Annotated in this window: 62 protein-coding genes and 2 tRNA genes (2 of these 64 only partly in view); 17 read left to right on the top strand and 47 right to left on the bottom strand. The window is 57.7% G+C overall.

Annotated features, from left to right (window positions below):
* A protein-coding gene (locus tag KG007_RS03440) for an MBL fold metallo-hydrolase (RefSeq protein ID WP_317194916.1) crosses the window boundary here: on the top strand, window positions 1–588 show its 3' portion. It extends 519 nt beyond the left edge of the window; only the last 588 of its 1,107 coding nucleotides appear in the window; the start codon falls outside the window, past its left edge; its stop codon occupies window positions 586–588.
* Window positions 589–749: 161 nt separating this feature from the next.
* Window positions 750–1,337, top strand: coding sequence for an HdeD family acid-resistance protein (locus tag KG007_RS03445; protein WP_195460024.1), 588 nt, complete (start codon window positions 750–752; stop codon window positions 1,335–1,337).
* Between the two features lie 67 nt (window positions 1,338–1,404).
* Here KG007_RS03445 and KG007_RS03450 read toward each other — a convergent pair whose 3' ends face one another.
* The 3 genes from KG007_RS03450 to KG007_RS03460 are packed head-to-tail and all read right to left on the bottom strand — an operon-like array spanning window position 1,405 to window position 5,010.
* Window positions 1,405–3,894 carry a PDDEXK family nuclease gene (locus tag KG007_RS03450; protein ID WP_213347389.1) on the bottom strand — a complete coding sequence of 830 codons (2,490 nt, stop codon included), beginning with the start codon at window positions 3,892–3,894 and terminating at the stop codon, window positions 1,405–1,407.
* Between the two features lie 12 nt (window positions 3,895–3,906).
* Window positions 3,907–4,404, bottom strand: coding sequence for a DUF3868 domain-containing protein (locus KG007_RS03455; RefSeq protein WP_213347390.1), 498 nt, complete (start codon window positions 4,402–4,404; stop codon window positions 3,907–3,909).
* Window positions 4,405–4,416: 12 nt separating this feature from the next.
* On the bottom strand, window positions 4,417–5,010 hold the full coding sequence (locus tag KG007_RS03460) for a DUF3575 domain-containing protein (RefSeq protein ID WP_213347391.1): 594 nt from the start codon (window positions 5,008–5,010) through the stop codon (window positions 4,417–4,419).
* Between the two features lie 250 nt (window positions 5,011–5,260).
* Between KG007_RS03460 and KG007_RS03465 the strand changes: the two genes are divergently transcribed.
* Window positions 5,261–5,617 carry a cystatin family protein gene (locus tag KG007_RS03465; protein WP_213347392.1) on the top strand — a complete coding sequence of 119 codons (357 nt, stop codon included), beginning with the start codon at window positions 5,261–5,263 and terminating at the stop codon, window positions 5,615–5,617.
* Here the strand turns inward: KG007_RS03465 and KG007_RS03470 are convergent.
* From KG007_RS03470 to KG007_RS03500, 7 genes are all read right to left on the bottom strand, one after another.
* Window positions 5,604–5,978 (bottom strand): DUF488 domain-containing protein, encoded by a 375-nt coding sequence (locus KG007_RS03470; RefSeq protein ID WP_213347393.1) that lies wholly within the window; start codon window positions 5,976–5,978, stop codon window positions 5,604–5,606. The genes KG007_RS03465 and KG007_RS03470 overlap by 14 nt on opposite strands.
* 137 nt (window positions 5,979–6,115) lie before the next feature.
* A complete protein-coding gene (locus KG007_RS03475; RefSeq protein ID WP_195460014.1) occupies window positions 6,116–6,265 on the bottom strand; it encodes a hypothetical protein in 150 nt (49 codons plus the stop codon).
* 63 nt (window positions 6,266–6,328) lie between these two features.
* A complete protein-coding gene (locus KG007_RS03480) occupies window positions 6,329–6,913 on the bottom strand; it encodes an RNA polymerase sigma factor (protein WP_195460012.1) in 585 nt (194 codons plus the stop codon).
* Between the two features lie 362 nt (window positions 6,914–7,275).
* The gene (locus tag KG007_RS03485) at window positions 7,276–8,175 is read right to left on the bottom strand and encodes a cation diffusion facilitator family transporter (RefSeq protein WP_213347394.1); all 900 of its coding nucleotides are present in this window, start codon (window positions 8,173–8,175) and stop codon (window positions 7,276–7,278) included.
* Between the two features lie 238 nt (window positions 8,176–8,413).
* Window positions 8,414–9,898, bottom strand: a complete 1,485-nt coding sequence (gene proS / locus KG007_RS03490) for a proline--tRNA ligase (RefSeq protein WP_195460008.1) — start codon at window positions 9,896–9,898, stop codon at window positions 8,414–8,416.
* Window positions 9,899–9,993: 95 nt separating this feature from the next.
* The gene (locus tag KG007_RS03495; protein WP_213347395.1) at window positions 9,994–11,682 is read right to left on the bottom strand and encodes an OmpP1/FadL family transporter; all 1,689 of its coding nucleotides are present in this window, start codon (window positions 11,680–11,682) and stop codon (window positions 9,994–9,996) included.
* A 29-nt stretch (window positions 11,683–11,711) separates the two neighbouring features.
* Complete coding sequence (locus KG007_RS03500; RefSeq protein WP_195460004.1) at window positions 11,712–12,878, bottom strand: hypothetical protein; 1,167 nt, start codon at window positions 12,876–12,878, stop codon at window positions 11,712–11,714.
* A gap of 309 nt (window positions 12,879–13,187) precedes the next feature.
* Here KG007_RS03500 and KG007_RS03505 point away from each other — a divergent pair.
* Window positions 13,188–13,277 (top strand) — tRNA-Ser (locus tag KG007_RS03505).
* A 128-nt stretch (window positions 13,278–13,405) separates the two neighbouring features.
* Here KG007_RS03505 and KG007_RS03510 read toward each other — a convergent pair.
* Complete coding sequence (locus KG007_RS03510; protein ID WP_213347396.1) at window positions 13,406–15,277, bottom strand: ABC-F family ATP-binding cassette domain-containing protein; 1,872 nt, start codon at window positions 15,275–15,277, stop codon at window positions 13,406–13,408.
* 298 nt (window positions 15,278–15,575) lie between these two features.
* Here KG007_RS03510 and KG007_RS03515 point away from each other — a divergent pair, with 298 nt between their 5' ends.
* The 4 genes from KG007_RS03515 to KG007_RS03530 all read left to right on the top strand — a co-directional run bounded on the left by KG007_RS03515 (window position 15,576) and on the right by KG007_RS03530 (window position 24,102).
* Window positions 15,576–20,273 carry a translocation/assembly module TamB domain-containing protein gene (locus tag KG007_RS03515; protein WP_213347397.1) on the top strand — a complete coding sequence of 1,566 codons (4,698 nt, stop codon included), beginning with the start codon at window positions 15,576–15,578 and terminating at the stop codon, window positions 20,271–20,273.
* A complete protein-coding gene (gene tamL / locus KG007_RS03520; RefSeq protein WP_213347398.1) occupies window positions 20,270–22,582 on the top strand; it encodes a translocation and assembly module lipoprotein TamL in 2,313 nt (770 codons plus the stop codon). Before KG007_RS03515 ends, tamL begins: the two co-directional genes overlap by 4 nt.
* A 922-nt stretch (window positions 22,583–23,504) precedes the next feature.
* Window positions 23,505–23,879, top strand: coding sequence for a hypothetical protein (locus tag KG007_RS03525; RefSeq protein ID WP_213347399.1), 375 nt, complete (start codon window positions 23,505–23,507; stop codon window positions 23,877–23,879).
* A gap of 135 nt (window positions 23,880–24,014) precedes the next feature.
* Window positions 24,015–24,102, top strand: a tRNA-Ser gene (locus KG007_RS03530).
* A 143-nt stretch (window positions 24,103–24,245) separates the two neighbouring features.
* Here KG007_RS03530 and KG007_RS03535 read toward each other — a convergent pair.
* From KG007_RS03535 to KG007_RS03560, 6 genes are all read right to left on the bottom strand, one after another.
* Window positions 24,246–24,860: a flavodoxin family protein gene (locus tag KG007_RS03535; protein ID WP_195459948.1), complete on the bottom strand. Its 615-nt coding sequence runs from the start codon at window positions 24,858–24,860 to the stop codon at window positions 24,246–24,248.
* 146 nt (window positions 24,861–25,006) lie between these two features.
* Complete coding sequence (locus KG007_RS03540; RefSeq protein ID WP_195459947.1) at window positions 25,007–25,255, bottom strand: hypothetical protein; 249 nt, start codon at window positions 25,253–25,255, stop codon at window positions 25,007–25,009.
* A gap of 105 nt (window positions 25,256–25,360) precedes the next feature.
* Window positions 25,361–25,840 carry a hypothetical protein gene (locus tag KG007_RS03545; RefSeq protein WP_229095398.1) on the bottom strand — a complete coding sequence of 160 codons (480 nt, stop codon included), beginning with the start codon at window positions 25,838–25,840 and terminating at the stop codon, window positions 25,361–25,363.
* Window positions 25,837–26,343, bottom strand: a complete 507-nt coding sequence (locus KG007_RS03550) for a hypothetical protein (RefSeq protein ID WP_195459946.1) — start codon at window positions 26,341–26,343, stop codon at window positions 25,837–25,839. The genes KG007_RS03545 and KG007_RS03550 overlap by 4 nt, the downstream gene beginning before the upstream one ends.
* Complete coding sequence (ubiE, locus tag KG007_RS03555; RefSeq protein WP_213347400.1) at window positions 26,340–27,059, bottom strand: bifunctional demethylmenaquinone methyltransferase/2-methoxy-6-polyprenyl-1,4-benzoquinol methylase UbiE; 720 nt, start codon at window positions 27,057–27,059, stop codon at window positions 26,340–26,342. Before ubiE ends, KG007_RS03550 begins: the two co-directional genes overlap by 4 nt.
* Window positions 27,056–28,300, bottom strand: a complete 1,245-nt coding sequence (locus tag KG007_RS03560; protein ID WP_213347401.1) for an ABC transporter permease — start codon at window positions 28,298–28,300, stop codon at window positions 27,056–27,058. Before KG007_RS03560 ends, ubiE begins: the two co-directional genes overlap by 4 nt.
* A 167-nt stretch (window positions 28,301–28,467) precedes the next feature.
* On the opposite strand from KG007_RS03560, the gene KG007_RS03565 reads away from it, so the two are divergent.
* The 5 genes from KG007_RS03565 to KG007_RS03585 all read left to right on the top strand — a co-directional run bounded on the left by KG007_RS03565 (window position 28,468) and on the right by KG007_RS03585 (window position 33,906).
* Entirely contained in the window at window positions 28,468–29,211 is a 744-nt protein-coding gene (locus tag KG007_RS03565) for an SDR family NAD(P)-dependent oxidoreductase (RefSeq protein ID WP_195459941.1), read from the top strand.
* Window positions 29,212–29,369: 158 nt separating this feature from the next.
* Window positions 29,370–30,134: a zinc metallopeptidase gene (locus KG007_RS03570; protein WP_195459939.1), complete on the top strand. Its 765-nt coding sequence runs from the start codon at window positions 29,370–29,372 to the stop codon at window positions 30,132–30,134.
* 4 nt (window positions 30,135–30,138) lie between these two features.
* Window positions 30,139–31,731 (top strand): SGNH/GDSL hydrolase family protein, encoded by a 1,593-nt coding sequence (locus KG007_RS03575; protein ID WP_213347402.1) that lies wholly within the window; start codon window positions 30,139–30,141, stop codon window positions 31,729–31,731.
* Window positions 31,728–33,233 (top strand): MBOAT family O-acyltransferase, encoded by a 1,506-nt coding sequence (locus tag KG007_RS03580; RefSeq protein ID WP_213347403.1) that lies wholly within the window; start codon window positions 31,728–31,730, stop codon window positions 33,231–33,233. Before KG007_RS03575 ends, KG007_RS03580 begins: the two co-directional genes overlap by 4 nt.
* 7 nt (window positions 33,234–33,240) lie before the next feature.
* Window positions 33,241–33,906: a phosphatase PAP2 family protein gene (locus tag KG007_RS03585; protein ID WP_213347404.1), complete on the top strand. Its 666-nt coding sequence runs from the start codon at window positions 33,241–33,243 to the stop codon at window positions 33,904–33,906.
* A gap of 24 nt (window positions 33,907–33,930) precedes the next feature.
* Here the strand turns inward: KG007_RS03585 and KG007_RS03590 are convergent, their stop codons facing one another.
* Window positions 33,931–35,679, bottom strand: coding sequence for a DNA/RNA non-specific endonuclease (locus tag KG007_RS03590; RefSeq protein WP_317194918.1), 1,749 nt, complete (start codon window positions 35,677–35,679; stop codon window positions 33,931–33,933).
* Window positions 35,680–35,931: 252 nt separating this feature from the next.
* Between KG007_RS03590 and lysS the strand changes: the two genes are divergently transcribed.
* The 4 genes from lysS to KG007_RS03610 all read left to right on the top strand — a co-directional run bounded on the left by lysS (window position 35,932) and on the right by KG007_RS03610 (window position 40,578).
* Window positions 35,932–37,656: a lysine--tRNA ligase gene (gene lysS, locus KG007_RS03595; protein WP_213347405.1), complete on the top strand. Its 1,725-nt coding sequence runs from the start codon at window positions 35,932–35,934 to the stop codon at window positions 37,654–37,656.
* Between the two features lie 292 nt (window positions 37,657–37,948).
* Window positions 37,949–38,707 (top strand): triose-phosphate isomerase, encoded by a 759-nt coding sequence (tpiA, locus tag KG007_RS03600; protein ID WP_195459929.1) that lies wholly within the window; start codon window positions 37,949–37,951, stop codon window positions 38,705–38,707.
* 81 nt (window positions 38,708–38,788) lie between these two features.
* Complete coding sequence (locus tag KG007_RS03605; RefSeq protein WP_213347406.1) at window positions 38,789–39,979, top strand: PHP domain-containing protein; 1,191 nt, start codon at window positions 38,789–38,791, stop codon at window positions 39,977–39,979.
* A 134-nt stretch (window positions 39,980–40,113) separates the two neighbouring features.
* Window positions 40,114–40,578: a MaoC family dehydratase gene (locus tag KG007_RS03610; protein WP_195459925.1), complete on the top strand. Its 465-nt coding sequence runs from the start codon at window positions 40,114–40,116 to the stop codon at window positions 40,576–40,578.
* 212 nt (window positions 40,579–40,790) lie between these two features.
* On the opposite strand, the gene rplQ is transcribed toward KG007_RS03610, so the two are convergent.
* The 29 genes from rplQ to rplC form a co-directional block, all read right to left on the bottom strand.
* Entirely contained in the window at window positions 40,791–41,393 is a 603-nt protein-coding gene (gene rplQ / locus KG007_RS03615; RefSeq protein ID WP_195459923.1) for a 50S ribosomal protein L17, read from the bottom strand.
* A gap of 2 nt (window positions 41,394–41,395) precedes the next feature.
* Window positions 41,396–42,388 carry a DNA-directed RNA polymerase subunit alpha gene (locus KG007_RS03620; protein ID WP_044054329.1) on the bottom strand — a complete coding sequence of 331 codons (993 nt, stop codon included), beginning with the start codon at window positions 42,386–42,388 and terminating at the stop codon, window positions 41,396–41,398.
* Between the two features lie 23 nt (window positions 42,389–42,411).
* On the bottom strand, window positions 42,412–43,020 hold the full coding sequence (rpsD, locus tag KG007_RS03625) for a 30S ribosomal protein S4 (protein ID WP_195459921.1): 609 nt from the start codon (window positions 43,018–43,020) through the stop codon (window positions 42,412–42,414).
* Window positions 43,021–43,070: 50 nt separating this feature from the next.
* Entirely contained in the window at window positions 43,071–43,460 is a 390-nt protein-coding gene (rpsK, locus tag KG007_RS03630; RefSeq protein ID WP_195459919.1) for a 30S ribosomal protein S11, read from the bottom strand.
* Window positions 43,461–43,473: 13 nt separating this feature from the next.
* Window positions 43,474–43,854, bottom strand: a complete 381-nt coding sequence (gene rpsM / locus KG007_RS03635; protein WP_195459917.1) for a 30S ribosomal protein S13 — start codon at window positions 43,852–43,854, stop codon at window positions 43,474–43,476.
* A 37-nt stretch (window positions 43,855–43,891) separates the two neighbouring features.
* Entirely contained in the window at window positions 43,892–44,008 is a 117-nt protein-coding gene (gene ykgO / locus KG007_RS03640; protein WP_010262443.1) for a type B 50S ribosomal protein L36, read from the bottom strand.
* Between the two features lie 18 nt (window positions 44,009–44,026).
* Entirely contained in the window at window positions 44,027–44,245 is a 219-nt protein-coding gene (gene infA, locus KG007_RS03645) for a translation initiation factor IF-1 (protein WP_195459915.1), read from the bottom strand.
* Window positions 44,246–44,251: 6 nt separating this feature from the next.
* Window positions 44,252–45,028: a type I methionyl aminopeptidase gene (gene map, locus KG007_RS03650; RefSeq protein WP_195459914.1), complete on the bottom strand. Its 777-nt coding sequence runs from the start codon at window positions 45,026–45,028 to the stop codon at window positions 44,252–44,254.
* Between the two features lie 31 nt (window positions 45,029–45,059).
* A complete protein-coding gene (gene secY, locus KG007_RS03655) occupies window positions 45,060–46,436 on the bottom strand; it encodes a preprotein translocase subunit SecY (RefSeq protein ID WP_195459911.1) in 1,377 nt (458 codons plus the stop codon).
* A gap of 22 nt (window positions 46,437–46,458) precedes the next feature.
* The gene (gene rplO, locus KG007_RS03660) at window positions 46,459–46,905 is read right to left on the bottom strand and encodes a 50S ribosomal protein L15 (protein WP_195459910.1); all 447 of its coding nucleotides are present in this window, start codon (window positions 46,903–46,905) and stop codon (window positions 46,459–46,461) included.
* A 26-nt stretch (window positions 46,906–46,931) separates the two neighbouring features.
* Window positions 46,932–47,183 (bottom strand): 50S ribosomal protein L30, encoded by a 252-nt coding sequence (rpmD, locus tag KG007_RS03665; RefSeq protein ID WP_195459908.1) that lies wholly within the window; start codon window positions 47,181–47,183, stop codon window positions 46,932–46,934.
* Between the two features lie 14 nt (window positions 47,184–47,197).
* The gene (gene rpsE, locus KG007_RS03670; RefSeq protein WP_195459906.1) at window positions 47,198–47,716 is read right to left on the bottom strand and encodes a 30S ribosomal protein S5; all 519 of its coding nucleotides are present in this window, start codon (window positions 47,714–47,716) and stop codon (window positions 47,198–47,200) included.
* A gap of 6 nt (window positions 47,717–47,722) precedes the next feature.
* Window positions 47,723–48,085, bottom strand: coding sequence for a 50S ribosomal protein L18 (gene rplR / locus KG007_RS03675; protein WP_195459904.1), 363 nt, complete (start codon window positions 48,083–48,085; stop codon window positions 47,723–47,725).
* Between the two features lie 16 nt (window positions 48,086–48,101).
* Window positions 48,102–48,689, bottom strand: coding sequence for a 50S ribosomal protein L6 (gene rplF, locus KG007_RS03680; RefSeq protein WP_195459903.1), 588 nt, complete (start codon window positions 48,687–48,689; stop codon window positions 48,102–48,104).
* A 25-nt stretch (window positions 48,690–48,714) separates the two neighbouring features.
* A complete protein-coding gene (gene rpsH, locus KG007_RS03685; RefSeq protein ID WP_195459901.1) occupies window positions 48,715–49,113 on the bottom strand; it encodes a 30S ribosomal protein S8 in 399 nt (132 codons plus the stop codon).
* 751 nt (window positions 49,114–49,864) lie between these two features.
* Entirely contained in the window at window positions 49,865–50,161 is a 297-nt protein-coding gene (gene rpsN / locus KG007_RS03690) for a 30S ribosomal protein S14 (protein ID WP_044054318.1), read from the bottom strand.
* A 3-nt stretch (window positions 50,162–50,164) separates the two neighbouring features.
* Window positions 50,165–50,725: a 50S ribosomal protein L5 gene (gene rplE, locus KG007_RS03695; protein WP_195459900.1), complete on the bottom strand. Its 561-nt coding sequence runs from the start codon at window positions 50,723–50,725 to the stop codon at window positions 50,165–50,167.
* Window positions 50,725–51,048, bottom strand: coding sequence for a 50S ribosomal protein L24 (gene rplX, locus KG007_RS03700; RefSeq protein ID WP_195459898.1), 324 nt, complete (start codon window positions 51,046–51,048; stop codon window positions 50,725–50,727). The genes rplE and rplX overlap by 1 nt, the downstream gene beginning before the upstream one ends.
* A gap of 20 nt (window positions 51,049–51,068) precedes the next feature.
* The gene (gene rplN, locus KG007_RS03705) at window positions 51,069–51,434 is read right to left on the bottom strand and encodes a 50S ribosomal protein L14 (protein WP_195459896.1); all 366 of its coding nucleotides are present in this window, start codon (window positions 51,432–51,434) and stop codon (window positions 51,069–51,071) included.
* Between the two features lie 2 nt (window positions 51,435–51,436).
* On the bottom strand, window positions 51,437–51,691 hold the full coding sequence (rpsQ, locus tag KG007_RS03710) for a 30S ribosomal protein S17 (RefSeq protein ID WP_009597655.1): 255 nt from the start codon (window positions 51,689–51,691) through the stop codon (window positions 51,437–51,439).
* Window positions 51,692–51,702: 11 nt separating this feature from the next.
* Window positions 51,703–51,894 carry a 50S ribosomal protein L29 gene (rpmC, locus tag KG007_RS03715; RefSeq protein WP_015547054.1) on the bottom strand — a complete coding sequence of 64 codons (192 nt, stop codon included), beginning with the start codon at window positions 51,892–51,894 and terminating at the stop codon, window positions 51,703–51,705.
* 12 nt (window positions 51,895–51,906) lie between these two features.
* A complete protein-coding gene (rplP, locus tag KG007_RS03720; protein ID WP_015547053.1) occupies window positions 51,907–52,335 on the bottom strand; it encodes a 50S ribosomal protein L16 in 429 nt (142 codons plus the stop codon).
* A gap of 27 nt (window positions 52,336–52,362) precedes the next feature.
* Window positions 52,363–53,184, bottom strand: coding sequence for a 30S ribosomal protein S3 (gene rpsC / locus KG007_RS03725; protein ID WP_213347407.1), 822 nt, complete (start codon window positions 53,182–53,184; stop codon window positions 52,363–52,365).
* A 4-nt stretch (window positions 53,185–53,188) separates the two neighbouring features.
* Entirely contained in the window at window positions 53,189–53,605 is a 417-nt protein-coding gene (rplV, locus tag KG007_RS03730) for a 50S ribosomal protein L22 (RefSeq protein WP_195459891.1), read from the bottom strand.
* Window positions 53,606–53,612: 7 nt separating this feature from the next.
* Window positions 53,613–53,882 (bottom strand): 30S ribosomal protein S19, encoded by a 270-nt coding sequence (gene rpsS / locus KG007_RS03735; protein ID WP_195459889.1) that lies wholly within the window; start codon window positions 53,880–53,882, stop codon window positions 53,613–53,615.
* A 17-nt stretch (window positions 53,883–53,899) separates the two neighbouring features.
* Window positions 53,900–54,724 (bottom strand): 50S ribosomal protein L2, encoded by an 825-nt coding sequence (rplB, locus tag KG007_RS03740; RefSeq protein ID WP_195459887.1) that lies wholly within the window; start codon window positions 54,722–54,724, stop codon window positions 53,900–53,902.
* A 5-nt stretch (window positions 54,725–54,729) separates the two neighbouring features.
* Window positions 54,730–55,020, bottom strand: a complete 291-nt coding sequence (gene rplW / locus KG007_RS03745; RefSeq protein WP_015547048.1) for a 50S ribosomal protein L23 — start codon at window positions 55,018–55,020, stop codon at window positions 54,730–54,732.
* Between the two features lie 15 nt (window positions 55,021–55,035).
* Window positions 55,036–55,662: a 50S ribosomal protein L4 gene (rplD, locus tag KG007_RS03750; protein ID WP_195459885.1), complete on the bottom strand. Its 627-nt coding sequence runs from the start codon at window positions 55,660–55,662 to the stop codon at window positions 55,036–55,038.
* 1 nt (window position 55,663) lies between these two features.
* A protein-coding gene (gene rplC, locus KG007_RS03755) for a 50S ribosomal protein L3 (RefSeq protein ID WP_195459883.1) crosses the window boundary here: on the bottom strand, window positions 55,664–55,711 show its 3' end. Its footprint extends 567 nt past the window's final position; only the last 48 of its 615 coding nucleotides appear in the window; the start codon falls outside the window, past its right edge; the stop codon is at window positions 55,664–55,666.

Below are 55,711 nucleotides of genomic sequence, written 5' to 3' on the forward strand. Positions count from 1 at the left end.
CGCGGGACCGTCACAGCGCTCAGGCCGCGCATCCGGACGGTCGTCTGCCCGCTGGGCGTCGGAGAACATTTCGAATACTGGGGCTTTCCCAAAGAGCGGATCGTGGAACTCGACTGGCACGAGCAAGCTGCGCTCGACGACGGCTTCACCATCCGCTGCCTGCCCGCGCGCCATTTCTCGGGACGCGGGCTGAACTCCAACCAGACGCTCTGGGGATCGTTCCTGCTGCAATCGCCTTCGCGGAAAATCTACATAGGCGGCGACGGCGGTTACGGGAAACATTTCGCCCAGATCGGCCGCGAATTCCCGGACATCGACCTGGCGATACTCGAAAACGGACAATATAACGAAGCGTGGCGGTACATCCACACCCTGCCCGGCCAACTGGCGCAGGCGGCCAAAGACCTCGCGGCAAAACAAATCCTGACCGTCCACCACTCCAAATACGCCCTCGCCCGGCATCCCTGGGACGAACCGCTGAAGACCGAAGCGGCGCTGGCCGCCGACACCACGCTGCACGTCCTGCGCCCCGAGATCGGCGAAGTTGTTCGGCTCGCAGCCCCGCAAGCGGCCGCCGTATCCCGCTAAAACAGGTCCGGCCCGAAACGCCGGGGTCCGCCGCCCGGCCCCGTACTACCCCATCCCGCCCCAGTCTCACGGCATTCGGCTGATTATCCGGACTTTTCCTCGCATCAGCCCAGGCGTCTCTGGTATGCAAATTGCTCGAAGAGGAAGAAATTCCTTATACCATGGACAATATTTCCTCACTGATCGAAAATTCGAAGCAGGCCGTCCGCTACTGGTGGCTGCTGCTGATCATCGGCATCGCGCTCTTCGTCGTCGGCGTGCTGACCTTCGTCTATCCGGCCCAGAGCTACCTGGGCATGTCGCTCCTCTTCGGCTGGCTGATGCTGCTTTCGGGCATCCTGGAGGTCGTACTCTCGTCGGCCAACAGGCACTTCATCACGGGCCGCGGCTGGATGATGGCCGGAGGCATCATCGAGATCATCCTCGGCATCATCCTGATCTTCAACGTCGGGCTCTCGGCCGCCACGCTGCCCATCTTCCTCGGGTTCTGGCTCATGATGCGCGGATTCAGCGCCATCGGCCTGGGCGGCGACATGAGCGCCATGGAGATCGCCGGCTCGGGCTGGACCATCTTCACGGGCGTTTTGCTGCTGCTCTGCTCGTTGTGGATTTTGTTCCAGCCCTTGGTTATCGGCACTACGGCCGTCATCGTCTGGGTCGGCATCACATTGCTCCTGGCCGGCATCACGGCCATCTCGCTGGCCCTCCAGCTCCGCAACGCCCACCACTGCCTGCGCGGCGACTGCTGACGCCCGCCGACAAAAAAACCGGGACGATCCTGCACAAGGTCGTCCCGGTTTTTCATTCCCGCAGCAGCTATTCGAAATCCTCTTTGAACAACCCGTACTTACGAATCAGGCGGGAAATTTCGGGATCGAGGTTCCCGCGGAATTTCAGGCTTTCACGCAATTCCACCGAGCGCAGGAAATATTTCACGGCCTGCTCCTCGTCGCCCAGACGCGCCGCGAGAATCGCCAGCATGTACTGGATATCGGGTGTTGTGGCCGCCCCCGGCTCGGCGCGCAGGATGCGGTAGGCGGCGGCATCGTAGCCCAGCGACATGTAGGCCAACGCCGTATTGCGGTCTTCGTAGGGACGCAGGATCGCGAGCGCCTCTTCGTAACGGCGCTTTCGGAGCAACTCCACGGCGTGCATGTAGTTCGAATCGACCTCGGTCGTGTAGACCGTGTCCTGCTGCATGCCGCGGCGGTGGAGGTTAAACCTGAAATCTACGGCGCGCATCTGCGGGTAGATCACCCGGCGCAGGCGGTCGTAGGCTTTGGGATACTTCATCCGGATACGCCATTCGCGGGTATCGGGATTCCCCTCCCACTTCATCATGGCAAGCACCTCCTGCTTGTCGGCGATCAGCGTATCGGCAACAGCCAGCCGGTAGAGTTCGTCCCAGTCCTCGGCCAGCCACTTCGTACGCAGCAGGTTCGGCAGGTCGGGAAGTTCTTCCGCCGGCTTAACGAGTACCTGCCGGCCGTTTTCGTCGAGCGTATAGCTGGCCGAAACCTTGAGCGAATCGTACAGCGTGCGGAACTCCGACACGAGCACGCGGCGCAGCGCCTCGGCGCGTTCGCGGGCCAGCCGGTCGTTGACCTGCCAGGTTCCTTCGGGCGACGCCGTGGCCCGCAGCGTGATGCTGTCGATGATGTAGACCGGATCGGTCATCAAATCGCGCGTCAGCGACCGCACGGCGGCAATCTGGCGGCGGTTGGCGGTCAGCGTGTCCACGAGGGTCGACTTTCCCGAGGGGAAGGTGAAGAAGAAACGCGCATTGGCCTCCGCGTCGCGCAGCACGATGCGCTGCATGTAACGGGTCGTCTCGTCGAGGAACGTGGTCATCGAAGCGACGTTGTAGGTCAGCGTATCCGACCGGGTGATGCGATACGTCCGCCCGCTCCGGTCCTCGACCTCTCCGGCAAGGCAGAGGTAAAGTTTCGAGGTGTTTTCGTCGGCCTGCACCTGTTCGGTATAGTAATAATCCACCCGTCCGTCGGGCCGGTAAATCACCGTATCGAGCCGGGCGTCGGCATAGTAGGGATGGCGCACGAGACGCGCAAAAGCCACAGGGCTGTTCGCCGCCAGCTCCCGGTTGCGCTGAACCTCGGCGTCGCGGAGCATGTTGCGCTGCACCTCCGCCGTGTCGATACCGTTCAGGTTCGCCAGGCGGTCGGCGACATAGAGTTTGCGAATCCGGTAATTCTCCCGGGCAGCGCTGTCGCCGGTCTCGCGCAGCATTCCTTCGACCGCCGGACGGCGCAGCCCCGTGTAGGCGAGCCGCTGTCCGGCCAGTGTACGTATCCGGGCATTGTCGGCCGTATAAACATCGCCGTACACGCGTCCCGGAGTCTCTGTCAGCGAACGGATGTAAGCCTCGCGCCGGCGGCCTCCGCCGACGGGGTATTCTCCCTCCACACGGGTATACACCTCGCCGCCGGGCAGCACGTCATCGCCCTCGTAGGCATGACGAAAACGGGGTGCGAAATAGTCGTTCAGATGGTCGAACTTGTCGTTCGCATCGGGCACATAGGAGGTCCGCTGCTGCACCTTGCGGTCGGTCGTCAGCACATACCTGCGCAGCCGGGCATACTGCCGGCGGCGTTCGCCGCGGGTCGTCCAGCCCACAACCTTGTCGAACATCGCCTCTTCGGGCTCCATGTGTTCCAGGCGATCCCGGGCATCGGCATACTTCGCCCGTTCTTCCGCCACATAATTCATATACCTAAAATACCCCTTTTTGTCGCCGAAGCGCGCGAAATAATCGGCGCTGTCGACGATTCGCCCGAGGTAATGGTCGTAACGGGCATATTCGCGCCGCTGCATCGTGCGAAAGCGGTCGCCGCTGTAAACCAGCGGATCGAACGGAAGCGTATCCGCCCCTTTGAGCAGTTGCGGATCGACCACCAACTGCCAGTTCCGGGCCTGCAGTTCCTGCGGAACCGACACGATGAACTCGACGTTGATCTTGCCGTTGCGCTCCACCAGGTTGCGGCGGTTCGAAGCCGAAATGACCACCTCGTCGATGGCCACCGACATCATCTTCTCGCCCGACACCGAATCGACGGCAACCGGCGTAATGAAGAGTTCCGTGCCGTCCTGCTTGCGGTAGGTAATGATTTTCTGCGCACGGACCGTATCGGCCGCCGCCGTCACAGGTGTCTGCGCCGTCCGGGCCGGCAGGTGCACCCCCACTTCGGGATCGCTCTTGCTCAGTTTGCGGATGTTTCCGCATCCGGACAGGAACGCGCCCGCGGCAACGACTGCCGCGGCATATCCTATCCATTCTCGCCGTTTCATCTCCGGAGGGGATTATTTGCGGGAGGTGTCGACCGCACCGTTCACATCGGCCGTAAACACCCGCCGGACACCGCCCGGCGAAGTCTGTACCTGACGCAGCACGAGCGTAGCGCCGGCCATCCAGCTTTCATAAGGGACCTTCATCTCGTAGCGGAACACCTGGTCGGTTTTCCGGTCGGCATTGATGGTCATATACGGCTGCCGCTCGGCCCAATAGGAGCCCGAAAGACGGCGGCGGCGCTCCTGCATGTGCTGCTGGTAGCGTCCGTTGATCAGGATGTGGGGGAAGAGTTTCACCGACTTGCGGTCGGGAGTGCTCAACTCGGGCAGGATCGTCCAACTCTGCGAACGGGTCACGGCCTTGCGCGACACCGCGATTTCCAGCACCATGTGCAGTTCGCCGTTACTTTCGGAGAGCACCTTGCGGGTCACGGCGACATCGCCTACGATCTGGGCGCGGAGCGAAAGCGCGGCCAGGAGAAATACGAAAAGGAGACAGTATTTTTTCATGGGTCGCAGCGTTTATTTCTTGGAATTGAACAGGTAGACGAACGTAACGCCGACTTCGGTGGGAATCGGCAGGAACCGTTTGGTATCGACATACGATTTGCGTTTCGGACCGTTCACCGGCTCGGCATGGTAACTCAGGCGCGCCAGTCCGGCTCCGGCCGAAAGTTCGAGGTTCCAATGGGGGCTGACGTAAAACTGATAACCGATGCTGAAGCCCGCGCCGACGAACGAACCCTTGTAGTAATTCGTCTTCAGCCCTTGCAGAATCCGGTTGCCGATGATCGGGAGCTTGAAACCGCCGACCTCGAACTTGCCGCCGATGGCATGCACCCCGAAAAAGAGACGCGTGTACTTCTCGGTCACCCAGTAGCGGTACTCGGGGCGAATGAACCAATGCTGGATTTTGTTGTCCGAACCGATGGTCCAGGGGTTGTAGTTGGCCGAAAAGCCCACTGTGGAGTGTTTGCTGACAGCCACTTCGGCCCCCACGTTCAGGGTCGTCGTAGCCCAGTAAAGCAGGTTGGTCTTCACGACCACCTGCTGCGCAGACGCTCCCGGCCAGCCGCACACAGCCAGCAGAAGCATCAGAACGATCTTCTTATTCATAATACACAGATTGATTCGCGTTTGCACCTGTCCGAGCGGGCCAAAATAGCCGTTCCCGTCGCCTTTTCAGACAGTTATCGGTACAAAATTGGCCATAAAACCCAGAAATACATGTATCATAAACAATACAAAACACCGGAAGGTTCAAAAAGTTCCGGATGCGAACCCGCTGGTTCTGAATGCTTCCATGTGAAGAATTTGGCTTTTCAGCCGGAAACGACTACCTTTCGTACGCAAAAATACCCGATTGATGCTGAAACTAACGATCGCAATACTCGCGGCGACCCTGCTGACCGCCTGCGGAGGTCCGGGACGACGGGCCGAAAAGCAACCCCAAAAAACGGTTTTGTGCGGCGGCTATACCCAGCAGCGCCCCCTCAGCGACGCCGAGCGAGCGCTGTTCCGTCAGGCGACTGACAGTTTGACAGGCGTGAACTACACCCCGGAAAGCGTCGCCACGCAGGTCGTGGCGGGAACCAACTACCGCTTCGTCTGCACGGCGAAGGCCGCAACACCCGACCCCGCGGCCTACGAGGCCGAAATCATCGTCTACCAGCCGCTGCCGGGACGGGGCGAGCCGAAAATCACGAAAATCACGCGTCTGTAACGCGCTCGGACGCTTTCTGCAAATACTCCTGCAAGATAAGCGCATGGTTCTCCGCCGCGTTCTTCGAGGCGTAGAGCAGCGTCACCGTGTCCGCATCGCCGATATTGCGGATAAATTCCCGCACGGCCTGCGAAGCGCGCAGTTCATCGGTATAACGGCGACGGAACTCCGCCCACCGCCCCGCGGGATCGGCGTGATACCAGATGCGCAGTTCGGCCGAGGGCGCCAGGTCCTTGGCCCAGATGTCGTAATGCAGCGCATCCTTGCGTACGCCCCGCGGCCAGAGTTTGTCGACCAATACCCGGCAACCGTCATCCGGCGCCGGCGCTTCGTAAACCCGTTTTATTCGTATTCGTGCCATAATACCCGATTGATAATTTATCAGATGCGGTGCAAAAAACAGACCGGAGCACCGCAAGCCCGTTCCCTGAAAGGACCGCATTATTCCAAACAAATGAAGGGCGCCTCCCGGCGCCCTTCCCCATCAAAAATTAACCCTTAAAAATTATCTCCTTTTCGGAAGACCTCCGAGAGGTAATGGTGTAAATAGCATAAATCCGCATCACCCTGTACAACCTCCCGCATCATTAAATCTTCGTCCTCGGAGATGCCGTTGTCTGAAACTTCATTTTTGTCAATCTCCTCCATAGGCCTTAATTTTAGCTTGCTTGCATTTATATAACGCAACCCATTCGGGAATATTGTGCGGAATCAGCTCAAGACCATATTTTTTTCCTTGATCATGCGGCGCAGGTTGATCAGCGCGTAACGCATGCGTCCCAGCGCCGTGTTGATACTCACGTCGGTCTGCTCGGCTATCTCCTTGAAGCTCAAACCTGAAAAGTAGCGCATGATCACCACCTCGCGCTGCTCTTCGGGCAGCAGTTCGACCAATGCGCGCACGTCGCGTTCGATCTGGTCGCAGACCATCGAATCCTCGATCGTTCGCTCGGCCAGCTTCAGCGTCCCGAGTACGTCGTAACCGGCCTCCGCCTCGCTCACGGACTTGTTCTGCCGCTGTGCGCGGAAGTGGTCTATCACCTGGTTGTGGGCGATGCGCAGAATCCACGAAAGGAACTTGCCGTTATCTGTATAACGGCCTTCGTCGATCACACGGACGGCTTTGATAAATGTTTCCTGGAAAATATCATCGGCCACGTCACGGTCCTTGACCATCATGTTGATGTAGTCACGTACGCGACGACTATGGCGTTCGATGAGTTTGGATATGGCACTTTGGTCACCTGAAAGGTAGTGATTAAGCAATACCTGGTCACTTAATACTTGCACGTTCATACTCTTGTCTCCTAATTAGTTACTAAGAGTAGATTTCTGTCCCGATAGGCAATCCTTTTTAGTGTTAGATGTCGTTTTTGTAGCGTTCGGGCCTTGTGAAACATCGGAGTTTCCGGAGGCTTTACGTTGGCAATATAAGCACTTTTTCCGAAAATACCAAATTTTTCTACTCTGCCGGAAAATTTTCCGGCCCGTTCTTCCTGCCCGAAATGAACAAAATCCGTGCCAGAAAATACCCGAATCCGAACAAAATAAAAAAAACGGCTCTCAGTGAAAAGGCAGGACCGGCGGGTAAAATTCCACTCCGGTCGCGCATACCTGACCCCGGCCGCCGCACACCGCTGTTCGATACCGTGCGCCGCTTATTTCATCGGCTCGACATGAATGGCGATCATCGTCCCCTCGCCGAAACGGGCGCGCAGACGGTGTTCGATGTCGACCGTCAGGGCGTGGGACTGCGCCACGGTCATCGCCCCGTCCATACGGACATGAACCTCGATGGCGATCGAAGCCCCGATACGGCGGGTCCGCAGGTTGTGCGGTTCCCGCACGCCGGGATCCGCCGTCACGATTTGCAGGATCTCCTGCTCCACGTCCGCCGGAAGCGAACATTCCAGCAGTTCGTCGAGCCCCGTGCGAATCAGGTCGAAGGCCACCTTGAAGATGAACACCGCCACGACGAGCGCTGCGATCGGATCGGCGATGCGCCACTTCTGGCCCAGGAAATAGGCACAGGCGATACCGACCAACGTACCCAGCGACGACAGTGCGTCGCTGCGGTGATGCCAGGCATTGGCCACAACGCTCGGGCTATCGACCGCGCGGCCTTCGCGAACGGTATAACGGTAGAGAATTTCTTTGGCGACGATCGACAACACGGCCGCCGCAAGGGCGATCAGTCCCGGCCGGGGCAGCAGCCCGCCGTCGACCACGACCCGGATGTCCCGGATGCTGTTGACGAGAATCCCGGCCCCCACGACTCCCAGCGCAAGGCTTATGATGATCGTGGCGAGGGTCTCGTATTTGCCGTGGCCGTAATCGTGGCCGTCGTCACGGGGCTTGGACGAAATCCGAACGAAGGCGATCACCACGACATCGGTCGCAAGGTCCGAAAACGAATGCACGGCATCGGCGATCATCGCCCCGCTTCGCCCGACGATTCCGGCGGCGAGTTTCGCAAACGACAATACGAGGTTGACCACAAACCCGACAAGGGTCACGCGGTAGATTCTGCGCTTCCGGATTTCCGCTTCACTGGACATAGGCGTAAAAGTTAAAATTCAAAAATACGTTTTTTTTCGGTTCTGACAGGAGCGGCCGGCAGTTTTTGATTTTAGATGAGCAGATTTGCACTTAACCGAAGGCAGCTCCTGAGCCATTTTTGATTTTAGGCGAGGTAGTTTCGTGTATCGCGAGGAACGGGACGGATGGGTAGTATAAGAATACGTCCCATTCGTCCCGTTCAAGGGATATGCGAAAATATGCACCTAAAACCGAAAATCAATAGCTGCGGGCAAACAGGACCCGGCGGTGCGACGGCTTGCCGGAGAAGACGCAAACGCCTTCCTCATCGGGCGCATCGACCGGAATACAGCGGATCGTTGCCTTCGTGGCGTCCTTGATCGCCACCTCGGTCTCGACCGTACCGTCCCAATGTGCCAGAAGGAAACCGCCCTTCTCGTCGAGCACACGCTTGAACTCTTCCCACGTGTCGACCTTCGTGATCATCGACTCGCGGTAGTCGGAGGCCTTTCGGAAAATATTCTCCTGAATCTCGGTCATCAGGCCTTCGATACGTTCGACGAGTCCTTCCTGCGAAACGGTCTGCTTTTCCAGCGTGTCGCGGCGTACCAGCTCGATCGTACCGTTCTCCATGTCACGGGGACCCATTGCCAGGCGCACGGGTACGCCCTTGAGTTCGTATTCCGCGAACTTGAAGCCCGAACGCACATTGTCGCGGTCGTCGATCTTGACCGAAATACCTTTGGCCTTGAGCTGTTCGGCAATCGCCTCGAAACGCGCGCGAATCTCGACGAGCTGGTCTTCGCCCTTGTAAATCGGAATCATCACCACCTGGATCGGGGCGAGTTTGGGCGGCAGAACCAGACCGTTATTGTCCGAATGGGCCATGATCAGCGCCCCCATCAGGCGGGTCGAAACGCCCCACGAGGTCGCCCACACATATTCGAGTTTACCCTCCTTGTTGACATACTGCACGTCGAATGCCTTGGCGAAGTTCTGGCCCAGGAAATGCGACGTACCGCTCTGCAGCGCCTTGCCGTCCTGCATCAGCGCTTCGATCGTAAGCGTATCCTCGGCGCCCGCAAACCGCTCGTTGGGCGACTTGTGGCCCACAATCACCGGAACGGACATCCACTCCTCGGCGAACTTCTGGTAAACGCGGATCATCTTTTCAGCCTCCTCGATCGCCTCTTCACGCGTGGCGTGCGCCGTATGCCCTTCCTGCCACAGAAACTCGGCCGTGCGCAGGAACAGGCGCGTACGCATCTCCCAGCGCACGACGTTGGCCCACTGGTTGCACAGGATCGGCAGGTCGCGGTAGGACTGAATCCAGTTTTTATAGGTGTTCCAGATAATCGTCTCCGACGTAGGACGCACAATCAGTTCCTCCTCCAGTTTGGCGTCGGGATCGACCACGACGCCCTTGCCGTGGGGATCGTTCTTCAGACGGTAATGCGTCACTACGGCGCACTCCTTGGCAAAGCCCTCGACGTGGTGGGCCTCCTTCGAGAAGAAGGACTTGGGAATAAAGAGCGGGAAATAGGCATTCTGGTGTCCCGTATCCTTGAACATCTTGTCCAGTGCGGCCTGCATCTTCTCCCAGATGGCATAACCGTAAGGTTTGATGACCATACATCCGCGGACGGCGGAATTTTCCGCGAGTCCCGCCTTCACGACCAGGTCGTTATACCACTGCGAGTAGTTCTCGTCCGACTTCGTGAGGTCTTTAAGTTCCTTTGCCATATCGTATTGGTTTTTACTTTTATTTCGGACTGCAAATATACAAAAAAATAAAGGTCCGTTGCAAAGACGAACCTTTATATTCCATGTATCTCTCCTTAGAAGCGGAATCCGAGCGTCAGCGCCACGTTGTGGCGGTTGATATCGGTCGAATAAACCGCGCTCTCGGTATGGCCGCCCTTATCCTCCGCATAGAACAGGTAGTAATCCGTGGTCTTCGACGACATGTACTGGTAAGCCACGTCGAGCAGTACGCCCCGGGCCAGCACGAAGCCTATGCCGGCGCCGTAATAGGTCGTCTGCTTGATGGCAGGCGACGCCAGCACCGTCTTATCGTCCTTGAGCATCGAACCGCTGTAACCGAAGCCCGCACGCAGCGCCAGCACCGGCAGGGGTTTGAACTCGGCGCCTACGCGCAGGATGTTCGAGCCTTTGAACACATCGCGGAACGTATCGTTGTACCACGACTGCGAATCCAATCCCGAAGGATTGTCCTTGATGCGGATACCGTTGTACCAGTCGCGCTCATAGTCCACCGAGATCACGCCCCGCTCGCCGAACGTATACGACGCGCCGAACATCAGCCGTGTCGGCGACACGAACGACCAACTGTTGGGACCGTCGTCGACCAGCAGCGGCGAAGTCATGTTGGGATCGCCGGCCGTCGAGATATAGCCTTCATCGTCGGGCTTCACGTTCGGGTCCGTATCGTTGTTGGCATAGGCCAGTCCGGCCGCAGCGCTCTGGAATTTCCGGTCGAGCGAATAGTAGGTCGGCGTATGGATCGCCACACCAAGGCGCAGGTTGGCCGTGGGACGATAGACGACGCCCGCCTTGAAGTTGACGCCCGTGCCATCCACGATCACGCTCTGGTTGAGCTTCCAGCGCAACAACTGGTAATCCAGGCCGGAGTTGCCGAAATCGGGAATCGCCTGGCTCGGATCGGAATAGAAATATTCCTCGACATAGTCGATGTACTTGCGCTGGTAAACGCTCTGGATACCCAGCGACGCACCTATATAAATCTTATTGTTGATATTGGCGCCCACCGACAACACATATTCGCCGATCGAGCCTTTGCTCCGCAGCATCGTATAATGGTCGACATCGGCATTCGGAGTGACCCACGTCGGCTGCCACGAATCGGGTTTGTTCGGATCGACCTGGTCAATCAGGAATCCGCGGTAAGCCAGTGCGGCGTTCCAGTACTCGGGAGCGATATTGTTCCAATTCCAGTTACCCGAACCGCCTCCGTTGTAAAAGCTGTTCTTCGAAATACCGCCCCAATACAACTGGCGCGCATAGGCGTCGCCAATGGTCGCCGCCTGATTCTGTCGCTGGAACGCATAGTCGTAGTTCAAGTCGGCGATACGGTTGTAACCGAAACCGATATTGAGGCTGACCAGCGAACGCGCCCCCTCGTAGGCATTGATTACGACGCCGATGTTCGCCATCGAAAAACGGTCGCGGGAATTGTTCCCGTACTCCGGGGCGTTGGTCTTGCTCCGCGCAAAAGACATCATCGGAGTAACCGAAATGTCGTTATGGCGGTACATGCCCAGACCGGCCGGGTTGATCGACATCGACGAAAGGTCGGCGCCCAGCGAAGTAAACGCCCCAGCCATGGCCATAGCCCGTGCCGTACCGAAATTGAACTGCGTCTGCGACAACTCGAACATGTCGGACGGCATCAGCAGGTCTTTGTCCATCAGCAAGCCGCCCGATTGCTGAGCCGCGGCCGCAGCCGTCGTTGCGACGGCTGCAAGCGTGATTATCAATCGTTTCATACTATTTTCACAGTTAAAGGTTTCAGCCGTTACCGGCCTCCGGAGTTACGGTAGCTGCCTCCCGAAGAGGTCGTTCCCGATCCGCCGCGCGACCCGCCGCCGGAACTGCTGCCCGAAGAAGACCCGCCACGGTTATAGGACGGCGAACTGCTGCTTCCGCTGTTATAGCTTCCGCCGCGATTGTAGGTATTGCTGCCGGAATTGCGGTAGTTATCGTCGTTGTAACGGCTGCTGCTGTTACCGCGCGACGAACTTCCCGAATTATAGCGCCCGCCCGACGAACTGCTGCCGCTGCTGCTCCGCACGCCGAAGTTACCCCGGCCGCTGGAACTGCCACCCCGCATCGATCCCGTCGACGAGGAGCCGTAACGCGAGCCCACTCCGTAGCGGGTTCCCGAAGGCGACGTATAGGGATTGGGCCGGCGCACGATATTCGACTGGTAAGGACGCCCGTGTCCGCCGCCCCAGCCGTAATTCGGCCCCCAGTGGTGATGTCCGCCGTGCCATCCGGGCCCCCAGCCCCAACCGGGACCGTACCAGGGATTATACCACGAACTGTACCACGGGCCCCAAGGTCCGTACCAGGGATTGTTCCACGCATTCCATCCGAAGCTCCAGCCCCAGCTTCCGATCGAGAAACTGGGCCCCCACGGCCGGTTCCAGCCGTAGTACCAGGGATCGGAGTAGACCACCGTACCCCACGAACCGAACATCGAAGTGACGTACTTGGGCTCTACCCACACCTGGTCGCCCATGACGATGATGTTGTAGAACGCCGGATCGTAAGCCGAAGCGTAGTTGAACGCCGAACTGTAACGGGCGTTCATGTAACTCGACGGCATCTTGTAGGTCGGCGAATCGAATCCGCGCAGACGGCGTGCGTAAGCGCTTTCATAATCGTCGGCCAACACGCTTTCATAGGGATTGGCGTCTGCCGAACGGTACTCGTAATAGCTATTTTCTGCAGCTGCGGCCTTCGCTTCGGCGATCCGCGCCTCCCATTCGGCCTTGCGGGCTTCGGCGGCAGCACGCTGCGCTTCGGCTTCAGCCTGCTTCCTGCGGGCGATCTCCGTCTTGTCATGCACGGCATAGAGATCGTCGGAAGCATACCCCGCCGAGGCGTAGTAAGCCGACGAGCAGCTTGCGAGGCCTGCAGACAGAAGAATGGTTCCGAATAAAATTTTCAACTTTTTCATAGCGCACATAGTGTTTGCGTTAGTTCTTTAACTACAAACGAAAACCATACCGGTTTTAGTATTGTTTACTATATAAACGGCCGCGCACGGGAAATACTGCGCACACGATGAGGGTTTGTCTGTTTACAAAGATACGAATTATTCCGGAAAAGTGCTAAACCCAGGGCCTTGCAAGGCGTTTTTTCAACCAAAAGCAATTTTTTCCGCATGAAAATGTGCGAAAATAAAAAATATGTCTATATTTGCAGTCCCAAAACAACGGTTTTGGATCGGGAGTCCGGGCGCAAGTCCTCCTCCCGCGACCGAAAAGGAGAGGTGCCGGAGTGGTCGATCGGGCCGCACTCGAAATGCGGTGTACGGGCAACTGTACCGGGGGTTCGAATCCCTCCCTCTCCGCCAGGGAAAGCGCCACGAGGCGATAACAAAATGCCAAATCCTGCAAGATCAAGCACTTGCAGGATTTTTATTTATTCCTGTCAGACTTCCGAAAGACCCGAAAAGCCGATCCCTGGCCTCCGGTAGCCTCCCTACCGTTCGCTCAACTCCAACCAGCGCATGGTTTTTTCGTCGATCAGACCGATCAACTGCGCAATCCGCTCCGACTGGGCCGTCAGTTCGGCTATCGAGAGCGTTCCCGACGACATCGACGTTTCCAAGGCCGCCTTCTCGGCCTCCAGGGCGGGGATCTCGGTCTCCAATACTTCCAGTTCGCGTTTCTCGTTGAACGAAAGTTTGCGCGGGGCTGCATCGGAGGTTCCGGAGCGCGACGACTGCACTTTGGGCCGCGCCTGCGCCTCCTCACTCCGGCGTGCCGACTCATATTCACGTTTCCACGCCACGTATTCCGAATAAGTTCCCGCAAAATCCTTGATCTCGCCTCCGCCGCAGAATACGAGCAGGTGGTCGGCGACCTTGTCGACGAAATAGCGGTCGTGCGACACGACGATCACACACCCCTTGAAGGCTCCCAGATACTCCTCCAGAATACCGAGCGTAACAATATCCAGGTCGTTCGTCGGCTCGTCCAGCACCAAAAAATTCGGATTGCGCATCAGCACCGTGCAAAGGTACAGACGCCGCCGTTCACCGCCGCTCAACCGAGCCACAAAATTATATTGAGTCTCAGGCGTAAAGAGGAAATACTGCAGGAACTGCGACGCGCTCATCTTCCTTCCGTCGCCCAGGTCGATCTGTTCGGCGATCTCCGTCACCACGTCGATCACGCGCATCCGCTCGTCGAATTCCAGTCCCTCCTGGCTGTAATAGCCGAACCGGACCGTTTCGCCGACATCGATCACACCGCTGTCGGGCCGTTCGATTCCCGTGAGCAGCTTCAGGAACGTCGATTTCCCGCAGCCGTTGTCGCCGACGATTCCCAGCTTTTCATAACGGGTGAAATTGTAATTGAATTTATCGAGAATCTTCAATTCGCCGAAACTCTTGCAGACATCCCTGGCTTCAAATATCTTGGTTCCGATACGCGAGGCCTTGACATCGAGACGCACTTCGCCCCGGTTCCGCGTCGATTGCAGGCGCGATTCGAGATTGTGAAAGGCATCGATCCGCGCCTGCGCCTTCGTGGCCCGCGCCTGGGGCTGGCGGCGCATCCACTCCAGCTCCCGGCGGTAGAGATTCAGTTCGCCGGCCCGCAGTGCGGCCTGCGCCGTCTCGCGTTCCTGCTTCTTCTCCAGATAGTAGGAATAGTTTCCCGCATAGTGGTAAATCCGCCCGTCTTCGATCTCAAGAATATCGCTGCACACTTTATCCAGAAAGTAGCGGTCGTGCGTCACCATCAGCAGACCGGCGCTGCTCGCAGCAAGATACTCCTCCAGCCATTCGGTCATATCGGTGTCGAGGTGGTTGGTCGGCTCGTCGAGAATCAGCAGGTCCGATTCGCTGATGAGCACGTTGGCCAACGCCACACGTTTGAGCTGCCCGCCCGAAAGCGTCTCGATACGCTGGCCGAAATCCCTGATTTTTAAACGCGAGAGAATCTGTTTAGCCCGCAGTTCGTAATCCCACGCTTCGAGGGCGTCCATGCGGGCCATCGCCTCCTGCAATCCCCCGCCCGACGGATCGGCGATTGACCGTTCGTATTCGGCGATTGCTTTCAGCGCCGGGTTGTCGGAGTAAAAACAGGCTTCGAGAACGGTCAGACCCGCCGGGTAGGCCGGGCTCTGCTCCAGATAGGCGATGCGCAGGTCGCGGCGCGGCACGATCGAACCGCCCTCATGGCTTTCGCGCCCCGCGATGATATTCAGCAGCGTCGTTTTCCCCGTACCGTTTTTGGCGACAAGGGCGGTGCGACGGCCGTCTTCGACGGCAAACGATATATTTTCGAAGAGCACCAGGTCGCCGAACGATTTGGTGAGGTTCTCCACTTGCAGACAACAGGCCATAGCGTGAATATTGAATATGCAAAGCTACGCAAAAATCCCGAACTGCCGTTGCCGCCCGGCCAAAACGACACGTATCGAATGGAAAACCCCCGTCCTCTGAATGCGGAAGCGACGATCCGAGCCCCGTGAAATGACGGGAAATACCTCGAATAGGTCCGTTTGTTCGGAAGATTCCGTTGTTCGGGAGGCGTTTTTTTTGTAATTTGCGGCGATTTTACCGGTTTCGGGCAAAACATTCCTGCAATCATGCGCCAACGGTTTGACCTTTGCAGGATTACGAAACAGGAAATTTCCGCAAATGCTGAAAAAGATACTCAAATATACGCTCCGGACACTGCTTGTCCTGCTCGTCGTGCTGCTGCTGGTCCCTGCGCTGCTCTACGTCCCCGCGGTCCAGAACCTGGTCCGGCGCCGGGCGGTCGATTATGCATCCCGCGCCCTCGGGATGGATTTGTCGGTCGAGCGCATCCGCCTCGCCTTCCCGCTGCGGCTGACGGTCGACAACACCTTGCTGGTCGACAAATCCGACACGCTCCTGCGCTGCGGCAAACTCTCGCTCGACGCGGCCCTGTGGCCGCTGGTCCGGAAAGAGGTCGTCATCCGGGACTTCGCATTGGAACACCTCGCCGCCCACTACAAGGACTCGCTGGCGGGCATGGACATGCGCATCGCCGCCGGGGAACTCTCCCTGAAAACAGCCAAAGCCGACCTTTCGTCCCAGACGGCTGACATCGCCCGGATTGTCCTCTCCGGCGCGGACATCCGGCTGGACCTGACCGAAGCCGCCCCCACGGAGAAGACGGACAGCACCGCCGCCCTGCCGTGGACAATCGGCGTCGGACGACTCTCGGTCGCCGACCTGGCTTTCGGAATGCGAACCTCGCCCGCCGTCTCCGAACTCTCCGTCCGGCTGGCCGACGGCACAGTGGACACATGCCGGGTGCAACTCGACAGCCAGCAGGTCCGCGTGCAAAGCGTCCTGCTCAACCGGGGCGACTATTCCTACCTGACGGGGCCCGCCGGGTCCGAAGAAATACCCGAAGAGACAACGGCTCCGGAGTCCGCAGCGCCATCCATGCCGTGGACCGTCCGGGTCGGCAGCATTGCCCTGACCGGCAACAGCGCCGAATACGGCCGACTGCACCACCGTCCCGCCGCCGGATTCGACCCGGCGTTCATCGCCGTCACACCGCTCGACCTCACCGTCGATTCGGTTTACAACCGGGGTGCGGACATCGCCCTACGGATCCGCCGGATGGCCTTCACCGAACGCTGCGGGCTCTCGGTCCGCGACCTGACCGGAAGCATCGGCATGGACGCTGCGGGCATCTCCCTCTCCGGCGTCGACCTGCAAACCGACCTTTCCCGAATCCGGGCCGACCTCTCCGCCGGACCCGGCATCCTGAAAATGGAGCCGGATTCACCGCTCGACGCCAGCCTTTCGGCCGACCTGAATACGAAAGACGTAAAACGCCTCTTTCCGGCGGCAATCCCGCCCGTGCTCAACGACCGGGTCGTCCGGATGACCTTCACCGCGACAGGGACGCTGGCCGACATTGCAAAAACACAACTCGACGTTTCGTCGCCCGGACATATCGCCCTGCGGGCGGACGGAGCGGCAAAGAACGCGCTCGACCCCGACCGGATGGAAGCCTCGGCCCGTTTCGAGGGAAATTTCACGGACCTCTCGTTCCTGAAGGCATTGCTGCCCGACTCGGCCTTGCGCCGCCGTGTGGCAATCTCCCGACAAATCCGGCTCCGCGGATCGGCGGGCGCAAACAAGGGTGCATTCTCGGTCGCCTCGGCACTCTCGGCCGACGGCGGCGAACTGGCCCTGAAAGGACGCCTCGACCCCCGCAAGCAAACCTACGATGCCGAACTGCGGTGTGACAGCCTCCCGCTCAACCGGTTTCTCCCGGCCGATTCGCTGGGCATCCTCGACTTGTCCGTGCAGGCCCGCGGCGCAGGGTTCGACCCATTCCAGTCCCGAACCCGGGCGAGTTTCCGGGCCCAGATCGACCGCGCGGAGTACCGCGGACACGATTTCGGAGGCATCGAACTGGATGCCGCACTCGACAGCCAGCGCTTCACCGGACGGCTCTCCGACCGCGACGAGGCCCTCCGGCTGTTACTGCTCGTTTCCGGAACGCTGACCCCGCAGCAACAGCACATCGACCTCTCCGGCAACGTCTTCAGCTTCGACCTGGCCGCACTGGGCTTCACCCCCGAGCCCATCGGCGGATCGTTTGCGCTGAAAGCCGACGCATCCGCCGCCGGAAAAGGCAATTACGCCGCCCGCATCGCCTTCGACAGCCTCGAAATCCGGAACAAATACCGCACGGACCACATCCGTCCGACGAGCGTCGCGTTCCGTACCGACACTGTCTCGACCCGGACCGAAGCATCCTCCGGCGACCTTGCACTGACGTTTACCTCCCCCGACCCCCTCGACTCGCTGATCGCGGCCCTGAGCCGGAGCGCCGGGGTGCTGGCGCAGCAGATCAGCGCCCAGAGCGTCGACATGGAGCAACTGAAACCCGCACTGCCCGATTTCCGGCTGCGAATCGCTGCGGGGCGCGACAACATCCTGAACAGTTTCCTCAGAGCCCGCAACATCTCCTTCGGCAAACTCGCCGTCGAGGGGGACAACTGCGACTCGCTGCCCGTGTCGGTCCATATGCGCACCGAACGGCTGGCCTACGGAAGCGTCGTCCTCGACACCGTGACAGCCGGCATTTTCCAACAGGGCAACCGGCTGAAATACGCCCTTCGGCTGGCGAACGCTCCCGGAAACCTCGACAACATAGCCGTCGCGGGGCTGTACGGACACATCGTGCAAAATACAGGGCAGGTCAACCTTTACCAGCAAAACCGGGCCGGGCAGGAAGGCTTCCGCTTCGGATTCGACGTAGCGTGGAACGACAGCCTCGTCCGGGCCGACATGACGCCCTTAAATCCCTTGTTCGGATTCGAACCGTGGAGCGTCAATCCCGGCAACTACCTCGTCTACCGGTTCGACAAACGCCTGGAAGCCGATCTCGACCTCACCCACGGCGACCAGCGGGTCGCGCTCCATACGACTCCGGGCGACGGATCGGCCGACGATATCCGGCTCGACATCGCCGGACTGAACATCGGTTCGGCCCTGGGGTTGTTCCCCTCGGCCCCGCCCGTAGACGGTGTGCTGGGGGCGAACATCGCCCTGGACCTGGCAACCGACAGCCTCTCGCTCCGGGGCGGCCTCTCGGTGGCGGAACTGACCTACGACAAACAACGTTTCGGCAACGTCGACCTCGGGCTTTTCTACAAACAGGACCAGGGACATCTCGCCGACGCACGCCTGACGCTCGACGGCGCCGAGGTGCTCTCCGTCCGGGGAGACTACCGCACCGGGCGCGAAAGCCCGCTCGACCTCACGGTGACCGTCCCGGGTTTCCCGCTGCAACAGGCCAACGTTTTCCTGCCTGCCGACCTGCTCCGCCTTTCGGGCAGCCTGCAGGCGAAAATCCATGCAGGCGGCACGCCGGACCGGCCCAAACTCGACGGAGGGGTGCGGTTCGCACAGACCGACATCCGCGTCCCGATGATCGGCACGTCGTTCCGCCTCTCGCCCGACACCATCCGCATCGCCGGCAGCCATATCCTGTTCAGCGATTACGCCCTCTACGCCCCGAACAAGAAAGCGCTGACGATCGACGGCGAGGCTAACCTCTCCGACTTCAGCCGCATGACCGCCGACCTCGCACTGCGGGCCTCGGATTTCCAGGTCGTCAACGTGGCCCGCAAAGCCGGCACGGCGGTCTACGGCAAGGCCTACCTCGACCTCGACGCGACGGCCAAAGGACCGCTGGACGAACTCGTCGTCCGCGGCAACGTCGCCCTGCTGGGCGGCACGGACATCAACTACGTCATGCAGGACTCTCCGATGGACGTGAAGGAGCGCCCGCAGAACATCGTGACATTCGTCTCGTTCAGCGACCTGGACACCCAGATTCCGGACGAAGCTCCCCGGGAAGTCCGGATCGGAGGCATGGACGTACAGGTCAACGTCGACATCAACAACGACGTGCAGGCCGCCGTCGATCTCTCCGCCGACGGCAACAACCGCATCGACCTCAAGGGCGGCGGCAACCTGACCTACACGATGAATCCGCTGGGCGACGTGCGCCTTTCGGGGAAATACGTGCTCTCGGGCGGAACCGTACGCTACAACCCGCCCGTCATCTCGCAGAAAATCTTCAAGATCACACCGGACAGTTACGTCGAATGGATCGGCAACATCGCCGACCCGGCGTTCAACATCACGGCCGTCGAGACCGTCCGGGCCAACGTCTCCTCCGACGGGCAGGACAACCGCCCGGTCAACTTCGACATCTCGATCAACATCCGCAATTCGCTCAACGATCTCGAAGTAAGTTTCGGGCTCGCCGCTCCCGAGGACCTCACCATGCAGAACCAGCTCAACTCGCTCACCGCCGAGCAGCGCGCCAACCAGGCGATGAACCTTTTGATATACAATACCTACACCGGCCCCGGAACGACCGCCAAGGTAAGCTCCGAAAATCCGCTCAACTCGTTCATCCAGAAAGAACTGAACCAATGGGCGCAGAACAACCTCAAGGGCGTCGACCTCAGCTTCGGCATCGACTCCTACGGGCAGGACGACCCCAACGGCCAGCGCACCGACTACTCCTACCGGCTCTCGAAGAACCTCTTCAGCAACCGCGTGCGCGCAGTTATCGGCGGCAAGTTCAGCACCGACGCCGATCCGTCGCAAAACCTCAAAGAGAACCTGATCGACGACATTTCGCTGGAATACATGCTCACCAAACGCGACAACATGTACCTGAAGGTGTTCCGCCATACGGGCTACGAGAGCATCCTCGAAGGCGAGATCACCGAGACGGGCGTGGGTTTCGTCATCCGCAAGAAGCTCTCGCGGCTGGGCGACCTGTTCAAGCCGACGCGGCCCAAAACCAAAAAAACGAAAAAATGAGTCCGCAGCACATTCGAAATATCGGCCTGTTCATTTGCGCCGTGCTGTTCGCGGCGGCCTGCTCCACGACCCGGCGGCTGGGAGCGGACGAAGTGCTGTATACCGGCGTGAAGAAAATCCGCATCGAGCCCGACTCGGGCGTCGTGCTCACCGCAGCAGCCGAATCCGCCGTGAAAGAACCCCTCTCCGTCGCCCCCAACAACCCGCTTTACAGCCCCTACATCCGCACCCCGCTGCCTATCGGGCTGTGGGCCTACAACTACCTCTATACACCCAGGGAGAAAGGGTTCAAGTACTGGTTCTACAAACGGTTGGCCAAGCAGCCGGTGCTGATCTCCAAGGTCCAGCCGCAACTGAGGACCAAGGTCGCCGAGCAGGTCCTCGAAAACTACGGCTATTTCGGCTCCCGGGCCGCAGATTCGCTGCTCTATCGCAAGCAGGGCCGCAAAGCCAAAGTGTACTATACACTCGACATCGCCCCCGCGTGGCACTATTCGTCCATCTCCTACCCCGAAGTCGACGGCGGCATGCGCCACCTGATCGACAGCCTTTACGCCACCTCCCTGCTGCGCACGGGGGCGCAGTACAACCTCGACAGCCTCACGCTCGAACGCAGGCGCATCTCCCAGTTGCTCCGCAACCGGGGCTACTACTATTTCCGCCCCGAATACATGGAATACCTGGCCGACACGACCGGCGGAGGGCGGCGGGTCGCCCTGCGCCTGAACCTCAAATCCAACCTCCCGCCCGTGGCGCTCAAACCCTACCGGGTGGGCAGTGTCACGGTCCGGCTGACCAACATCAAGCCCGGACCGGCAGACACGCTGCGCCTGAAAAATGCAACGGTTATCGCCCAGAAACCGCTGAAAATCCGTCCCAAAATCCTCTCCCGGGCCCTCACGCTCGAACCCGGACAACTCTTCACCGTAGACGCCCAGAACCAGACGCAGACCGAACTCAACAAACTGGGCGTCTTCCGCTCGGTCAACCTGAGCGTCACGCCGCTCGATTCGCTGCGCGGCGCCGATACGCTCGACGTGGCGATCGACGCCCAGTTCGACTACCCGCTGGAAGCGGCCCTGGAAACCGACGTAACCTCCAAGTCGAACAGCTTCATCGGCCCGGGCATCACCTTCCGGGTCAGCAACAACAACCTGTTCCGCGGCGGCGAAGTCCTGGCCGTGAAACTCAACGGCTCGTACGAATGGCAGACCGGCAACAAAAACTCCGGCGGACAATCTTCGCGGCTCAACTCCTACGAACTGGGCCTGAATGCAAACCTCAGCATCCCGAGGCTGCTGCTCCCCCGAAGCATGACGCGGCGGCTGAAATACCCCGCCGGAACGACCTTCCAACTGGGCGTCGACCTGATGAACCGTCCCAGTTTCTTCCGGCTGATCGCATTCAGCGGTTCGGCGGGCTATAACTTCCAGACCTCGCCTTACAGCCACCATTCGCTGACCGTATTCAAGCTCACCTATAATAAACTCCTGCATACGACCGAGTCGTTCGACAAGACGATGGATGAGAACCCGGCCATCGCCATGAGTTTCCGCAACCAGTTCGTGCCTTCGATCAACTACACCTACACCTTCGACAAGACCTACGGCGCCACGGGCAACCGCCGTTTCTACTGGCAGAACAGCGTCACCTCGGCGGGCAACCTCCTTTCGGGCATCCTGCGGGCCTTCGGCCAGCGGCAGCCGCAAACCCTCTTCGGCAACCGCTTCTCGCAGTTCGTCAAGGAGGTCAGCGAAGTGAAGTTCTACCACCGCCTCGGACGCCGGAACAACTGGCTGGCGACACGTTTCCTCGTCGGCGTGGGCTACGCCTACGGCAACTCCGAAGTGATGCCTTACAGCGAACAGTTCTACATCGGCGGCGCCAACAGCATCCGGGCCTTCACCATCCGGTCGCTGGGACCGGGCAGTTACCGTCCGCCCGCCGACGACCGCAACGGCTACCTCGACCAGACGGGCGACTTCAAGCTGGAGGCCAACGTCGAATACCGTTTCGGCATCATGGGACGGCTCAACGGCGCCGTATTCCTCGACGCGGGCAACATCTGGCTGTTGAAAAGCGACCCCAAGCGTCCCGGCGCCGAACTGAAGTGGAAAGGGCTGCTCGACGAAATTGCACTCGGAACGGGTTTCGGACTGCGCTACGACATCAGTTACCTGGTCATCCGCGCCGACCTCGGCATCGGACTGCACACACCCTATCCCAATCCCGACAAGAAAGGCTACTACAACATCTCCAGTTTCAAAGACGGGCTCGGGTTCCACCTCGCCATCGGCTACCCGTTCTGATTTCCCGGACCTGTTTTCAGCCCGAACCGCCCTCGCACCCGAGGGCCGAAACCCGTTCTCAGGCACAGCAGGCCGGGCCGGCTTCTGTAAAAATGTTTTGCCCGGCATGTATGGAATCCCGGAAATTCGTCTACATTTGTAGCCTTATATTGCGTCTCTGTACATTTAAACCCAATCCGGTTCCACCACACATGCAAAACGATTTCCTCACGCTGATCCCTGAGTACATTCCTCAATATTCGGCACGACGTTCGAGGAGGTCCTCGACATCCATATTTTCGATGACCCGAACATCGGAGGCGAAGACAAGACTCCACTGAAAAAGGGACAGGATGCCTCATTCGAAACCGACTACGACTACGACAAGGACAATGCGCTGACTGCGGGATGCAGTTACTTTATGACTAAACCCATAAAAAAACAGGAACTCATACAACTGCTCTCCATCCTCTTGCCGCGGGTCTACCCCTCCCCTCCGCAGATTAAACGCCCGGTTTTACGAATTGTAAAACCGGGCGTTTTTCAGTCCCACACCGGATAAACCGCCCCGCCCCGAATTTCGACATACCCCGGCATAGCGACCACCCCTGTCCCGGCATATATCATATTGATTCCATCTCCCAAACAACTTCTCAACCCCCGAACAATACAAATTTTTGATTTATGTAATTAAATAACTTATTAGTAAATTTAACCTTAAGGATTAGGGTTGTAGTTGCCCGTGCAAATTCTAATCTGCACTTTTGTTTTAATCCACTCTCTATGAGGGACAAAAAACCAACGATGACTACAACTCTTCCCGAAACATCGCATGCCTCGCAAATATTGCTTATCAATAGATCCAGACCCCCGTCATCGCCGTTTCAGCGAACCTGTGGTAGTTTTTGTTGGCTGTATATCAACCAATTCAAATTATTACATCATGTACGTACCCGAACACCTGAAATGGCGCATCCTGATTGCGCGAATCCTCAAATCGTTCTATTTCGAGAACGAAAACTCCAGCCGTAACCTCAAGCGGGTCTTCGAGAGCTTCGGCAGGTATCTGCTAGGCACGACCTACGACACCTTCCTGGGTTACCTCAACAAGGAGAAATACGACCTCTCCGATCTGAAACTGCCTTCGTTCATCGTAACGGCCCTCGGGCTGCTCGACGACCTGCGGATCACGTGCGATCACCTCCACGCCCGCAAGCCGAACGCCTCGTGGACTCCGGTAGAAATCGTCGAGGAACTGCTCGCCGTCGTACGCGAAAGGGCGAAAAAGAACCCCAACCGTAAAATCCACATCGACTGATCCGGGCAGCCCCGACACCACTCCTGCCATCAACCGCACCCAACGCCAAACGCCCCTGCAAACAGCCCCGCGACAGAAAAAAAGGGTCTCAATTTGCAGAATCGGGAAATATTGCGTACTTTTGGAGCGCCTTTCGGAAAGATGCAGGAGTGGTTGAACTGGCCCGCCTGGAAAGCGAGTAAACCCCTAAAGGGTTTCAGGGGTTCGAATCCCCTTCTTTCCGCAACACGGAAATGCAAAGGAAAAGGTTGCAACAATCGTTGCAACCTTTTCCTTTTTTCCATTTACGGACGCCTCCGGCCGGATCGGGGATCGACGAGCGGCAACGCGGAACGAAGCGAAGAACTCCCTCGCCGCGCCCCTTTCCTACCTGATAAAACTCGTCACGATCCGCTCTTCCGATTCGGGACGATCTTCCGAAGCCCGAGGCCCGCCCCGGAGCATCCGCGCCATGTTGCGGGCCAGGACGCGCATCGTCTGCAATCCTTCGCCATCCTGCGCCGCCTCGCCCGGCAGTCGTCCGTGCACGCTGTTCCAATACTGCGACGATACGACAGGCATGTTCGAAATCGTGAAATACTTGTTCAGCCGGTCAAACGTCGCGCTCGCTCCGCCCCGGCGGCATACGGCCACCGCTGCTGCGGGCTTGTAGGCCAACAGCGGTCCGCAGGAGTAGAACACGCGGTCGAGCAGGGCGCACAGCGATCCGTTCGGCCCGGCGTAGTAAACCGGCGAGCCGACCACCACGGCATCCGCCCCGGCGAGTTTCTCACGAACTTCGTTATAAAGCGCGTCGTTGAAGACACAACGCCCCAGTTCGGCACACTTCCCGCAGGCGATGCACCCCTGCACGGCTTTGGTCCCGATGGAAACGATCTCGGCGGCGACACCCTCCGATTCGAGTGTACGGGCCACTTCGGACAATGCGATAAACGTATTCCCCTCCCGATGGGGGCTTCCGTTGATAAGCAATACTTTCATAATTACAGGTTTTACCACAAAATTAAACATTTTTCCCGTTCCCGGTGCACATTTCGCACCGAACGAAAAAAACGCACGGTCCGACCGCACGGCAACAAAAAAGGGGGATTCCTAAGAATCTCCCTCACTCTCAATCCTAACCTCGATTACTTGTTGGCCTCGGCCTTCTCGCAGCAAGCGGTCTTCTCAGCGCAGGCAGCGGTCGAATCAGCCTTCTCAGCGCAGCAAGCAGCCGTCGAATCGCACTTCTCAGTGCAGCCGGCGCAGGCAGCAGCCTCGGTAGCGGTTGCCTGGGCAGCAGCAGCGCCTTCGGCAGCCTTCTTGTTCGAATTGCCACAGCAGCTTACCATAGCGACGGCAGCCAGAACAACGACAAAAGAGAAAATCTTTTTCATAGCGTTAAATCTTTAATTATGAGTTATTCTATTAACGCAGCAAAGTTAGATATTCGCCCGAAAAAAGCAAAGAAAAATGAAATATTTTTCAAAAACGGATTTTTATTAGTCTAAAAGGTTGGAAATCGGGGACTTTTCCTTCTTCAACTGCTTCAGGAAGGCTTTCGGGAATGTCGCCGACACACGGCCCTTGAGCATGATGGCCTCCTCCTTGGTCAGGCAGTTGCCCGCCGAAACGATGAAATAGGGAATTTCATAATCCACGTAAACTTTCACGTCGGGATAGGTCTCTTCGAAAAGCGCCTTGGCTGCAAAAGCCCCGTCGCGCGCCGAAGGCCCGTTGTCCGAGAAGACACAGACCCGGTGATATCCCTCGAAGTAGAGGCGCTGCCCGGCATGCGCAGCGTCGGCCACGGCACGTGCGGCATCGCCGTGCTCGGTAACATGCACCTGCGCCCGGCCGAAAAGGGTCGCTCCGGGCGCGGGTTCCGCCAGACGCTGTTTGAAAGCATCGAGCGACTGCGCGTGCGCACAAACGGCCGCGCACAGGAGGGTTAGCGTAAGAAACAACAATCTGCGCATCATTTCAAATAGTTTTTAACATCCTGAATCGTAAGGCCAAAGGTATTCAAAAATTCCGACAACGGCATCCTCTCACGCGAAATTTTCACGGGAGCCGGGCCTCCGCGCCCCTCTACGGCATACGACACCGCAACCTGCGACAAGTCACCCGACTGCACTTTCTTCGCCAGGACATAGACCGCCAGCGGGTCGGAAATCTTCAGCCGCCACAGGGTCCGGAAACTGTCCGTCGTCCGGCGCGGCACTTCGACCGCCTCACGCAGCACGACCGAACCCACGCGGCCGCCGGCGTAGTAAATCCCGATCTCCGCCGCATCGAGCACCAGTTTGTAACCCGTGTTATTCATCACCCTCACAACGACCTCGGCGCCCGTCAGTCCCTGGCGTTCGACCTTCTCGATCCCCTCGAAGCGGATGTTGCGCTGGGCTTTCTCGACAGCGCGGCGGCACGAGGACATCGACACCACCACCGCCAACAGCAATACGTATATTAAATATCGTTTCATTTTTCACCTATATATATTTGCGCAATGCCGAAACTCTGGCTCCGGGCCCGGCACTTGCCGAATCCCGCTTGGGCCATCATCTCCAGGAAGGCCTCCGGGGCCGGAAACTCCCCGACCGAAGCCGGAAGATACTCGTAAGCCTGTTTGTCGCGCGACACCAGTCCGCCGATGCGGGGCAGGATTTTGTAGGAATAAAATTCGTACAGCGCCCGGAACGCCCGGTTGCGGGGCCGCGAGAACTCCAGGATAACGACTTTACCCCCCGGTTTTATTGTGCGGGCCAGCTCGCGCAGCCCGGCCGCGAGGTCCCCGAAGTTGCGCACCCCGAAGGCCACCGTCGCCACATCGACCGACGCGTCGGCCACGGCAAGGTGCTCGGCGTCGCCGCGGTCGAGGACAATGCGGTTGTCCAGCCCCCGGGCTTCGACCTTGCGGTGCGCCACAGCGAGCATCTGCTCCGAAAGGTCCACTCCGAGCACCTGCACGTCGCGGATGCGGCGGGCCATGGCGATCGCCAGGTCGCCCGTTCCGGTCGCCACGTCCAGGATGCGGCGAGGCTTCGTGCGGCGCACCTCGTTTACCACGCGGCGGCGCCACACACGGTCGATGCTCATCGAAAGCGTATGGTTCAGCAGGTCGTATTTCGGCGCGATGTTGTCGAACATCTCGCGCACCTCTTCTTTCTTGGTCCGGTCTGTATTATTGTATGGTTTCATTCGTATCTTATCGTTTCTTCCGGTTTCACCGTGGAGACCACGGCTGTCGGGATCACCAGCAGGGCCACGATCGCCGCGACGAACCCCGCATTGAGAACCAGCCACCAGCCCCATCCCAGCGCCACGGGCACTTCCGAGAGCAGGTAACCTTCCGAACTGAGTTTCACCACATGCGTCCACTTCTGCACGAGGCACAACGACAGCCCGACGGCATTGCCCCATGCCAGTCCGCGCAGGGTTACCAGCGCCGCCCGCCAGAGGAAAATGCGCCGCAGTTCACCGTTGCGCATCCCGAGAGCCTTCAGCAGGCCGATCATCCGCGTCCGCTCCAGCACGAGGATCAGCAGCGCCGAGGTCATGTTGAAAAAGGCCACGACCAGCATGATCACGATGATCACCGCGGCATTCACGTCGTGCGCCTTCAGCCAGTCGAAAATATTGGCATAGCGCTCCCTCACGCTCGTCACGGCGAGGTTCCCGGAATCGTCGGAATCATCGTACAACAACGTCCGGCCCAGCGTCCGGGCGAACGTGTCGGCATCGGCCAGGTCGCTCGTCAGTATCTCGTAACCCGAAATTTCGTTCGGCCCCCACTCCGAGAGCCGCTGCACGTTGCGGATGTCCGTAACGACCACGACGCCGTCCATCTCCTCCATTCCCGACGCATAGACGCCCGCCACCTTGAACCGGTCGCGGCGGGGCATCTCGCCCGGTTCGACGAACAGCATCTCGACCTTGTCGCCCACGCCGAGCTGCAATTCGTCAGCCAGCGAGCGCGACAACAGGATATCCTTCGTGCGGACCGAATCGCCCACGCGGGGCAACTCTCCTTCGACGAGCCATTCCCGGAAATACGACCAGTCGTAATCCGCCTCGATGCCTTTGAGCATCACCTCGCCTACGGCGTCCGCCGTGCGGACGATGCCGCCCTTCACAGCGTAAGGGGCCATCGCCACAAACCCGTCGGTCGCGCGGATCAGGTCCTCGACATGCGCGCTGCGATGCACCGGCTGCGCATCGAGGGCATTGACGCCCCGTACGTCGGTCACCGAAACATGGGCCGCAAAACCCGTCATCTTGCGCGCCACCTCGCGTTTGAAACCCATAATAACGGCCATCGCAAGGATCATCACCGCCATCCCCAACGCCACCGACACCACGGCTATACGCTCCATCACCCCGGGCTTGTTCCCGGGGGTAGGTTTCGCCATGCGGCGGGCAATGAAAAAGGCGAGATTCACGGCTGCGCTATTTTATCGAAAATTTGTACAAAGTAACATATAAATTTCGTATTTTTGGTGTCGTAACGACACTTTTTATCAGTCGGAAGGTTTTACGGAACCATACGTGATTCTGTCTTGCAAGCCATTCGACTTTTTCATATCTTTGCGGAAAATAAAAGGTTTATATGCAAAAACAGGCATTGATAACAGGAGCCACTTCGGGCATCGGACGCGCCACGGCGCTCCGGCTGGCCAAGGAGGGTTACGACATCACCGCCACGGGCCGCCGCGCCGACCGGCTCGCGACATTACGGGCTGAAATCGAGGCGGCAGGCGGCCGCTGTACGACACTCGTGTTCGACGTACGCTCCGAAGAGGAGGTGCGCCGCAACCTCTCTCCGCTCGAACGCATCGACCTGCTGGTCAACAACGCGGGCCTCGCCGCCGGACTGGAACACATCGACCGGGGCGACACGCGCGACTGGGACGCCATGATCGACACCAACGTCAAGGGCCTCCTCTACGTCACGCGCGTCGTCGCTCCCAAAATGGTCGCCGCGGGCCGGGGACATATCTTCAACATCGGTTCGATCGCCGGCACGGAGCCGTACGAGAACGGTGCGGTCTACTGTGCTTCGAAGCACGCCGTGCACGCCATCTCGCAGTCGATGCGCGCCGACCTGCTTTCAGCCGGCATCAAGGTGACGGAGATCCGCCCGGGCATGGTCGAAACCGAATTTTCCGAAGTGCGGTTCCACGGCGACCGGGCGCGCGCCGATGCGGTTTACAAGGGCGTCGAACCCCTCACCGGCGAGGATATTGCGGAAGCAATTGCATGGGCGGCACAATTACCCGCCCGCATGAACGTTAATGATATGGTACTGATGCCCTCGCAGCAGGCGGGCGCTCACTACACGTATAGGAAATAGCGCGTCGATTTCCAACCGGATTCCGGATCAGACAGTCGCAGCCTCGCTGCGTTTACAAGTCTGACCCACCCCGCCGCAGGCAGGGGCCTGTGTGCCGAAAGCGGCAAACGCTTTCGCCCGTGATTTAAATTAAAAGAACAAAAAAGACACATACAACTATGGTACAACCCCTCATCACCCTGCTCCAGGCAGGCTATTACACCCAGGAGAGCGCCGGCGCCGGCTATTCGGCCGCAACGATGGGCATGTTCATCCTGATCATCGCCATCGGCGTCATCGGATTCATCGTGCAGGCGCGCCTGCAATCGGTATTCAAGAAGTACTCGAAAGTGCAGTTCCCCGGCGGGCTGACCGGCGCCGAAGTCGCCGAGAAGATGCTGCGCGACAACAACATCCACAATGTGAAGGTAACGCACGTGGGCGGACACCTCACCGACCATTTCAACCCGCAGACGATGACCGTCAACCTGAGCGATTCGGTCTACTCGTCGTCGAGCGTCGCCGCAGCGGCCGTTGCGGCCCACGAGTGCGGCCACGCCGTGCAGCACGCCCGCGGTTACGCCCCGCTGACGCTCCGCTCGCAACTGGTTCCCGTCGTGCAGTTCGCGTCGTCGGCCGCCACATGGATCATCATCCTGGGACTCATCATCCTCGCCTCGACACAGAACGAACTGCTGTGCTGGATCGGCGTGGCCATGATCGGCATGTCGGCCGTCTTCTCGATCGTCACGCTGCCCGTCGAATACAACGCCTCGGCTCGCGCCGTGGAGTGGCTCCAAACCAGCCATACGATGCAGGGCGCCCAGCTCGCCCAGGCCAAGGAAGCCCTTTCGTGGGCGGCCCGCACCTACCTCGTGGCGGCGCTCAGCGCCATCGCTTCGGTACTCTACTACGTCTTCCTGATCCTCGGACGGCGCGACTAAACCGATGAACAACCCCGAAAAAGACTGCACCCACCACAGTTGGCTGGCGGCCGTGGCACTCGTCGCAGTGCTTGTGGCCGTAAGTTTCATACCCCCGCAGAGCGTCGGGAGCGTGAAACTCCGCCGTGCCAACATCCTCTCGGACATCCTCGCGTTCGACGATACCGCCGTCTCCGAACCCGCTTCGGAACCGGCGCTCTTCGACGAGGAGGAGTTCCGCATCGACATGGCGGCCGTTGCCGAACGGATCGAGGCCGACACCACCCCGCACGAAGTGCAGACCACCTACGAGTGGCTCCTGGCGCAGGATACGGTCCGCCGCGAACGTATCATCCCCGACTCGGCGCGTTTCGTCCCTACGCCGGTCCCCATCGAAGACTTCAGCGACAGCGGACGCATCAGGGCCTTCTGCGACACGCTGCTCAACGCCGTGCGCCCCGTGCGCATCGCGTTCCTGGGCGACTCGTTCGTCGAAGGAGACATCCTCACCGCCGACCTGCGCGAACGGCTCCAGACAGCCTTCTCGGGCGGCGGTACGGGATTCGCCCCGATGGCCTCGCCCCTGACGGCTTTCCGCCGCACCGTCAAAACCCAGTCGAAAGGCTGGACGGCCTACAACATCATGCAGCGCAAAGCGGCTCCCGAACGCCTGCGCGAAAACTTCTACGTCTCGGGCTGGGTCTGCCAGCCCGCCGCCGGAGCCTCGACCCGTTGGGAAAGCACCGACTACCGCAAACGGCTCGACTCGTGCACCACGGCACGCATCCTCTTCCTCTCGCCCAACGACAGCCGCGTCGAGGTGACGCTCAACGACGGCGAGAGCCGCGAGTTCGATATCCCGGGCAACGCCGCCGTGCGTCAGATCAGGGTCTCGGCCCCGCATATCCGCTCGCTCGCCTTCAAGGTGATTTCCGGCACAGAGGACTTCGTCGGCTACGGTGCGATCTTCGAAGACGGCGGTGTCGTCGTCGACAACTATTCGGTGCGCAGCAACAACGGCCAGGCGATGTTCTGGACCAATCCGTCGGTCAACGCCCAAATCAACGCCATGCTGGGCTACGACCTGGTGATCCTCCAGTACGGGCTCAACATCATGCAGTCGGGCGTAACGAACTACACCAACTACGCCGCACAGATCGAGAAGATGATCGCCTACGTCCGCCAGTGCTTCCCGGGCGCCGCGGTGCTCGTGCTGGGCGTCAGCGACCGCTCGGTGAAGACCGACGCCGGATTCGAACCGATGGACGCCATCCCCCACATGCTCGACTATCAGCGCGGCGCGGCCCGGAACACAGGCGCAGCCTTCTGGCCCACGTGCGACGCGATGCGCGCTTTGGGCGGCATGGAACAGTTCGTCAAGAACGGCTGGGCGGGCAAGGACTACACCCATATCAACTACGCGGGCGGCCGCCGCGTGGCGTGGGCCCTGTTCGACGCCATCAACGCCGGGGTCTGCGAGGTTTACACCGAACAGCAGATCGCCGAACAACGCCGCCGCACGGAACAGGCCGTTCTCGACTCGGTACGCAAAGCCGCCGTCGACCGCCGCATTCTCCCGGCCTCGGCCCCCGAACTCCTTAATTCGCCCCTGCAATGACCTTTCCTGCGACGGACGGAATCACAGACAAGCTCCAGGCGTTGTTTGCCTACGATGCCTCGTCGCCGCTGATTTTCAGCAGCGGGCTGTTCCTGTTCCTCTTTGCAGGTTTTTTGCTTATATACAGCGCATTCCGCCGCGCGCCGATGGCCCGTATCGTCTACGTCATCCTCTTTTCACTCTACTTCTATTACAAGTCGAGCGGAGTCTATTTCCTGCTGCTCGTCTTCGCCGCGGTGAGCGATTTCCTGATCGCCCAAGGCATCTACCGGGCACGCCTCAAGTGGACGAAACGCTGGCTGGTGGTGCTGAGCGTAGCCGTGAACCTCGGCATGCTGGGATACTTCAAATACACGAACTTCCTCATCGACATCTCCAACCAACTGTTCGGACAGGGCTTTCTCCAGTTCCAGAACATCTTCCTCCCGGTCGGCATCTCGTTCTTCGTTTTCCAGTCGATGAGCTATACCATCGACATTTACCGCGGTCAGTTGAAGCCTTTGTCCAACTGGCTCGACTATCTCTTTTATCTGTCGTTCTTTCCGCAGCTCGTCGCCGGCCCGATCGTCCGCGCCCGCGACTTCATCCCGCAAATCCGGCAAAACCCGATCGTCGTCACGAAAGAGATGTTCGGAACAGGCGTTTTCCTGATCCTCACGGGATTGTTCAAAAAGGCGATCATTTCGGACTATATTTCGCTCAACTTCGTCGACCGCATCTTCGACGAACCGCTCCTCTACTCGGGATTCGAGTGCCTGATGGGCATTTACGGCTATGCGCTGCAAATCTACTGCGACTTCTCGGGCTACTCCGACATGGCCATCGGCATCGCCCTGCTGCTGGGATTCCGCTTCCCGAAGAACTTCGACGCACCCTACAAGTCGGCGACGATCACCGAGTTCTGGCGGCGGTGGCACATCTCGCTCTCGACGTGGCTGCGCGATTACCTTTACATCTCATTGGGCGGCAACCGCAAGGGCCGCATCCGCACCTACGGCAACCTGCTCCTTACGATGCTGCTGGGCGGACTGTGGCACGGCGCAGCGGTGCGCTTCATCCTCTGGGGCGGCCTGCACGGCGTAGCCCTCGCACTGCATAAACTCTGGATGGCAGTCGTCCCGGGCGCCAAAGCCACCGGGGCCCAGATGCACTGGTGGAGCCGCATAGCAGGCATCGTCGTGACGTTCAACATCGTCTGCCTGGGCTGGCTGATGTTCCGCGCCGAGTCGATGCAGACCGTTTCGCTGATGCTGCACCAGATATTCTACAACTTCAACGCCGCAATGATTCCGCAGGTCGTGACGGGGTATGCCGCCGCTTTCGCACTGATCGCCGCGGGTTACGTCCTCCATCTGCTGCCGGCTACGGTCGACGCCGTCGCCCGGCGCATCGTGGTCCATGCACCGCTGGTCTTGCAGGTCGTGATGGCCGCGGCCATGATCTGGTGCGTTATGCAGATCAAATCCAGCGACATACAGCCCTTCATCTACTTCCAATTTTAGCTGAACGATGTACGACTTTGACCATCAACTCTTTCTCGCACTGAATTTCGACGGAGGCCCCGCCGTGGACCGCCTGATGCTGATCATCTCCGGCACGACGATGTGGCTTCCGCTGTATGCGCTGATCCTCTGGCTCGTATGGCGCCGGGGCGGACTGCGCAACGTAATAATATTCACCCTGCTGATGATCGCCGCACTGGCCCTTTCGGACATGGTTTCAGGCATCTTCAAGCACAACGGCCTGCTGGGCGGACTGATGCCCGACTTCGAGCCGCGCTGGCGGCCGATGTTCACCCCGGCGCTCGAAGGACTCGACATCGCACCCGATTCGCTGCGCAAACTGCGCTGGCTGACGCCCGACTCGCTCGCCGCAGCCGGCATCGCCCACGACTGGACGGTGCACGTCCCCATCGAAGCTGTCAGCGGCCGCTACGGAACCGTCTCGGCCCACGCCGCCGTCATCGTCACGCTCGCCGTACTGTCGGCCTCGGTCATCCGCCGCAAGTGGTTTACCTGGCTGATGGTCTTCGCCACGCTGCTGATCTGCTACTCGCGCATCTACCTGGGAAAGCACTTCCCGATGGACCTCGTGTGGGGAACGGCAGTCGGCATCGCGCTGGGCTGGGCCGCCTCCTGGGCCTACCGGAAATTATCCTGTAAAAAAAAGAGCTGAACCTAAAGTTCAGCTCTTTTTCGATCAGTACCACGCCGAAAGCGTGCCCTTTCTGCTCTTGGCGGCATCGGGAATCCCCGGGAAGAATTTCATCCCCATCGCCGTCTCGATCTCCGATATGGGAACGATAAACTGATCCAGTTGCGACTTGTCCGTCGCCGTGCTCTTCGTCAGGCTCTCGACCCAGAAGGCGATGGTCTCCAGTTCATCGGCCGTGCATTCCTGAATGGGTTTGCCCACCTGTACCGTTTTCTTGCGCACGGCCATCTTGAACTGGCGGGTCGGCATGACGCAATCCTTCGAAAGCGAACTCAGCGCACCGTTGTTCGAAGCGTCCTTCTCCTTCCAGTTATTATCGTTCTCGTAATAACATCCCGCCACGATGTAAAGCGTGTCGGCAGGAATCGTACCGCCCGAAATCGCCTCTTCGATATTGCCCCAGATCTTCCCGAAAGCACTCGGTTCGGAAGCCTGCGGCGCGACGTTGGTCGGGCGGAAGGTCTGCACGTTGATCTCCAGTCCTTTGCCGGGCCGCTCGCGCGACATGCAGAGGTGACCGCGCGACCAGTAACCGCTGCCATAAGCGCCTGTCACCAGATCGGCCGTCCAATACTGGTACGTGTCCCCGGTCGAAGAGGCGTAAATCTTCGACTGCTGCGACTCGGGAAGCGCCGGGTCGGCCGCCCACGGTTCGTCGGAACGTCCCGAACCCTCCATATAGCAACGGTGGTGCGGGTAGGCCACCCAGACGGGATTGTGGCGCCGCGTGTCGTAGCAATAGGTGTAGTTGCGCACACGCCTGCCGCTCGTTACGGTCGTGGTCCAGGTCGTATGCACGAACTGGTCGGCCGACGGGGATTCGAAGTTGGAGGGAAGTTCGGCCCAGCGCAGGTCCGTACCCGCAACGGGATCGACCTCCTGACCGCCGCCGCCCGTCGTGAGGACGATATCGTCGAAATTCAGGCCATAGGTACGTTCCGTGCCCGTCGGGGCCAGGCGGATCGACAACTTCGCAACGACCTGTTTGAGCGTGAAGCCCACCGTCGCTTTGGCCCACGTGTTATAGGTCGAAGCACCCGTGTAGGCAAGCGGCCGCCAGACCGCGCCGTCGGCGCTCACCATCAGCGAAACGTCGGCCGCCGGGAAGATCGTCCCGAATGTCAGCGTATAATTGCGCTCGCCCTCCGGCAGCGTGATGTCGTGAATCGTGAAGTAATCGGTCGAGGCGTCGTAGAACATCTTGGCATAGGCTTTTCCCGAGGCTCCGGTATATTTGCCGGCCGAACCGAAGTTGTCGTTGTTGATGCGGACGTTGTTCACGGAATAGGTTACGGTCGATGCACCCGTGCCGGTCTGGGTCTTCCATTCGTCGTTGCTGCCGGCCCACACGCCATTCGTTCCGTTACCGAAATCGAGACTGAAAACCGTCTGGACGGGAACGTCCGCCTCCCGGAAGATTTCGACAGTCTGCTTCTTGGCGTCCGCACCCGTGCCGGCCGTAACGGTCAGCGTGCAGCGCACCCCCGCAGGCGCATCGGTAAACGCGATCGTAGCGTTGCCCGTACCGGAGGAAGGCGAGAACTTGAGTTTCGAATCGGGACACTCGGCCTTCCACGAAGCATTTGTCGTCACGGTGACGACATTCGATGAAGGTGAAGCCGGATCGTAGGTCAGGTCGGCCGGAGCGACCGAGAGGGTTACTTCAGTTTTCGGCGGCGGCACTTCCGAAGAGTCGTCCCCTCCGCACGAAGCTAAAAGCAGCAGGCATCCCACGAATGCACCCAGGAGGCACGAAAGGAGGGGGGGGGAACCGACGCACTACGAGAAAGAGTAAAGAGTTGTTTCATAGTTCGCATTTTAGTTAGACAAACAAATATAACGATAAAACAAGAATAAACAAAAACCGGGCGCTGTTTTCCCGAACTACGGTCATAGCGTCACAGCCGATTGCGAAAAGAGTTGCTATTCTGTCCTTTTTTCACTAATTTTGCGCGGATACAAAAGCATACATCAAAAACACACGATATGGCAATCGAACTCAGCGAACAGGAACAGCTTCGCAGGCAGTCGCTCACGGCGTTGCGCGACCTGGGCATCGAACCCTACCCCGCCGCCCGTTACGAAGTGACGGCAACCGCGCGCGAAATCGCCGACAACTTCGACGACGAGAAGAAGAATTTCCAGGATATCCGCATCGCGGGCCGCATCATGTCGCGCCGCATCATGGGCAGCGCCTCGTTCTTCGAGTTGCAGGACCACACGGGCCGCATCCAGGTCTACATCCGCCGCGACGATATCTGCCCCGAAGGCGATCCGACGCTCTACAATACGGTTTTCAAAAAACTGCTGGACATCGGCGACTTCGTCGGCGTGGAAGGCTTTGCGTTCCGCACCAACACGGGCGAACTGTCGGTGCACTGCCGTAAATTCACCGTGCTGTCGAAGTCGATCCGGCCGCTGCCCGTCGTCAAGGAGAAGGACGGCAAGACGTTCGACGCCTTCACCGATCCCGAAGTACGCTACCGCCAGCGGTATTTGGACCTGATCGTCAACCCGCAGGTGAAGGACACCTTCGTACGCCGCGCCAAGATCATGGCCACGATGCGCGAGTTCTTCAACTCGAAGGGTTACATCGAAGTCGAGACCCCGATCCTGCAGCCGATTCCCGGCGGCGCTTCGGCCCGGCCGTTCATCACCCACCACAACTCGCTCGACATCGACCTCTACCTCCGTATCGCTACGGAGCTTTACCTCAAGAAGCTGATCGTCGGCGGATTCGACGGCGTCTACGAGTTCGGCAAGAACTTCCGCAACGAAGGCATGGACCGCACGCACAACCCCGAGTTCACCTGCATGGAGATTTACGTCGCCTACAAGGATTACCTTTGGATGATGGAGTTCACCGAGCAGATGCTCGAACGGGTGGCCCGCGCCGTAAACGGCACGACGGAACTGACGATCGACGGCAAGCCGATTTCGTTCAAAGCTCCGTTCCGCCGCCTGACGATGACCGACGCCATCCGCGAAAAGACCGGCTACGACATCACGGGCCAGTCGGAAGAGCAGTTGCGCGAAGCCTGCAAGCGGCTCAACGTCGAGGTCGACGAAACCTACGGCAAAGGCAAGCTCATCGACGCCATCTTCGGACAGTACTGTGAGGAGGAGCTTATCCAGCCCACCTTCATCACGGACTATCCGCGCGAGATGTCGCCCCTGTGCAAACGCCATCGTTCGAACCCCGAACTGACGGAGCGTTTCGAATTGTTCGTCAACGGCAAGGAGCTCTGCAACGCCTATTCGGAGCTGAACGACCCGATCGACCAGTTGGAGCGTTTCCAGGAGCAGCTGCGCCTCTCGGAGAAAGGCGACGACGAGGCCATGTTCATCGACATGGACTTTGTGCGCGCCTTGGAATACGGCATGCCGACCTGCTCGGGAATGGGCATCGGCATCGACCGCCTGACGATGTTCATGACCGACCAGACCTCGATCCAGGACGTGCTGTTCTTCCCGCAGATGCGCCCCGAAAAGAAAGCCGTGAACGATCCTGCGGAGGCCTACACCGCCATCGGAATCCCCGAAGAGTGGGTTCCCGTGGTCCAGAAGATGGGTTACGTCACCGTCGAATCGCTGCGCAAACTCGCCCCGGGCAAGTTCTTCAACGACCTGTGCGGATACAACAAAAAGAACAAACTCGGGCTGAAAGCCCCCTCGATCGACGAGGTGAAAAAGTGGTGCGATGCGAATTAAAAATGAAAAATTAAGAATTAAAAATTTCTAATCCCCACCCGGTTTTCGAGCAAACCGTCAGGAACTCGACCATAAAGCCTCCCCGGAGAGCTGTTTTAAAAACGGCTTTTAGACGCGGAGGGGGGGGGCTCCCGTGTATCGCAAAAAACCGGGAACATTGCGATAAAGCCCCCGCCGAGGCGGGGGTTTGGGGGTGGGTCGGAATCAGAAACACGGCGAAAGCCGCGAATGCGAGACCGGGATTCTTGCTAAACAAAGGATAGACTTATTAACATAAAAAAGAATTACAACTATGAGAAAGAAAATTGTTGCCGGCAACTGGAAGATGAACACGCTTCCCGCCGAAGGTGTTGAGCTTGCAAAAGGCATCGTTGCAGGCCGCGGCGAGGTTTGCTCGTGCGTAAACTTCATCGTTTGCCCGCCGTTCACCCACCTCTCGATGGTTGCCGAGGCCCTGAAGGGTTCGGACATCGCACTCGGCGCACAGGACTGCGCTACGGAGGCCAAAGGCGCCTACACGGGCGAGATCGCAGCTTCGATGATCGCTGCCGTAGGTTGCAAATACGTGATCCTCGGCCACTCGGAGCGCCGCCAGTACTACGGCGAGACTTCCGCTACGCTCAACAAGAAGATGGCGCAGGCTTATGCCAACGGCCTGATTCCGATCTACTGCGTAGGCGAGAACCTCGACGAGCGTGAGGCCGGCAAGCACTTCGACGTGGTGAAAGCCCAGATCGAAGAGGTGGTTTACAACCTCACCGAAGAGCAGTACAAGGAGCTGGTAATCGCTTACGAACCCGTTTGGGCCATCGGCACGGGTAAGACCGCAACGGCCGAGCAGGCACAGGAAATCCACGCTTACATCCGCAAGGTGCTGGCCGCGAAATTCGGCGCTGCTGCCCAGGAGACGGCAATCCTCTACGGCGGTTCGTGCAAGCCCTCGAATGCAGCCGAAATCTTCGCCAAGGAAGATGTGGACGGCGGCCTGATCGGCGGCGCAGCCCTCAAAGCCGAGGACTTCCTCGGAATCGGCAAAGGGTTCTCGAAATAATCCCGCAAGAACGAACAATTATCGAGAGAGGCCCCCGACAAAGGGCCTCTCTTGTTTTATCCAACGAAAACCAACCGACCCATGAAAAAACTACTGCTCCTTTCCGTCGCCCTCACTGCGATTTGCACCGCAAGCGCACAGCATTACTACACCGACGCCCACAATCCCGACATCACGCGCCACTCCGAACGCATCACCGCGCAACGCGCGGAGTTCGTACTGCCCGCAGTGAACGGCTACACGGTCTATAAGGCCGACCTGCACACCCACTCGATCTATTCCGACGGCGACTGCACGCCCGAATTCCGCGTGCGCGAAGCGTGGTACGACGGCCTGGATGTGCTGGCGATCACCGAACACGTGGAATACCGCCGCCACGAAGGCAAGATGCTCAACTTCCTGAAAGGCTATGTGCCCGAAGGCACGGAAGCCTTCAACAACAACGTCATCCGGAAGGCGGCCGACGAGCGGGGCATCCAGTCCAACCTGAACCTCCCGGTAAAACTGGCGCAGGAAACCGCCGTGAAATACGGCCTCACGATCATCCCCGGCGCCGAGATCACCCGCGAGCCTGTCGCCTACGGCCATTACAACGCCCTCTTCACCACGGATAACAACACCCTCTACGCCACCGACGCCCTGCAATCGCTCCGCAACGCCAAAGCGCAGGGAGCGCTGGTGATGCACAACCATCCGGGCTGGAGGCGCAAGAGCCTCGAACATCCCGAATTCGAGGTCAAAGCCTACGGCGAGGGGCTGATCGACGGTATCGAAATCATGAACGGCGCGGAGTTCTACCCCAAAGCCATCGCACGCGCCCATGCCCGGAACCTGTTCGTCTCGGCGAACACCGACATCCACGACGCGACGGCCGAAACCTACCGGCTTCAGGGTCATCGCCGCAACATGACGCTGATTTTCGCCCGGGACAACTCGCTCGCATCGCTGCGCGAGGCGCTCGAAGCACGCCGCACGCTGGCCTACTCGTTCGGCACGATCGCGGGCGACGAACAACTGCTGAAAGACCTCTTCACGGCATCGGTCCGTACGAAGGTACTCTACACCGACCCGAAAAACGGCCATCGCACGGTGAGCCTCACCAATGCCAGCTCGGTGGAGTACGTCCTCCGCTTTCCGGGACAGAACCCGATCGTTCTCAAGCCGTTCTCGACGCTGACGACCTCCGTGGCTCCGAACAAACCGCTCGGCTTCACCGTCGAAAACATGTGGTACTCCGAAAAGGAACATCCGCAAATCGAAATTGCACTGTAACCACGACACTGTCAAAAAATCCCGGAGCGTAAACTCCGGGATTTTCCATACCGTCCACAAGATTGTTCAAATGTAGCCCCGATGCGGCCGGGACAAACTTTTTTCGTATATTTGCAACATAGATCAAAAACACCATGAGCCAGTTAATCATCAACAATTTCGACGAATTCGCCCAGTACACCGGCCAGGAACTGGGAGTCTCCGACTACCTGAAAATCACCCAGGAGCAGATCAACCTCTTCGCCGACGCGACGCTCGACCACCAGTGGATTCACGTGGACACGGAACGAGCCAAGACGGAGAGCCCCTATAAATCGACCATTGCGCACGGTTACCTGAACCTCTCGGTACTTCCCTACCTCTGGGCGCAGGTCCTGAAGGTCAACAACGTAAAAATGCTGGTCAACTACGGCATCGAAAAACTGCGTTTCAACCAGCCCGTACTGGTCGGCAGCGAAGTCCGGTTGCGCGCCTCGCTGCTATCGCTCACCAACCTCCGCGGCATCGCCAAGGCTGAGATCAAAGTATCGCTCGAAATCAAGGATTGCCCCAAAACGGCCCTCGACGCGACAGTCGTATTCCTCTACCATTTTCAGTAGTCCGCAAAACGGATCACACAAACCCCCGGGACTGTTTACACAGTTTCGGGGTTTGTTATGCAAAGACGCCCTCTGAAACCAAAACCGATTTTTCGTCAGAGTGGTGCAGTTGCGGTGCTTAAACGAAATGTGGCGCGTATGGGTAGTACTGAAGTACGTCCCATTCGCGCCACACGAGAGCAAGTGCAAAGATGCCCTATAAAATTGAAAATTTACATTTTCTTTCCTACATTGGTCTTCTTCGCAACCTTCGGGGCAGCAACCTTTGCGCCACCCTTCGGAGCTGCGGGCTTCTTCGGAGCGGCAGCCTTCTTGGGAGCAGCCTTCTTTGCCTCGCCTTCGACTACGGTAGCCTCCTCGACAGCGTCGGTTGCCTTGGCAGCCGGCTTGCGCGAACGACGCGTCTTCGGCTTTGCCTCCGCAGCAGCAGCGGGAGTGATACCCAGCGTGTAAGGCTCGTTGAAGTCAACGAACTCGATGATGCACATGTCGGCAGCATCGCCCAGACGGAAACCGGTCTTCAGGATGCGGGTGTAACCGCCCGGACGCTCCGAGATCTTCGGGGCGATCGTACGGAACAACTCCGTAACGGCCTCTTTCTGTTTCAGGTACGAGAATACGATACGGCGCGAGTGCGTCGTGTCCTCCTTCGACTTGGTTACCAGAGGCTCGATGAAACGCTGAACGGCTTTGGCCTTGGCAACCGTCGTTTCGATGCGCTTGTGCAGGATCAGCGACGTGGCCATGTTCGAAAGCATGGCCTTGCGGTGGCCCGCCTGACGGCCCAGGTGGTTGAAATTCTTATTGTGTCTCATAATTAATCTTTGTCAAGTTTGTAGATTGATACGTCCATACCGAACTTCAGGTTGAGCGAGGTCAGCAGCTCGTCGAGCTCCGTCAGCGACTTCTTGCCGAAGTTGCGGAACTTCAGCAGGTCGTTGCGGTTCAGCTTCACGAGATCCCCCACGGTATCGACATCGGCAGCCTTCAGACAGTTCAGGGCGCGGACCGAAAGATCCTGGTCCGAGAGCTTCGTCTTCAGCAACTGACGCATGTGGAGTACATCCTCATCGAACTCTTCAGCACCGTTCGTGTCTTCCATGTTGACGGTGATCTTCTCGTCGGAGAAGAGCATGAAGTGCTGGATGAGAATCTTTGCGGCCTCTTTCAGAGCCTCTTTGGGGTGAATCGACCCGTCGGTAGTAATTTCCAAATTCAGCTTCTCGTAGTCGGTCTTCTGCTCGACACGGTAGTTCTCGATCGAGTACTTCACGTTCTTGATAGGCGTGAAGATCGAGTCGATCGGAAGCGTTCCGAACTCGCTTTCGGCGGGAGCGTTCTCCTCGGCCGGCACGTAGCCGCGGCCTTTGCCGATCGTGAGCGTCATCTGCATCTTCGTTCCCGGGGCCAGGTGACAGATCACCAAGTCGGGATTGAGGACCTTGAAGAACGACAGGTAATTCGAGATATATCCGGCAGTCAGCTCCGTAACACCCGCAACGTTAATGGATACTTTTTCGGCATCCTGATTATCGACTGTGCGGATAAAACGAACCTGCTTCAGATTGAGGATGATGTTCAACATATCCTCCATCACACCGGGGATAGCGGCAAACTCGTGATCGACACCGGCTACCTTGACAGTCGTGATTGCGTAACCCTCCAGCGAAGAGAGCAGAATACGACGCAAAGCGTTACCGACAGTCATACCGAATCCGGGCTCCAGCGGTCGGAACTCAAACTTTCCGAACGACGAAGTGGATTCAAGCATAATAACCTTCTCAGGTTTCTGGAATGCTAATATTGCCATAATAAGTGAATTTGTTTTGATTACTACTTCGAGTACAACTCGACGATGAGCTGCTCCTTGATGTTCTCGGGAATCTCCTCACGCTCGGGCTTCTGCAGGAAACGGCCGCTCATCGAGGCGTTGTCCCACTCCAACCAGGCGTAACGGCTCTTCGACGAGCCGGCCAGGGATACCGTGATCACTTCCAGGCTCTTCGACTTCTCGCGAACCGATACCACGTCACCCGCACGCAGCGAGTACGAGGGAATGTTCACGACGTTGCCGTTCACACAGATGTGGCAGTGCGAAACGAGCTGGCGGGCAGCAGCACGCGTCGGGGCGATACCCAAGCGGTAAACGACGTTGTCCAGACGGCACTCCAGCAGCTTCAGCAGGTTCTCACCCGTGATGCCGCCCATGCGCGACGCCTGGTCGTAGGTGCGCGAGAACTGCTTCTCCAGCAGGCCGTACGTGTACTTGGCCTTCTGCTTCTCGCTCAACTGCGTGCCGTACTCCGACACCTTTTTGCGCTTACGCGCCAGACCGTGCTGTCCGGGAGGATAGTTGCGCTTTTCGAGCACCTTATCCGCACCATAGATAGCTTCGCCGAATTTACGGGCGATTTTCGATTTAGGTCCTATGTATTTTCCCATTGTTCTGACTTTTTTTAAAACCTTGAAATTATCCTTAACCTATGCCTGAATTATACACGGCGGCGGTTAGGAGCACGGCAACCGTTGTGCGGCAGCGGAGTAACGTCGATGATCTCCATCACCTCGATACCTGCGCCGTGGATGGTGCGCACAGCCGACTCGCGACCAGCGCCCGGGCCCTTGACATAAACCTTCACCTTGCGAAGGCCCATATCGTAAGCGACCTTTGCGCAATCCGCCGAAGCGGTCTGTGCAGCATACGGAGTATTCTTCTTCGAACCACGGAAACCCATCTTACCGGCCGACGACCAGCTGATGACATCGCCCACCTCGTTGGTGATGGTGATGATTACGTTGTTGAAAGTGGAGTGTACATAGACATTGCCCAGTGCACTGACCTTAACAACTTTCTTTTTAACTGTTCCAGTTTTCTTTGCCATAATTCTCTAAAGATTACTTCGTTGCCTTTTTCTTGTTTGCGACAGTCTTCTTGCGGCCCTTGCGGGTACGTGCGTTGTTCTTGGTCGACTGACCGCGAACGGGAAGACCCAGACGGTGACGGATGCCGCGGTAGCAGCCGATATCCATCAGGCGCTTGATATTCAACTGGACCATCGAACGGCATTCACCCTCGACCTTCAGACCCAGGTCAGCGATCGTCGAACGGATCGCACCGACCTGGTCGTCCGACCAATCCTGTACTTTGAGATCGTAGCTGATGCCAGCGGTCTCGAGAATTTTACGAGCCGTCGAGCGACCGATACCGTAGATATAGGTCAGGCCGATCTCGCCTCTTTTGTTTTTCGGTAAATCTACACCGACTATACGTGCCATATAAATTCTTTTTCTTTTTTGACTTGTTTAAAAAACATTACCCCTGGCGCATTTTAAACTTGGGATTCTTTTTGCAAATGACGTAAAGTTTGCCTTTACGCTTTACAATCTTGCAATCCTCGCTTCTTTTCTTGATGGATGCTTTAACTTTCATGATTTTCAAGCAATCTAATTATTTGTACCGGAAAGATATACGTCCCTTCGTAAGGTCGTAGGGCGTCATCTCCACTTTCACTTTATCTCCGGGAAGGATTTTGATGTAGTGCATACGCATCTTTCCCGAGATATGGGCCGTGAGCACGTGGCCGTTGTCCAGTTCGACGCGGAACATCGCATTGGACAACGCCTCGATAATCGTACCGTCCCTTTCAATAGCAGTTTGTTTTGCCATAGAGTCTTAGTTGTTTATTGCTTTTTCGATGATACTGAAGTCCGTCAGGACATCGGGTCCCGATTTGCGGACCGCAACGGCGAACTCGAAGTGCGCCGCCGGTTTGTGGTCCCGCGTGCGGACCGTCCAGCCATCCCGTTCGAAAACCACCGCTTTGGTTCCCATGTTGATCATGGGCTCGATGCAGATGACCATGCCCTCTTTCAAGAGCGGGCCCCTGCCGCGTGCACCGTAATTGGGAACACCCGGGTCTTCGTGCATTTTCCGACCCAATCCGTGTCCCTCCAATTCGCGCACGACTCCGTAGCCGAAACTTTCGGCATACTCCTGCACGGCTGCCGACACGTCGCCTACGCGGTTGCCGGCTTTGGCCTGCGCCGTACCTTTATAAAGAGCCTCTTTGGTGACATCCATCAGCTGCCTTACTTCCCCGGCAACCTCTCCAACGGCAAACGTATATGCCGAATCACCAACAAACCCCTTCATAAACGTACCGCAATCGACCGAAACGATGTCGCCCTCTTTGAGGACGCATTTCGAGGATGGAATACCGTGAACTACCTGTTCGTTTACCGATATACACAACGAAGCGGGAAATCCCTGATATCCGAGGAAGGCAGGAACTGCTCCGTGCGCGCGGATAAAATCCTCGGCAATCGAATCCAACTCCTTGGTGGTGACACCCGGGCGGATGTGGCGACCCACCTCCGCCAGTGTCTCGGACACCAGGATGTTGTTCTCGCGGAGCAGCTCTATCTCCTCGTCTGTCTTTAAATATATCATTTCTTCGCTTAAGAACTCTTCGGAAAAACTCCTAATGACGACCCTGAATACGTCCGGTCTTCATCAGACCATCGTAATGGCGCATCAGCAGGTAGCTCTCGATCTGCTTCAGAGTGTCGAGTACCACGCCGACCATGATCAGCAGCGACGTACCTCCGTAGAAGTAGGCGAACGACTGCTGGATGCCGAGGAACTTCATCGCCAGCGCGGGCAGGATAGCCACGATCGCCAGGAAGAACGAACCCGGAAGCGTAATACGCGTCATGATGGTGTCGATGTAGTTCACGGTCTGCTTACCCGGTTTCACTCCCGGGATAAAGCCGCCGTTTCGCTTCATGTCATCGGCCATCATTTGAGGGTTGATGATAATCGCCGTGTAGAAGTAGGTGAAAGCGATTACCAGCACTGCAAGCGTAAAGTTATACCAGAAACCGGTCATCGAGCTGAAAGCAGCCGCGAAAGCCGTACCGGAGAACAGCGCCGGAATAAACATCAGAGCCTGCGCGAAGATGATAGGCATCACATTCGCAGCATTCATCTTCAAGGGGATGTACTGACGTACACCGCCATACTGTTTGTTACCGACGATACGCTTTGCATACTGTACAGGAACCTTGCGGACAGCCTGTACCAGGGCGATCGTTGCCATGAAGACAAGGAACAGCAGGATCAGCTCGAGGATCAGCATGATGGCGCTACCCGAGGCAGTCTGGAAACGGGCGTTGACCTCGGCCAACAGCGCGTGCGGAAGACGTGCCACGATACCGATCATGATGATCAGCGAGATACCGTTACCGATACCCTTGTCGGTGATCTTCTCGCCCAGCCACATGATAAACATGGTTCCGGCGATCAGGATCGTCGTCGCATAGGCAACGAAGCCGAACGAATTGCCGTAAACGAACGCGGTGGGGACCTGGTGATACAGGTTGGCGATATACGCCGGGCCCTGCAGTACCAACACACCAATCGTAAGGAAGCGTGTCCACTGGTTCATCTTGCGGCGGCCGCTCTCACCCTCCTTCTGCATTTTCTGGAAATACGGAATCATCATACCCATAAGCTGGATGATGATCGAGGCGGTGATGTACGGCATGACTCCGAGCGCGAAAATAGCGGCGTTACCGAATGCACCGCCGGAGAAGACGTTCAACAGACCCAGAAGTCCGTTGCCTTCCAACTGGCTGGCATACGCCGAACCCTCGCCCAGGGCGTTGGGGTTGATGCCCGGAATCACGACGAAACTACCCAAGCGGTAGACCAGCAGCAGTCCGATCGTGTAGATGACACGTTTACGGAGCTCCTCGATCTTGTAGATATTCTTGAGCGTTTCTACCAATTTCTTGTTGGTCGCCAAAAGAGCGATTACCACCAAAAAGACGACACCAACAACGAGATACTGATTCATAATTTTTGGGTTCTAAGGTTGCTTACAGTTTTTCGACGCTGCCTCCGGCTGCCGTGATGGCCGCTTCGGCGCTCTTCGAGAACGCATGAGCCTTGACGGCCAGCGCTTTCGAAATCGTGCCGTTGCCCAGGATCTTCACCTTGTCGTTCGACGAGATGAAACCTGCCGAAATAAGCGTGTCGACCGTAACCTCCGAAAGCGACTTCTTGGCTGCCAACTCCTCGAGCGTCGAGAGGTTGATGGCCTTGAATTCAACGCGCTTCAGGTTCGTGAAACCGAACTTGGGGAGGCGACGCTGCAGCGGCATCTGGCCACCCTCGAAGCCGAGCTTGCGCGAGTAACCCGAACGCGACTGTGCACCCTTGTGTCCACGGGTAGCCGTGCCACCGTGGCCCGAACCTGCACCGCGGCCGATTCGTTTATCGTGATGCGTTGAACCCTTTGCGGGTTTGAGATTATTGAGTTCCATTGTTTATAATCCGTTAGCTGTTAAACTTATTCTGCGGCCTGTGCAGCCTCCTCCTTGACCTCGGCCTTCTTGGCCTTCGGGGCAGCCTTCTTGACAGGGGCTACCTCTTCGACTTTGACGAGGTGCTTCACGCGCTCAATCATACCTTTGATGATTGCCGAGTCGTCGTGCTCGACGCTCGCGTTGATCTTCTTCAGACCCAGCGCGTCAAGGTTCTTGCACTGACGCTCCGTAGAGCCGATGCGGCTTTTGACCTGGGTGATTTTCAATCTTGCCATGTTCTTCTTGAGAATTAACCGTTAAACACCTTGTCCATCGAGATACCGCGCACGCGGGCAATGCTGTGGGCATCGCGCAGTTCGCACAGGGCAGCGATGGTCGCCTTTACCAGGTTGTGGGGGTTCGACGAACCCTTGCTCTTGGCAAGCACGTTCTTGATGCCCACCGACTCGAGCACGGCACGCATGGCTCCGCCGGCGATGATACCCGTACCGGGAGCGGCCGGACGAATCATCACGAGCGAACCGCTGAAACGCGACTCCTGCTTGTGGGGGATCGTACCGTTGATAACCGGGATCTTCACCAGGTTCTTCTTTGCGTCTTCCACGCCTTTGGCGATGGCCGACTGAACCTCCGAAGCCTTGCCCAGGCCGTAGCCTACGACACCGTCCTCGTTACCTACGACGACGATGGCCGAGAAACTGAACGTGCGGCCACCCTTGGTTACCTTGGTTACACGCTGAATGCTTACGAGCCGGTCCTTGAGTTCGAGGTCGCTCGTACGTACTTTCTTTATGTTGGTATTTGACATAATCGCTTAGAATTTAAGTCCGCCTTCGCGTGCTGCTTCGGCCAGCTGTTTAACTCTTCCGTGATACAGGTAGCCGTTACGGTCGAAGGCTACGACGCTGATGCCTTTGGCTGTGGCGCGCTCGGCGGCCAGTTTGCCCACCAGGGCGGCTACTTCGCACTTGTTCTTGCCTGCAACCGCTTCGGCAACCTCCTTGTCCAGCGAGGAAGCCGTAGCCAGGGTAACACCTGCGAGGTCGTCGATAAACTGTACGTAGATCTGCTTGTTGCTACGATATACAGTCATGCGAGGCTGTGAAGGCGTTCCGCTAACGATCTTGCGGATACGCATCTTGATCCTCTCTCTTCTTTCTATCTTGTTCAATGACATAACTTCAGACTATTTACTATTTAGCACCTGCTGATTTACCTGCCTTGCGACGGATCTGCTCGCCGACGAACTTGATACCCTTGCCCTTATACGGCTCCGGCTTGCGCAGCGAACGGATCTTCGCGGCAACCTGGCCTACGAGCTGCTTGTCGATCGACTTGAGCGTTACGATAGGATTGCCCTTCTTCTCGGTAACGGCCGTAGCGGTCACCTCTTTGGGCAGAAGGAAATGCGTATCGTGCGAATAGCCGAGGCTCATTTCGAGCACCTGGCCCTTCACTTCGGCCTTGAAACCGACACCTACGAGTTCCTGTTTGATTTCATAGCCCTTCGATACACCGACAACCATGTTGTTGATCAGTGCGCGGTACAGACCGTGCAGCGAACGATGGCGGGGCTGGTTGGTGGGACGGGACACCAGAACGGCAGGAACTTCCTTGTTCGTGTGAATGTCCATGTGCGTGCCGACCTCTACCTTGATATCCGAGTCCACTTTCTGGCTCAGCGTCCCGAGTGGCCCTTTCACGCTTACCGTATTGTCGGCAGCCACCTCTACGGTAACGCCGGCAGGCAGGGTTACAGGTAATTTACCAATTCTTGACATTGTGTTGTTCTTTAATAATTTGCGATTAGTAGATGTAGCACAGTACCTCACCACCCACATTTTCCTTGCGGGCCCGAGCGTCGGTCATGATACCTTTCGACGTGGAGATGATGGCGATGCCCAGTCCGTTGAGAACGCGGGGCATGTCCGAAACCGAAACATACTGACGCAGACCCGGGCGGCTGACGCGCTTGAGGTCCTTGATAGCATTGGTCTTGGTGGCAGCATCCCACTTCAGAGCGATTTTGATCGACGGGTGACCTTTCTCGTCCTTGTCGAATTTGTAAGCGAGAATATAACCCTGCTCATAGAGGATCTTGGTCATCTCCTGCTTAATTTTTGAACCGGGAGCTTCAACCACTTTGTGGTTGGCTTTCACCGCGTTTCTAATTCTGGTCAGAAAGTCCGCAATAGGATCAGTCATAACGAATAGAAGTTAAAAATTAATAATTGGTTTGTTTTTTATTATTCTGGCTTTCAGCAAATTAGCTCACCACCAATCGCTTTACAGCCTTTTTGCCCGTCCCCCGTTCGCATACGCACACGAGGGTACAAAGCGCGCAAATATACGCATTATTTCCCAAACGGCCAAGTTATCGCCTGATTTTTAGCGATTTTAGCGTTACCTCCGGAATGCAGACAATGTTAGCACCCAATGTTGCTAACATGTATCTGCACAAAATTTCCTTTCGGCAACCGCCCTTCGGTTCTTCCGGCACGGCATCCGCCGCACTTTCGGGTCCGATTCCAGCCCTTCGGGCCTGAGCCCGGAACGTCATATGCGTCCCTGCGTCAGCCCTCCGTTCCGGCAGCCTCCGGCCTCTACTTCCGCTGCATTGCGCAACTTCGGTATCACCCTTCCGACTGAGCCTTCCGGCATCCGCCCGGCTGCTTGCGCAACTCCGGCATCGGCCTCCGGCCCCTGGTCCGAGAAATTTGTAACCAAGTGTCCAACCTTTCGTTACGCCCCACATATCGGGAAGTTACCGCTTGCGGCGGCACTTTCCCCGATACTGTGACGTATCTACCGGGTTATACACCCCTATCAGCTCCACTTCCTTTGGAGAGACATGCTCCCCACAGGCTCGACACCTTCCGGAAGGTGGAACATATTCGAGTTGCCGGGTCCGGTTCCGGGATCCGCATACACGCATCCCCTCGCCGCACCCCGGCGACTACCAGCTAGCTTTCGTAACGCCCGGGATCAGACCCTTCGAGGCCATTTCGCGGAACTGGATACGGCTGATGCCGAACAGGCGAATATAGCCCTTGGGACGACCCGTGATCTTGCAGCGGTTGTGCTGGCGAATGGGATTCGAGTTGCGGGGCAGCTTCGCAAGCGCCTGCCATGCCTCTTCGTGATCCATCTCACCGCTCTTCACCTTGGCAGCGATCTCCTCGCGCTTGTGAGCATAGCGGTTTGCGAGCTTCGCACGCTTCACCTCGCGGGCCTTCATCGATTCTTTTGCCATAGCTTATTGATTCTTTTTAGCGTTTTTGAAAGGAAGACCGAACTCGCGGAGCAGGGCATAAGCCTCCTCGTCGGTTTTGGCCGTCGTTACGAACGTAATCTCCATGCCGAAGATCTTGGTGATCTTGTCGATGTCGATTTCCGGGAAGATGATCTGCTCGGTGATACCCAGGGTGTAGTTGCCCTGGCCGTCGAACTTTTCATTGATACCCTTGAAGTCGCGGATACGCGGCAGAGCCACGGCGATCAGACGCTCCAGGAACTCGTACATCTTCGTATCGCGCAGCGTCACGCGCACGCCGATAGGCATGCCCTTACGCAGCTTGAAGTTCGAGATGTCCTTGCGCGAGCGGGTCTGAACGGCCTTCTGGCCGGTGATTGTCGTCAGCTCGGCTTCAGCCACGTCGATAAGTTTCTTATCGGCGACGGCCTGGCCCATACCCTGGTTGATTACGATCTTTTCGAGCTTCGGGCACTGCATAATGCTCGAGTAACCGAACTCCTTCATAAGGGCAGGCTTGATCTGCTCCTTATACTGTGTCTTGAGTGTAGGTACGTATCCCATTATTTGATCTCCTCCCCTGACTTTTTAGCGAAACGAACTAATTTACCTTTTGCATCCGTCTTGCGGCCGACCTTGGTAGGCTTGCCCGACTTGGGATCGATGAGCATGAGGTTCGAAACGTGAATCGGAGCCTCTTTCTCGACGATGCCTCCCTGGGGATTCTGTGCATTGGGCTTCGTGGCCTTCTTGCAGAGGTTCACACCTTCGACGATGGCACGCTGCTTCGAAACCTCGACCTTCAGGACTTTGCCCGTCTGGCCTTTGCTGTCACCGGCGATGACCTGAACCTGATCCCCTTTCTTAATATGTAATTTCATTGACATATCCGAAATAGTTTTTATGATTACAATACTTCGGGTGCGAGGGAGATAATCTTCATATACTGGTCACGCAGCTCGCGAGCTACGGGGCCGAATATACGAGTACCGCGCATTTCACCCTGGTTGTTAAGCAGCACCACGGCGTTGTCGTCGAAACGAATGTACGAACCGTTGGCACGTCTGATTTCCTTCGTGGTTCTTACGACTACAGCCTTCGATACGGCGCCCTTCTTGACTTCGCCCGAGGGAGTCGCGCTCTTGACAGCCACGACGATCTTATCGCCGATGGATGCGTAGCGACGTTTCGTGCCGCCGAGCACCCGGATGCAGAGGACCTCCTTCGCACCGCTGTTATCAGCTACAATGAGTCTACTTTCCTGTTGTATCATAACTACTTAGCTCTTTCAATGATTTGTACTAATCTCCAACGCTTGGTCTTGCTCAGCGGGCGGGTTTCCATGATGCGTACGGTATCGCCCTCCTTGCAGGTCTCGTCGAGCGACTCGGCCACAAACTTCGTCGTCTTGTTCACGAACTTGCCGTAGATAGGATGCTTCACCTTACGTGCTACTGCAACCACAATGGTCTTTTCCATCTTGTTGCTGACAACCACACCGATACGCTCTTTTCTAAGATTTCTTTCCATAGTTGTTCTCGTTATTTAGCGTTTTTTTGACGCAGAACGGTCAGCATGCGAGCTATATCTCTGCGGTTCTTCTTAATGATCGACGGGTTCTCGACGGGAGACACTGCGTGCTGCACCTTCAGCTTTGCGAGCTGGGCCTTTTCGGTCTCGATGCGCTCCTGCAGGTCCTTTGTCGAAATATCCTTGATTTCTGCACTTTTCATTTTGTGTATCCCTTAAATTGTGGTTTCGACGTAGTCACGTCTTACGATAAACTTGGTGGTAATAGGCAGCTTCTGAGCACCCAGGCGCAGCGCTTCCTGAGCAACTGCCAGGGGCACACCCTCTGCCTCGAAAAGAATACGTCCGGGCGTAACAGGCGCCACGAAGCCTTCGGGATTACCTTTACCCTTACCCATACGCACCTCGGCGGGCTTCTTCGTGATGGGTTTGTCGGGGAAGATGCGGATCCACAACTGACCTTCACGCTTCATGTAACGCGTAATGGCTTGACGTGCCGCCTCTATCTGACGACCCGTGATCCAGGTCGATTCAAGTGCCTTGATTGCGAACGATCCGTATGCAAGCTGGTTACCTCTCTGAGCGATACCCTTCATACGGCCTTTCTGCATTCTTCTAAATTTGGTCTTTTTCGGCTGTAACATGTTAGTTCTGCTTTAAAAAGGTCCTACTTACTGATTGTTATTGCGACGGTCCCCACCACGGCGGTCCCCACCACGGCGGTCGCCACCGCGACGGTCTCCGCCACGACGGTCGCCACCACGGCGGTCTCCGCCACGACGGTCGCCACCACGGCGATCACCACGCTCACCGCGGTCGCCCGAAGGAGCCTGCGCCGAAGCGCCTGCGATTTCGAACAGGTCGCGCTGACCGTATACGATTCCCTGGCAGATCCAGACTTTCACGCCCAGGATACCCACTTTCGTGAGCGCCTCGGTCAGGCAGTAGTCGATGTCTGCGCGGAACGTGTGCAGCGGAATACGTCCTTCCTTGATCGTCTCCGTACGGGCCATCTCGGCGCCGCCTACACGGCCGGCAACCTGGATTTTGATACCCTCGGCGCCCATGCGCATGGTCGAAGCCACGGCCGTCTTCACGGCACGGCGGAACGATACGCGGCCCTCGAGCTGACGGGCGATGTTCTGGCCTACGATGACGGCATCCACCTCGGGACGCTTTACCTCGAAGATGTTGATCTGGATCTCCTTGCCGGTGAGCTTCTTCAGCTCCTCCTTCAGTTTGTCGACCTCCTGGCCGCCCTTGCCGATGATGATGCCCGGGCGAGCCGTCGAAATCGTAACCGTGACAAGTTTCAGCGTGCGCTCGATGATGATCTTCGAGATGCTAGCCTTCGCCAGACGGACATTCAGATACTTGCGGATCTTGGCGTCCTCGACGAGTTTGTCGGAGAAATCCTTGCCTCCGAACCAGTTGGAATCCCAACCGCGGATGATACCAAGACGATTTGCTATCGGATTAACTTTTTGTCCCATCTGATTACTTGTTTTCTTTTTCTACGATTACCATTTTGTCAACTACGATCGTTACGTGGTTCGAACGCTTGCGGATACGGTGTGCGCGACCCTGGGGCGCTGCCTGAATACGCTTCAGCATGCGGCCGCCGTCGACGAATACCTCTTTAACGCAGAGTTTCGTGTCCTCCAGACGCTCCGACTCGTTCTTGGTCTCCCAGTTGGCAATCGCCGACTTGAGGAGTTTCTCCATCCGGATCGACGCTTCCTTCTTCGAGTAACGAAGGATACCCAGAGCCTTGTTGATTTCCACACCGCGGATGATGTCGGCCACCAGGCGCATCTTGCGGGGAGAGGTCGGGCAATCACGCAGAACGGCGATAGCCTTCTGCTTCTTCTCAGCCTTTAACTGTTCGGCTTTATTTGCTTTTCTTGCACCCATTTTCTACCTATTTTTTCTTGTTACCTGAGTGACCGCGGAAGTTACGCGTGGGAGCAAACTCACCGAGTTTGTGTCCTACCATGTTCTCTGTTACGTACACCGGAATAAATTTGTTTCCGTTGTGGACGGCTACCGTCTGACCTACGAAGTCAGGGGAGATCATACTTGCTCGCGACCATGTCTTAATTACCGACTTTTTATTTCCTTCGGCCTGAGCGACGATCTTCGCTTCCAGCTTGGGGTCGATAAACGGTCCTTTTTTTAATGAACGGCTCATTATGTACTCTTATTTAATTATTTTTTCTTCTTGGAAATAATAAACTTCGAGGTCGTCTTCTTCGGGTTACGAGTCTTATAACCCTTGGCAAGCAGACCCTTGCGCGAACGCGGGTGACCACCCGACGCACGGCCTTCGCCACCACCCATCGGGTGATCCACCGGGTTCATAACGACACCGCGGTTGCGAGGACGGCGACCGAGCCAACGCTCACGTCCTGCCTTACCCGAGCTTTCGAGGCTGTGGTCGACGTTCGACACAACACCCACCGTAGCACGGCAAGTTACGAGTACCATACGAGTCTCGCCCGAAGGCAGCTTGATGATCGCGAATTTGCCTTCGCGAGCCAGCAGCTGGGCGTAGGAACCGGCCGAACGTGCCATGGCGGCGCCCTGACCGGGGTAGAGTTCAATGTTGTGGACAACCGTACCCAGGGGAATCTCGCTCAGGAAGAGCGTATTTCCGACTTCGGGAGCAACGCCTGCGCCGCTCATTACGGTCTGGCCCACCTGGAGTCCGTTGGGTGCGATGATGTAGCTCTTCTCACCGTCGGCATATGCCAGGAGTGCAATGCGTGCGGTACGATTCGGGTCGTACTCGATCGACTTTACAGTTGCAGCGATGCCATCTTTCGAGCGTTTGAAGTCGACGTTACGATACATCTGCTTGTGACCGCCGCCGATGTAGCGGACCGTCATTTTGCCGTCACTGTTACGTCCACCCGAGCTCTTCTTGGGGCTGAGCAGCGATTTCTCCGGTTTGTTCGTCGTGATTTCGTCGAACGTGCCGATAATCTTATGTCTCGTACCTGCGGTTACAGGTTTAAATTTTCTTACTGCCATCTTCGTTAGATATTACTGTAAAAATCGATCTTGTCTCCATCCTTCAAGGTGACGATAGCCTTCTTGAAGTTGTTAGCGCGACCCTCAAGCAGGCCGGCTTTGGTATAGCGGCTCTTGAGTTTGCCCATGTAGTTCACGGTGTTCACGTCCGTAACGACGACGTTGTACATCTGCTCTACGGCATTGCGAATCTGCAGCTTGTTAGCCCTCACGTCAACGATAAAACCGTAGCGATTCAACTTTTCGCCCTGAATCGTCATTTTCTCGGTCAAAACCGGCTTAATAATAATGTCCATTGTAACTATGCGTTTTTAAGCTAACATCGTATTCAATACATTCTCGGCGCCTTCCACCAACACGATGGCCGATGCGTTCATCACGTCGTAAGTGCAGACGTTCTGAGCCAGCACAGGCTTCACGTAAGGCAGGTTGCGGCACGACAGCTGGAGGTTTACATTCGATTCGGGAAGAATCAGCAGAACCTTCTTGTCGTCAACCTTGAGAGCCTCGGCCAGAGCCACGACCGACTTGGTCTTGGGAGCCTCCATCGAGATCGTCTCGACGATGCTGATCGAACCGGCCTGGGCCTTGTAGGTCAGCGCGCTGCGGCGAGCCAGCTGCTTGAGCTTCTTGTTGAGCTTGAAGCTGTAATCGCGGGGCTGGGGACCGAAGATACGGCCGCCACCCGGGAACAGGGGCGACTTGATGCTGCCTGCACGGGCGCCGCCTGTGCCTTTCTGGCGCTTGAGCTTGCGGGTCGAACCGGCAACTTCGTTGCGCTGCTTCGACTTGTGCGTGCCCTGACGCTGGTCAGCGAGATACTGCTTCACGTCGAGGTAAATAGCGTGGTCATTAGCCTCCACGCCGAAGACAGCATCCGAAAGGACTACCTTACGACCCGTCTCTTTTCCTTGTGTGTTTAATACAGCTAATTCCATACTATTTTTCAATCGTTAAATAAGCACCTTTTGCTCCCGGAATCGACCC

The organism is Alistipes montrealensis (assembly GCF_018362775.1).
In the GTDB taxonomy this organism is placed as follows: domain Bacteria; phylum Bacteroidota; class Bacteroidia; order Bacteroidales; family Rikenellaceae; genus Alistipes; species Alistipes montrealensis.

Bases quoted from the DNA above. Each gene is read 5' to 3' on its own strand.
- KG007_RS03445 (WP_195460024.1), top strand. From the start codon at position 750: ATGGACAATATTTCCTCACTGATCGAAAATTCGAAGCAGGCCGTCCGC.
- KG007_RS03450 (WP_213347389.1), bottom strand. From the start codon at position 3,894: ATGAAACGGCGAGAATGGATAGGATATGCCGCGGCAGTCGTTGCCGCG.
- KG007_RS03455 (WP_213347390.1), bottom strand. From the start codon at position 4,404: ATGAAAAAATACTGTCTCCTTTTCGTATTTCTCCTGGCCGCGCTTTCG.
- KG007_RS03460 (WP_213347391.1), bottom strand. From the start codon at position 5,010: ATGAATAAGAAGATCGTTCTGATGCTTCTGCTGGCTGTGTGCGGCTGG.
- KG007_RS03465 (WP_213347392.1), top strand. From the start codon at position 5,261: ATGCTGAAACTAACGATCGCAATACTCGCGGCGACCCTGCTGACCGCC.
- KG007_RS03470 (WP_213347393.1), bottom strand. From the start codon at position 5,978: ATGGCACGAATACGAATAAAACGGGTTTACGAAGCGCCGGCGCCGGAT.
- KG007_RS03475 (WP_195460014.1), bottom strand. From the start codon at position 6,265: ATGGAGGAGATTGACAAAAATGAAGTTTCAGACAACGGCATCTCCGAG.
- KG007_RS03480 (WP_195460012.1), bottom strand. From the start codon at position 6,913: ATGAACGTGCAAGTATTAAGTGACCAGGTATTGCTTAATCACTACCTT.
- KG007_RS03485 (WP_213347394.1), bottom strand. From the start codon at position 8,175: ATGTCCAGTGAAGCGGAAATCCGGAAGCGCAGAATCTACCGCGTGACC.
- proS (WP_195460008.1), bottom strand. From the start codon at position 9,898: ATGGCAAAGGAACTTAAAGACCTCACGAAGTCGGACGAGAACTACTCG.
- KG007_RS03495 (WP_213347395.1), bottom strand. From the start codon at position 11,682: ATGAAACGATTGATAATCACGCTTGCAGCCGTCGCAACGACGGCTGCG.
- KG007_RS03500 (WP_195460004.1), bottom strand. From the start codon at position 12,878: ATGAAAAAGTTGAAAATTTTATTCGGAACCATTCTTCTGTCTGCAGGC.
- KG007_RS03510 (WP_213347396.1), bottom strand. From the start codon at position 15,277: ATGGCCTGTTGTCTGCAAGTGGAGAACCTCACCAAATCGTTCGGCGAC.
- KG007_RS03515 (WP_213347397.1), top strand. From the start codon at position 15,576: ATGCTGAAAAAGATACTCAAATATACGCTCCGGACACTGCTTGTCCTG.
- tamL (WP_213347398.1), top strand. From the start codon at position 20,270: ATGAGTCCGCAGCACATTCGAAATATCGGCCTGTTCATTTGCGCCGTG.
- KG007_RS03525 (WP_213347399.1), top strand. From the start codon at position 23,505: ATGTACGTACCCGAACACCTGAAATGGCGCATCCTGATTGCGCGAATC.
- KG007_RS03535 (WP_195459948.1), bottom strand. From the start codon at position 24,860: ATGAAAGTATTGCTTATCAACGGAAGCCCCCATCGGGAGGGGAATACG.
- KG007_RS03540 (WP_195459947.1), bottom strand. From the start codon at position 25,255: ATGAAAAAGATTTTCTCTTTTGTCGTTGTTCTGGCTGCCGTCGCTATG.
- KG007_RS03545 (WP_229095398.1), bottom strand. From the start codon at position 25,840: ATGATGCGCAGATTGTTGTTTCTTACGCTAACCCTCCTGTGCGCGGCC.
- KG007_RS03550 (WP_195459946.1), bottom strand. From the start codon at position 26,343: ATGAAACGATATTTAATATACGTATTGCTGTTGGCGGTGGTGGTGTCG.
- ubiE (WP_213347400.1), bottom strand. From the start codon at position 27,059: ATGAAACCATACAATAATACAGACCGGACCAAGAAAGAAGAGGTGCGC.
- KG007_RS03565 (WP_195459941.1), top strand. From the start codon at position 28,468: ATGCAAAAACAGGCATTGATAACAGGAGCCACTTCGGGCATCGGACGC.
- KG007_RS03570 (WP_195459939.1), top strand. From the start codon at position 29,370: ATGGTACAACCCCTCATCACCCTGCTCCAGGCAGGCTATTACACCCAG.
- KG007_RS03575 (WP_213347402.1), top strand. From the start codon at position 30,139: ATGAACAACCCCGAAAAAGACTGCACCCACCACAGTTGGCTGGCGGCC.
- KG007_RS03580 (WP_213347403.1), top strand. From the start codon at position 31,728: ATGACCTTTCCTGCGACGGACGGAATCACAGACAAGCTCCAGGCGTTG.
- KG007_RS03585 (WP_213347404.1), top strand. From the start codon at position 33,241: ATGTACGACTTTGACCATCAACTCTTTCTCGCACTGAATTTCGACGGA.
- lysS (WP_213347405.1), top strand. From the start codon at position 35,932: ATGGCAATCGAACTCAGCGAACAGGAACAGCTTCGCAGGCAGTCGCTC.
- tpiA (WP_195459929.1), top strand. From the start codon at position 37,949: ATGAGAAAGAAAATTGTTGCCGGCAACTGGAAGATGAACACGCTTCCC.
- KG007_RS03605 (WP_213347406.1), top strand. From the start codon at position 38,789: ATGAAAAAACTACTGCTCCTTTCCGTCGCCCTCACTGCGATTTGCACC.
- KG007_RS03610 (WP_195459925.1), top strand. From the start codon at position 40,114: ATGAGCCAGTTAATCATCAACAATTTCGACGAATTCGCCCAGTACACC.
- rplQ (WP_195459923.1), bottom strand. From the start codon at position 41,393: ATGAGACACAATAAGAATTTCAACCACCTGGGCCGTCAGGCGGGCCAC.
- KG007_RS03620 (WP_044054329.1), bottom strand. From the start codon at position 42,388: ATGGCAATATTAGCATTCCAGAAACCTGAGAAGGTTATTATGCTTGAA.
- rpsD (WP_195459921.1), bottom strand. From the start codon at position 43,020: ATGGGAAAATACATAGGACCTAAATCGAAAATCGCCCGTAAATTCGGC.
- rpsK (WP_195459919.1), bottom strand. From the start codon at position 43,460: ATGGCAAAGAAAACTGGAACAGTTAAAAAGAAAGTTGTTAAGGTCAGT.
- rpsM (WP_195459917.1), bottom strand. From the start codon at position 43,854: ATGGCACGTATAGTCGGTGTAGATTTACCGAAAAACAAAAGAGGCGAG.
- ykgO (WP_010262443.1), bottom strand. From the start codon at position 44,008: ATGAAAGTTAAAGCATCCATCAAGAAAAGAAGCGAGGATTGCAAGATT.
- infA (WP_195459915.1), bottom strand. From the start codon at position 44,245: ATGGCAAAACAAACTGCTATTGAAAGGGACGGTACGATTATCGAGGCG.
- map (WP_195459914.1), bottom strand. From the start codon at position 45,028: ATGATATATTTAAAGACAGACGAGGAGATAGAGCTGCTCCGCGAGAAC.
- secY (WP_195459911.1), bottom strand. From the start codon at position 46,436: ATGAATCAGTATCTCGTTGTTGGTGTCGTCTTTTTGGTGGTAATCGCT.
- rplO (WP_195459910.1), bottom strand. From the start codon at position 46,905: ATGGAACTCAATAATCTCAAACCCGCAAAGGGTTCAACGCATCACGAT.
- rpmD (WP_195459908.1), bottom strand. From the start codon at position 47,183: ATGGCAAGATTGAAAATCACCCAGGTCAAAAGCCGCATCGGCTCTACG.
- rpsE (WP_195459906.1), bottom strand. From the start codon at position 47,716: ATGTCAAATACCAACATAAAGAAAGTACGTACGAGCGACCTCGAACTC.
- rplR (WP_195459904.1), bottom strand. From the start codon at position 48,085: ATGTCATTGAACAAGATAGAAAGAAGAGAGAGGATCAAGATGCGTATC.
- rplF (WP_195459903.1), bottom strand. From the start codon at position 48,689: ATGTCAAGAATTGGTAAATTACCTGTAACCCTGCCTGCCGGCGTTACC.
- rpsH (WP_195459901.1), bottom strand. From the start codon at position 49,113: ATGACTGATCCTATTGCGGACTTTCTGACCAGAATTAGAAACGCGGTG.
- rpsN (WP_044054318.1), bottom strand. From the start codon at position 50,161: ATGGCAAAAGAATCGATGAAGGCCCGCGAGGTGAAGCGTGCGAAGCTC.
- rplE (WP_195459900.1), bottom strand. From the start codon at position 50,725: ATGGGATACGTACCTACACTCAAGACACAGTATAAGGAGCAGATCAAG.
- rplX (WP_195459898.1), bottom strand. From the start codon at position 51,048: ATGTCAATGAAATTACATATTAAGAAAGGGGATCAGGTTCAGGTCATC.
- rplN (WP_195459896.1), bottom strand. From the start codon at position 51,434: ATGATACAACAGGAAAGTAGACTCATTGTAGCTGATAACAGCGGTGCG.
- rpsQ (WP_009597655.1), bottom strand. From the start codon at position 51,691: ATGGAAAGAAATCTTAGAAAAGAGCGTATCGGTGTGGTTGTCAGCAAC.
- rpmC (WP_015547054.1), bottom strand. From the start codon at position 51,894: ATGAAAAGTGCAGAAATCAAGGATATTTCGACAAAGGACCTGCAGGAG.
- rplP (WP_015547053.1), bottom strand. From the start codon at position 52,335: ATGTTACAGCCGAAAAAGACCAAATTTAGAAGAATGCAGAAAGGCCGT.
- rpsC (WP_213347407.1), bottom strand. From the start codon at position 53,184: ATGGGACAAAAAGTTAATCCGATAGCAAATCGTCTTGGTATCATCCGC.
- rplV (WP_195459891.1), bottom strand. From the start codon at position 53,605: ATGGGTGCAAGAAAAGCAAATAAAGCCGAACAGTTAAAGGCTGAGAAG.
- rpsS (WP_195459889.1), bottom strand. From the start codon at position 53,882: ATGAGCCGTTCATTAAAAAAAGGACCGTTTATCGACCCCAAGCTGGAA.
- rplB (WP_195459887.1), bottom strand. From the start codon at position 54,724: ATGGCAGTAAGAAAATTTAAACCTGTAACCGCAGGTACGAGACATAAG.
- rplW (WP_015547048.1), bottom strand. From the start codon at position 55,020: ATGGACATTATTATTAAGCCGGTTTTGACCGAGAAAATGACGATTCAG.
- rplD (WP_195459885.1), bottom strand. From the start codon at position 55,662: ATGGAATTAGCTGTATTAAACACACAAGGAAAAGAGACGGGTCGTAAG.